The 57,671-nt window shown below is 46.2% G+C and carries 59 protein-coding genes (2 of these 59 cut by a window edge); 36 read left to right on the top strand and 23 right to left on the bottom strand.

Going from position 1 to position 57,671, the window contains the following annotated elements:
• From K2Y22_12695 to K2Y22_12720, 6 genes are all read left to right on the top strand, one after another.
• Positions 1-9, top strand: partial view of an SDR family oxidoreductase gene (locus tag K2Y22_12695; protein MBX9879310.1) — the end only. 783 nt of this gene lie to the left of the window's left edge; the window shows 9 of its 792 coding nt (coding positions 784-792); its start codon lies off the left edge, out of view; the stop codon is at positions 7-9.
• 14 nt (positions 10-23) lie between these two features.
• Positions 24-1,229, top strand: a complete 1,206-nt coding sequence (locus K2Y22_12700; GenBank protein MBX9879311.1) for a saccharopine dehydrogenase NADP-binding domain-containing protein — start codon at positions 24-26, stop codon at positions 1,227-1,229.
• The gene (locus tag K2Y22_12705; GenBank protein ID MBX9879312.1) at positions 1,226-2,125 is read left to right on the top strand and encodes a universal stress protein; all 900 of its coding nucleotides are present in this window, start codon (positions 1,226-1,228) and stop codon (positions 2,123-2,125) included. Before K2Y22_12700 ends, K2Y22_12705 begins: the two co-directional genes overlap by 4 nt.
• Positions 2,126-2,136: 11 nt before the next feature.
• Positions 2,137-2,994, top strand: a complete 858-nt coding sequence (locus K2Y22_12710) for an ATP-dependent Clp protease proteolytic subunit (GenBank protein MBX9879313.1) — start codon at positions 2,137-2,139, stop codon at positions 2,992-2,994.
• A 132-nt stretch (positions 2,995-3,126) separates the two neighbouring features.
• Positions 3,127-3,354, top strand: coding sequence for a helix-turn-helix domain-containing protein (locus K2Y22_12715; GenBank protein ID MBX9879314.1), 228 nt, complete (start codon positions 3,127-3,129; stop codon positions 3,352-3,354).
• The gene (locus K2Y22_12720) at positions 3,351-4,604 is read left to right on the top strand and encodes a type II toxin-antitoxin system HipA family toxin (protein MBX9879315.1); all 1,254 of its coding nucleotides are present in this window, start codon (positions 3,351-3,353) and stop codon (positions 4,602-4,604) included. Before K2Y22_12715 ends, K2Y22_12720 begins: the two co-directional genes overlap by 4 nt.
• Before the next feature lie 13 nt (positions 4,605-4,617).
• Here K2Y22_12720 and K2Y22_12725 read toward each other — a convergent pair whose 3' ends face one another.
• The 3 genes from K2Y22_12725 to K2Y22_12735 all read right to left on the bottom strand — a co-directional run bounded on the left by K2Y22_12725 (position 4,618) and on the right by K2Y22_12735 (position 7,725).
• Positions 4,618-5,247, bottom strand: a complete 630-nt coding sequence (locus K2Y22_12725; GenBank protein MBX9879316.1) for an MBL fold metallo-hydrolase — start codon at positions 5,245-5,247, stop codon at positions 4,618-4,620.
• Positions 5,247-6,197 (bottom strand): ribose-phosphate pyrophosphokinase, encoded by a 951-nt coding sequence (locus tag K2Y22_12730; GenBank protein MBX9879317.1) that lies wholly within the window; start codon positions 6,195-6,197, stop codon positions 5,247-5,249. Before K2Y22_12730 ends, K2Y22_12725 begins: the two co-directional genes overlap by 1 nt.
• 241 nt (positions 6,198-6,438) lie before the next feature.
• Entirely contained in the window at positions 6,439-7,725 is a 1,287-nt protein-coding gene (locus K2Y22_12735) for a methionine gamma-lyase family protein (GenBank protein ID MBX9879318.1), read from the bottom strand.
• A gap of 133 nt (positions 7,726-7,858) precedes the next feature.
• Between K2Y22_12735 and K2Y22_12740 the strand changes: the two genes are divergently transcribed.
• The 4 genes from K2Y22_12740 (at position 7,859) to K2Y22_12755 (ending at position 10,455) form a co-directional block, all read left to right on the top strand.
• Positions 7,859-8,701 (top strand): ComF family protein, encoded by an 843-nt coding sequence (locus K2Y22_12740; GenBank protein ID MBX9879319.1) that lies wholly within the window; start codon positions 7,859-7,861, stop codon positions 8,699-8,701.
• Between the two features lie 91 nt (positions 8,702-8,792).
• The gene (locus K2Y22_12745) at positions 8,793-9,209 is read left to right on the top strand and encodes a helix-turn-helix domain-containing protein (protein MBX9879320.1); all 417 of its coding nucleotides are present in this window, start codon (positions 8,793-8,795) and stop codon (positions 9,207-9,209) included.
• Positions 9,210-9,295: 86 nt separating this feature from the next.
• Positions 9,296-10,141: a C40 family peptidase gene (locus tag K2Y22_12750; protein MBX9879321.1), complete on the top strand. Its 846-nt coding sequence runs from the start codon at positions 9,296-9,298 to the stop codon at positions 10,139-10,141.
• 71 nt (positions 10,142-10,212) lie between these two features.
• Positions 10,213-10,455, top strand: a complete 243-nt coding sequence (locus K2Y22_12755; protein MBX9879322.1) for a type II toxin-antitoxin system prevent-host-death family antitoxin — start codon at positions 10,213-10,215, stop codon at positions 10,453-10,455.
• Here the strand turns inward: K2Y22_12755 and K2Y22_12760 are convergent.
• Entirely contained in the window at positions 10,452-11,108 is a 657-nt protein-coding gene (locus K2Y22_12760) for a DUF4241 domain-containing protein (GenBank protein MBX9879323.1), read from the bottom strand. The genes K2Y22_12755 and K2Y22_12760 overlap by 4 nt on opposite strands.
• Before the next feature lie 91 nt (positions 11,109-11,199).
• On the opposite strand from K2Y22_12760, the gene K2Y22_12765 reads away from it, so the two are divergent.
• Positions 11,200-11,562: a hypothetical protein gene (locus K2Y22_12765; protein ID MBX9879324.1), complete on the top strand. Its 363-nt coding sequence runs from the start codon at positions 11,200-11,202 to the stop codon at positions 11,560-11,562.
• Position 11,563: 1 nt separating this feature from the next.
• On the opposite strand, the gene K2Y22_12770 is transcribed toward K2Y22_12765, so the two are convergent.
• The 6 genes from K2Y22_12770 to K2Y22_12795 form a co-directional block, all read right to left on the bottom strand.
• Positions 11,564-14,491 (bottom strand): LysM peptidoglycan-binding domain-containing protein, encoded by a 2,928-nt coding sequence (locus tag K2Y22_12770; GenBank protein MBX9879325.1) that lies wholly within the window; start codon positions 14,489-14,491, stop codon positions 11,564-11,566.
• 136 nt (positions 14,492-14,627) lie between these two features.
• A complete protein-coding gene (locus K2Y22_12775; protein ID MBX9879326.1) occupies positions 14,628-15,872 on the bottom strand; it encodes a serpin family protein in 1,245 nt (414 codons plus the stop codon).
• Between the two features lie 8 nt (positions 15,873-15,880).
• Entirely contained in the window at positions 15,881-17,182 is a 1,302-nt protein-coding gene (gene hemL / locus K2Y22_12780) for a glutamate-1-semialdehyde 2,1-aminomutase (protein ID MBX9879327.1), read from the bottom strand.
• A gap of 3 nt (positions 17,183-17,185) precedes the next feature.
• Complete coding sequence (locus tag K2Y22_12785; GenBank protein ID MBX9879328.1) at positions 17,186-17,656, bottom strand: redoxin domain-containing protein; 471 nt, start codon at positions 17,654-17,656, stop codon at positions 17,186-17,188.
• A gap of 136 nt (positions 17,657-17,792) precedes the next feature.
• Complete coding sequence (locus K2Y22_12790) at positions 17,793-18,332, bottom strand: peroxiredoxin (GenBank protein MBX9879329.1); 540 nt, start codon at positions 18,330-18,332, stop codon at positions 17,793-17,795.
• A gap of 122 nt (positions 18,333-18,454) precedes the next feature.
• Positions 18,455-18,661 (bottom strand): hypothetical protein, encoded by a 207-nt coding sequence (locus K2Y22_12795; protein MBX9879330.1) that lies wholly within the window; start codon positions 18,659-18,661, stop codon positions 18,455-18,457.
• A 199-nt stretch (positions 18,662-18,860) separates the two neighbouring features.
• Between K2Y22_12795 and rplU the strand changes: the two genes are divergently transcribed.
• From rplU to K2Y22_12825, 6 genes are all read left to right on the top strand, one after another.
• Entirely contained in the window at positions 18,861-19,343 is a 483-nt protein-coding gene (gene rplU, locus K2Y22_12800; GenBank protein MBX9879331.1) for a 50S ribosomal protein L21, read from the top strand.
• Between the two features lie 51 nt (positions 19,344-19,394).
• Entirely contained in the window at positions 19,395-19,646 is a 252-nt protein-coding gene (rpmA, locus tag K2Y22_12805; GenBank protein MBX9879332.1) for a 50S ribosomal protein L27, read from the top strand.
• A gap of 76 nt (positions 19,647-19,722) precedes the next feature.
• Positions 19,723-21,252: a UDP-N-acetylmuramoyl-L-alanyl-D-glutamate--2,6-diaminopimelate ligase gene (locus K2Y22_12810; GenBank protein MBX9879333.1), complete on the top strand. Its 1,530-nt coding sequence runs from the start codon at positions 19,723-19,725 to the stop codon at positions 21,250-21,252.
• A 74-nt stretch (positions 21,253-21,326) separates the two neighbouring features.
• Positions 21,327-22,802: a hypothetical protein gene (locus tag K2Y22_12815; GenBank protein ID MBX9879334.1), complete on the top strand. Its 1,476-nt coding sequence runs from the start codon at positions 21,327-21,329 to the stop codon at positions 22,800-22,802.
• A 413-nt stretch (positions 22,803-23,215) separates the two neighbouring features.
• Complete coding sequence (locus tag K2Y22_12820) at positions 23,216-24,349, top strand: fatty acid desaturase (protein ID MBX9879335.1); 1,134 nt, start codon at positions 23,216-23,218, stop codon at positions 24,347-24,349.
• Positions 24,346-24,720 carry a hypothetical protein gene (locus K2Y22_12825; GenBank protein ID MBX9879336.1) on the top strand — a complete coding sequence of 125 codons (375 nt, stop codon included), beginning with the start codon at positions 24,346-24,348 and terminating at the stop codon, positions 24,718-24,720. Before K2Y22_12820 ends, K2Y22_12825 begins: the two co-directional genes overlap by 4 nt.
• Here K2Y22_12825 and K2Y22_12830 read toward each other — a convergent pair.
• Positions 24,707-25,552, bottom strand: coding sequence for a hypothetical protein (locus K2Y22_12830; GenBank protein ID MBX9879337.1), 846 nt, complete (start codon positions 25,550-25,552; stop codon positions 24,707-24,709). The two genes, K2Y22_12825 and K2Y22_12830, sit on opposite strands and share 14 nt — an antisense overlap.
• 143 nt (positions 25,553-25,695) lie before the next feature.
• Here K2Y22_12830 and K2Y22_12835 point away from each other — a divergent pair, with 143 nt between their 5' ends.
• The 5 genes from K2Y22_12835 to K2Y22_12855 all read left to right on the top strand — a co-directional run bounded on the left by K2Y22_12835 (position 25,696) and on the right by K2Y22_12855 (position 30,924).
• On the top strand, positions 25,696-26,430 hold the full coding sequence (locus K2Y22_12835; GenBank protein MBX9879338.1) for a PilZ domain-containing protein: 735 nt from the start codon (positions 25,696-25,698) through the stop codon (positions 26,428-26,430).
• Positions 26,431-26,452: 22 nt separating this feature from the next.
• Entirely contained in the window at positions 26,453-27,271 is an 819-nt protein-coding gene (locus K2Y22_12840; protein ID MBX9879339.1) for an undecaprenyl-diphosphate phosphatase, read from the top strand.
• A gap of 81 nt (positions 27,272-27,352) precedes the next feature.
• Positions 27,353-28,174 carry a DNA repair protein RecO gene (gene recO, locus K2Y22_12845; GenBank protein ID MBX9879340.1) on the top strand — a complete coding sequence of 274 codons (822 nt, stop codon included), beginning with the start codon at positions 27,353-27,355 and terminating at the stop codon, positions 28,172-28,174.
• A 193-nt stretch (positions 28,175-28,367) separates the two neighbouring features.
• The gene (locus tag K2Y22_12850; protein ID MBX9879341.1) at positions 28,368-29,627 is read left to right on the top strand and encodes a serine hydroxymethyltransferase; all 1,260 of its coding nucleotides are present in this window, start codon (positions 28,368-28,370) and stop codon (positions 29,625-29,627) included.
• 34 nt (positions 29,628-29,661) lie between these two features.
• On the top strand, positions 29,662-30,924 hold the full coding sequence (locus tag K2Y22_12855; GenBank protein MBX9879342.1) for an undecaprenyl/decaprenyl-phosphate alpha-N-acetylglucosaminyl 1-phosphate transferase: 1,263 nt from the start codon (positions 29,662-29,664) through the stop codon (positions 30,922-30,924).
• Between the two features lie 9 nt (positions 30,925-30,933).
• Here the strand turns inward: K2Y22_12855 and K2Y22_12860 are convergent, their stop codons facing one another.
• On the bottom strand, positions 30,934-31,317 hold the full coding sequence (locus tag K2Y22_12860; protein ID MBX9879343.1) for a hypothetical protein: 384 nt from the start codon (positions 31,315-31,317) through the stop codon (positions 30,934-30,936).
• A 73-nt stretch (positions 31,318-31,390) separates the two neighbouring features.
• Entirely contained in the window at positions 31,391-32,896 is a 1,506-nt protein-coding gene (locus tag K2Y22_12865) for an NAD-dependent malic enzyme (GenBank protein MBX9879344.1), read from the bottom strand.
• A gap of 255 nt (positions 32,897-33,151) precedes the next feature.
• On the opposite strand from K2Y22_12865, the gene K2Y22_12870 reads away from it, so the two are divergent.
• The 4 genes from K2Y22_12870 to K2Y22_12885 are packed head-to-tail and all read left to right on the top strand — an operon-like array spanning position 33,152 to position 35,667.
• Positions 33,152-33,949: a Fe-Mn family superoxide dismutase gene (locus tag K2Y22_12870; GenBank protein ID MBX9879345.1), complete on the top strand. Its 798-nt coding sequence runs from the start codon at positions 33,152-33,154 to the stop codon at positions 33,947-33,949.
• An 11-nt stretch (positions 33,950-33,960) separates the two neighbouring features.
• Entirely contained in the window at positions 33,961-34,341 is a 381-nt protein-coding gene (locus tag K2Y22_12875) for an acyl-CoA thioesterase (protein MBX9879346.1), read from the top strand.
• A 52-nt stretch (positions 34,342-34,393) separates the two neighbouring features.
• Positions 34,394-34,978 (top strand): cob(I)yrinic acid a,c-diamide adenosyltransferase, encoded by a 585-nt coding sequence (locus K2Y22_12880; protein MBX9879347.1) that lies wholly within the window; start codon positions 34,394-34,396, stop codon positions 34,976-34,978.
• The gene (locus K2Y22_12885; protein MBX9879348.1) at positions 34,972-35,667 is read left to right on the top strand and encodes a class I SAM-dependent methyltransferase; all 696 of its coding nucleotides are present in this window, start codon (positions 34,972-34,974) and stop codon (positions 35,665-35,667) included. The genes K2Y22_12880 and K2Y22_12885 overlap by 7 nt, the downstream gene beginning before the upstream one ends.
• On the opposite strand, the gene K2Y22_12890 is transcribed toward K2Y22_12885, so the two are convergent.
• From K2Y22_12890 to K2Y22_12905, 4 genes are all read right to left on the bottom strand, one after another.
• Entirely contained in the window at positions 35,668-37,593 is a 1,926-nt protein-coding gene (locus K2Y22_12890; protein ID MBX9879349.1) for a hypothetical protein, read from the bottom strand.
• A 152-nt stretch (positions 37,594-37,745) separates the two neighbouring features.
• Complete coding sequence (locus K2Y22_12895; protein ID MBX9879350.1) at positions 37,746-38,432, bottom strand: response regulator transcription factor; 687 nt, start codon at positions 38,430-38,432, stop codon at positions 37,746-37,748.
• A gap of 36 nt (positions 38,433-38,468) precedes the next feature.
• Positions 38,469-39,464: a DUF4118 domain-containing protein gene (locus tag K2Y22_12900; GenBank protein MBX9879351.1), complete on the bottom strand. Its 996-nt coding sequence runs from the start codon at positions 39,462-39,464 to the stop codon at positions 38,469-38,471.
• Positions 39,465-39,519: 55 nt separating this feature from the next.
• Entirely contained in the window at positions 39,520-40,896 is a 1,377-nt protein-coding gene (locus K2Y22_12905; GenBank protein MBX9879352.1) for a S41 family peptidase, read from the bottom strand.
• 284 nt (positions 40,897-41,180) lie between these two features.
• Here K2Y22_12905 and K2Y22_12910 point away from each other — a divergent pair, with 284 nt between their 5' ends.
• The 4 genes from K2Y22_12910 (at position 41,181) to K2Y22_12925 (ending at position 45,278) form a co-directional block, all read left to right on the top strand.
• On the top strand, positions 41,181-42,266 hold the full coding sequence (locus K2Y22_12910; GenBank protein MBX9879353.1) for a flippase-like domain-containing protein: 1,086 nt from the start codon (positions 41,181-41,183) through the stop codon (positions 42,264-42,266).
• Positions 42,267-43,706 (top strand): HD domain-containing protein, encoded by a 1,440-nt coding sequence (locus K2Y22_12915; protein ID MBX9879354.1) that lies wholly within the window; start codon positions 42,267-42,269, stop codon positions 43,704-43,706.
• Positions 43,707-43,793: 87 nt separating this feature from the next.
• A complete protein-coding gene (locus tag K2Y22_12920) occupies positions 43,794-44,063 on the top strand; it encodes a hypothetical protein (GenBank protein ID MBX9879355.1) in 270 nt (89 codons plus the stop codon).
• Positions 44,064-44,093: 30 nt separating this feature from the next.
• Positions 44,094-45,278 carry a hypothetical protein gene (locus K2Y22_12925; protein MBX9879356.1) on the top strand — a complete coding sequence of 395 codons (1,185 nt, stop codon included), beginning with the start codon at positions 44,094-44,096 and terminating at the stop codon, positions 45,276-45,278.
• On the opposite strand, the gene K2Y22_12930 is transcribed toward K2Y22_12925, so the two are convergent.
• Genes K2Y22_12930 through K2Y22_12945 form a run of 4 tightly spaced genes read right to left on the bottom strand, consistent with a single transcriptional unit; the run spans position 45,271 to position 49,670 of the window.
• Complete coding sequence (locus tag K2Y22_12930) at positions 45,271-46,812, bottom strand: LTA synthase family protein (GenBank protein ID MBX9879357.1); 1,542 nt, start codon at positions 46,810-46,812, stop codon at positions 45,271-45,273. The genes K2Y22_12925 and K2Y22_12930 overlap by 8 nt on opposite strands.
• A 3-nt stretch (positions 46,813-46,815) precedes the next feature.
• Positions 46,816-48,195 carry a hypothetical protein gene (locus tag K2Y22_12935; protein MBX9879358.1) on the bottom strand — a complete coding sequence of 460 codons (1,380 nt, stop codon included), beginning with the start codon at positions 48,193-48,195 and terminating at the stop codon, positions 46,816-46,818.
• The gene (locus K2Y22_12940; protein ID MBX9879359.1) at positions 48,179-48,412 is read right to left on the bottom strand and encodes a hypothetical protein; all 234 of its coding nucleotides are present in this window, start codon (positions 48,410-48,412) and stop codon (positions 48,179-48,181) included. The genes K2Y22_12935 and K2Y22_12940 overlap by 17 nt, the downstream gene beginning before the upstream one ends.
• 58 nt (positions 48,413-48,470) lie before the next feature.
• Entirely contained in the window at positions 48,471-49,670 is a 1,200-nt protein-coding gene (locus K2Y22_12945) for a peptidoglycan DD-metalloendopeptidase family protein (protein MBX9879360.1), read from the bottom strand.
• 162 nt (positions 49,671-49,832) lie between these two features.
• On the opposite strand from K2Y22_12945, the gene K2Y22_12950 reads away from it, so the two are divergent.
• The 5 genes from K2Y22_12950 (at position 49,833) to K2Y22_12970 (ending at position 53,958) form a co-directional block, all read left to right on the top strand.
• Entirely contained in the window at positions 49,833-51,266 is a 1,434-nt protein-coding gene (locus tag K2Y22_12950; GenBank protein ID MBX9879361.1) for an aldehyde dehydrogenase family protein, read from the top strand.
• Between the two features lie 10 nt (positions 51,267-51,276).
• Complete coding sequence (locus K2Y22_12955) at positions 51,277-52,014, top strand: N-acetylmannosamine-6-phosphate 2-epimerase (protein ID MBX9879362.1); 738 nt, start codon at positions 51,277-51,279, stop codon at positions 52,012-52,014.
• Positions 52,015-52,072: 58 nt separating this feature from the next.
• The gene (locus tag K2Y22_12960; protein ID MBX9879363.1) at positions 52,073-52,639 is read left to right on the top strand and encodes a hypothetical protein; all 567 of its coding nucleotides are present in this window, start codon (positions 52,073-52,075) and stop codon (positions 52,637-52,639) included.
• Between the two features lie 68 nt (positions 52,640-52,707).
• Positions 52,708-52,995 (top strand): hypothetical protein, encoded by a 288-nt coding sequence (locus K2Y22_12965; protein MBX9879364.1) that lies wholly within the window; start codon positions 52,708-52,710, stop codon positions 52,993-52,995.
• 15 nt (positions 52,996-53,010) lie between these two features.
• Positions 53,011-53,958 (top strand): aldo/keto reductase, encoded by a 948-nt coding sequence (locus K2Y22_12970; GenBank protein MBX9879365.1) that lies wholly within the window; start codon positions 53,011-53,013, stop codon positions 53,956-53,958.
• 211 nt (positions 53,959-54,169) lie between these two features.
• Here the strand turns inward: K2Y22_12970 and K2Y22_12975 are convergent, their stop codons facing one another.
• Together K2Y22_12975 and K2Y22_12980 are read right to left on the bottom strand one after the other, a co-directional pair.
• A complete protein-coding gene (locus K2Y22_12975; GenBank protein ID MBX9879366.1) occupies positions 54,170-55,717 on the bottom strand; it encodes a DHA2 family efflux MFS transporter permease subunit in 1,548 nt (515 codons plus the stop codon).
• A gap of 13 nt (positions 55,718-55,730) precedes the next feature.
• Complete coding sequence (locus tag K2Y22_12980) at positions 55,731-57,068, bottom strand: HlyD family secretion protein (GenBank protein MBX9879367.1); 1,338 nt, start codon at positions 57,066-57,068, stop codon at positions 55,731-55,733.
• Positions 57,069-57,260: 192 nt separating this feature from the next.
• Here K2Y22_12980 and K2Y22_12985 point away from each other — a divergent pair, with 192 nt between their 5' ends.
• Positions 57,261-57,671, top strand: partial view of a TetR/AcrR family transcriptional regulator gene (locus K2Y22_12985; GenBank protein MBX9879368.1) — the 5' portion only. Its footprint extends 216 nt past the window's final position; only the first 411 of its 627 coding nucleotides appear in the window; its start codon is at positions 57,261-57,263; its stop codon lies off the right edge, out of view.

The following is a 57,671-nucleotide window of genomic DNA, read 5'->3' on the forward strand; positions in this document are numbered from 1 at the left end:
ACGTATTAGGGAAGGAAATAACCGTGAATTATTTAGTCTTAGGTGCAAACCAGTTTGGCTACGCGGTTGTATATGACCTTGTACGTAGCCCAAAAATTGACGAGATCTTCTGGGCGGACGCCGATGTCGACAGTCTGCATCGGGCAATGGAGCACTTTGTCGATAAGAGAATAGTCCCCTGCGCGCTGGACATCTCTCAATTGAACGACATTAAGGGGCTGATGTCTCGCTCTGATGTAGTTATTTCTTGTTTGTCACCCAGACACAACTATGAATTGGCCAAGCTCGCACTTGAAGCCGGCTGTGATTACTGTGATCTTGGTGGTGATGAAGAAGAGCTGCGCAAGCAATTCCTCTTAGATGAAGTCGCAAAAAATGCCGGAGTGGCAATTATTCCAGGTGCCGGTCTGGCTCCTGGTATGGTATCCATACTTGCCGCCACGGCTATGCAGGAAATGGATGTTTATCAAGTTCGCTTTCTTGTAGGTGCGCTTCCGGTTGAGTCAAATGTTGAACTCTCGCAAACGCCTATTATTTCCAGCGAGCGTTTGATAAATGAATTTGTTGAGGAATCAACTCTCATTCGCGATGGCAAAATGTTGCGTTTGCCTTCGGTAACTGAAGTTGAGTCTATTGAATTCCCACAACCATTTGGACATCTGGAAGCATTCAACACATCCGGTGGCATGTCGCGTCTGGCATGGACAATGGCCGGCAAAATTCAAAACTTGGATTTCAAAATGCTGCATTATCCAGGTTACAGTTCGCAAGTAAGACTCTTGCGTGATCTTGGACTTTTCTCTGATTCTGAGATGAAAGTTGATGGGGTGTCCATCGCGCCGCGTGCACTGCTAGACAAGCTGATTGAGAAGCATGCACCGACTGAGCCTGACGTTGTTTTGATACGAGTAACCATCAATGGACTTAGGAACGACAAGCCTGTAGAAATGGTTTGGGAATGCATGGACTATATGGATCAAGGTGCAGGAATTTTAGCGGCTGCGCGTATGAATGCTTTCCCATTGTCCATTGTGGCTCAAATGATGGCTCGTGGAGACATTGAAGAAAAAGGTGTTCTGGCTCAAGAAATTCATGTGCCGGTCAAGCTTTATTTGACTGAATTGGCAAGCCGTGGCATCAATCTCTCGATGATTGAAACCGAAGAAGGTACGGATACATTGGGCGGCAAGACACCGAAAAACAAATCCGGTAAATCTAAAGGACAATGAACATACTGTTACCATTTGATGGAAAACCACACTCGCAGCGTGCGGTTGATCTTGCGATCAAGTATTTTCATCTTTCGAAATGCACTGTAACTCTATTGCATGTTGTAGATTCACCGTCATCTGAACTTGTGATCAGTGACAAAACGGGACGCATTGAAGAGACCTATCCGCAAACGGCAGCGGAGGAGTCTCAAATCCTATTGGAATTTCTCGCGAAGAAATTTGAAGAAGTCGGAGCGAAAGTCGAGATTCGCATTGAGCACGGCAAGGCCGGCTCGGAAATAAAAGCATTAGCGGAGAACACGAATGTGCCGGTGATAATTACAACGCCGGGACGCCATTCTGCTAAACAGTTGATGTTGGATTCCACCGTTACCAATCAACTGTTGCAGGTTGAGCAGGAAGTTCTTCTCATACTGGCCCGCGAAGTAAAGTCGAATCAGCTAAGTGACGAGGACAAACCAACTTGCGCATTTCTGCTTGACGGTTCGGAAGAATCCCTGAAGTGCGTCAAGATGTTGGCACCCTTAATTGCCGGAAAGATGCAAATACTTTGCGTATCATCCAGACTTGGTTGGGCGCACTCAGCCAATACCAACATTTTTCAAGTTAGTAATCCAGCAATAGATCAAACACCGGTCAAAGAGCCGGAAGAAATCTTGAAAGAGGCGGTTGAGACTCTTAAGTCGTTATCGATTGAATGGGACGAACTAATTGTTGAAGAAAGTTTTGAAGATAGCCTGCCAACTCTTGAGGAGCATCGTTCACTTGGATTTCTGGTTTCAACACGAAGTCGCGAAGATGTTTTGCATCGTCCATTAAGAGGAGCTCCGTGCGAACGATTGTTTACCACTGTTACCTGTAATTCCGCCCTTTATTGCGCCGCTGTTAATTAAGAGGTTCGAACATGACTGATATTCTCTGGGTTTTTATCATTGTTGCAATGATCATGCCAATGATTGCTCAATCGATGCAGGAAATGCTTCGCAACGGTTTGATGACCAAGATAGAGAAGCAACGAGGTAGTCGTGTCATTGCCTTGATTCACAGACAAGAGACGATGAGTATTCTTGGCTTTCCTGTTGCTAGATACATCAGTATTGAAGATTCAGAGCGCATATTGCGTGCCATTCACTTAACACCCTCCGACATGCCTATTGATCTCATTTTGCACACACCTGGTGGTCTTGTTTTAGCTGCTCAGCAAATTGCTTCAGCTCTTTGCCGCCATCGCGCCAAGGTGACTGTTTATGTGCCGCACTACGCAATGTCCGGCGGTACGCTTATTGCTCTATCCGCTGACGAAATTGTGATGGACGAGAATGCGGTACTTGGGCCAATTGATCCACAAATTGGTGAATATCCGGCCGTAAGTCTATTGAAGGTGATTGAAGCAAAGCCTGTAGACAAAATGTCCGAGCAGTTTTTGATCTATGCCGATGTCGCCAATAAAGCTTTGCGACAAGTGGAAGCGTTGGTTAGAAAAGTCCTTTTGGATAATGTGCCGCAACCAAAAGTTGATCCGGCAATGGTTCCTAAAATTGCCGAGAGCCTTGTCTCCGGTATTTGGACACATGACTATCCAATTACTTTTGAAGACGCCAGAGACATGGGTCTGCCTGTTGCAACAGGTTTGCCTGCCGACATTTATGACTTGATGGATCTTTATCCACAGCAAAGCAGTACGAGATCGGCAGTGCAATATATCCCCGTACCTTATAAGAATGAGCCTGCACCTATCCAGCTGCCGAAATCGGGCAAGTAACCAAACTTACCGTACGGGAAGGTTGCTGTGATTAATCGCTGTTTTGTGGGTATAGCTTACCGTACGGGAAGATAAGGCTTGCGAAATGTCTCTTTCTCTATTAGACTTACCGTACGGTAAGGTGGTGCGGCTATGAAAATCAAAAATGCCGGCGAGTTCGGCAAACTAATCAGAGAAACCCGTCAGGCGCAAAACCTTCGCCAGGTAGATCTCGCTGCAGCCAGCGGCTGTGGAGAAAGGTTCATCATCGACCTGGAAAAAGGCAAGCCGACTTGCGAATTTGAAAAGGCCATTCTAGTTGCGCAAATGCTGGGTATTTCGCTTGAGGCAAAGAGTCCGGAAAGACGTGGTGAGCCATGAGCGAAGATACCTTGTCCGTTCGCCTCGGCGAAAAATCTGTCGGTACACTTCGTCTTCATTCAGGAAGCATGCTTTTCAGCTACGAAAACAGTAACAGACCTCTTTCGCTCAGTATGCCTGTTCGCGAAGAGTCATACACGAATAAATCCTGCGAAGCGTTTTTTGGTGGGCTACTTCCAGAGCCTGTCGAAACAAAAAAACTTATCGCCAGACTATATGGACTGCGTTCGAACAGTAGTTTTTCACTTCTGTCAAAAATTGGATTTGATTGTGCCGGCGCCGTATCAATAACTGAACCTTCCGAGCCATTGCGAAAAAATGCTTTCTACAAACTAGAAGGTCATCCGTTAAACCAAAAGGAACTCCACACGCATTTAGAACAATTGCCCAAACGACCGCTATTTGCCGGAGTTGATGGCGTGCGCATTTCTCTTGCCGGTGTGCAGGACAAAGCTGCATTGTGCATGATTGAAAATGAATTATGCATTCCATTGCCTGATGTCCCGACAACACACATTCTTAAGCCGCCCATTAGGGGTCTTGAAGGCTCTGTCGAGAATGAATATCTTTGCATGGCTCTTTCGCAACGAGCCGGGCTGAAAACCGCCAATGTAAAACTCGAATCGGCAGGGGCCATCAACTACCTTCTTATTGAAAGATTCGATAGACATTTTGAGCCGGGACTTAAAATCAAACGCATACACCAAGAAGACTTTTGCCAGGCATTAGGCGTTGTATCAACGAAAAAATATGAGGCGGACGGTGGTCCTACATTGACTGATTGCTTCGAGCTATTGAATCAAGTGACATTCCCTGGTGTTGATAGATTGGAATTGGTAAGACGCGTTGTATTTAATTACCTCGTCGGCAACGCTGATTGCCATGCCAAAAACTTTTCTATCATTCACTTCGATGACGGCACAATTGCTCTTTCGCCTAACTACGACGTCATGTGCACCTCAATTTATAGCCATGCAACGACAAAAATGGCTATGTCTATAGGTGGTCAATCCGACATGAACACTATTCGCTCGGATAACTGGTCGACTTTATGTAGTCGTATAAATATTCGTATTCCAGCATTTAAGAACGTCTGCGAAGCGCTGATCAAAAATATAGAAGCATTCCTACCTGAGGTGCTGAATGACATCAAGCAACAGGGACATATGAATCATACGGTTGAGTCTATTGCTAAAGTCATCGATAAACGCACGAATGAATTTTCGCGTTTGTTAGAAAAGATCAAATAGAAAGGTCTGCTGATCAAGTCAGGAAAGGATTTTCTTTCTTCTCCGACCAAATGTCTGTGTCCGGACCGTGACCTGGAATTACTCTAGTAGAGTCTTCTAGTGTCATAAGACGTTCGGAAATGGATTTAATAATTTGCTCAAACGAACCACCCCACAAATCTGTTCTGCCTATGGAGCGATGAAATAATGTGTCGCCGGCAAAGAGAATATTTTCCTTGTCTCCATGCTCAAAGCAGAGACTGCCCGGAGTATGACCTGGCGTGTGAATGACTTTCGTCTTGCCTTTGCCAATCTGTAATTCCTGGTCGTCTTCTAAATAGACATCGACAGGCAATGGTTCGGTGATGTTGAATCCGAACATATTTCCCTGTTTGGCCAAATTGTCGTAAAGCCATTGGTCGCCTGTGTGTAGGCAGATTTTCCCGCCCGTGGCTTCTTTGACGGCGCGAGAGCCAAGGACATGATCAAAGTGTGCATGAGTGTGCAGAATGTATTTGACAGTTAGACCATGCTCTTTTACAAGCGCCAAGATCTTTTCGGGATCGCCACCTGGATCAATAATTGCTGCCTCTTTTGTTTCAGGACAAACAATAATCGAGCAGTTGCACTGCAACGGACCAACTGGAAATGATTCAAGCAGCATTATTCAAACATCGCGCTGATAGAAGCGTCGTCGTGTATACGAGCAATAGCTTCACCAAGCAATTTGGCGACGCTCAACTGAACAATCTTCTTGGAAGTTGTTTTTGGATCGTGCGGGATTGAATTTGTTGTGATCAGTTTTTCAATCGGCGAATCATCAATGCGCTTGTTTGCTTGTCCGGATAATACTGCGTGTGTGCAGCAAGCATACACAGCTTTAGCGCCTTCTTTTTTCAAGAGTTCAGCACCTTTGACCAATGTTCCGGCTGTATCAACCATGTCATCAACCATGATTGCAACTTTGCCTTCAACGTCACCAACTACTGTCAGCGATTCTGATTGATTTTGTAGCGATGGGTTGCGGCGTTTGTCGATAATGGCAATTGGTGCGTCTTTGAGCTTTTTAGCAAATGCTCTGGCGCGTGCTACGCCACCTACGTCAGGGCTGACGATGACCAAATCTTTGTGCGGCAGTGTGCGGATATACTCTAGAAGAACTGGACTGCCGTAAAGGTGATCTACAAGAATGTTGAAGAAGCCCATTATCTGTGGAGCGTGCAGATCCAGTGCTACCACGCGCTGTGCGCCTGCTGTTGTAAGCAAATCGGCAACCAGCTTGGCTGTGATGGCTTCACGTCCGGCAGCTTTTCTGTCCTGACGCGCATAGCCGAAGTAGGGAAGCACAACTGTGATGCGTCCGGCACTTGCTCTCTTCAATGCGTCAAGCAGAATGAGCAATTCCATCAAATTTTCGTTTACCGGCGTGCAGGTTGACTGAATGACGAAGCAGTCGATGCCGCGAACGCTCTCTTGAACTTGAACGTAAATCTCACCATCGGAGAAGGGCGATATCTTGACCTGCCCTAATTCGGTCTCCAGGTAATCGGTAACTTCGCGAGCCAGCTCAGGGTTGGCGGTGCCGGCGAAGATTTTGAGGTTGGCCTTGCTTATCGGCCGGGGCTCGGATTGTCTGATCACTTGTCTTTCCCGATCGTAATCCTTGCTGTGGTCAGTTTCCAGGTCTTTCCGTTGTTTTGACTGAACTTGTGTGACCAAGGCACTGTCCTCCAGTTGATGGATGTCACGTCCCCAGGCTCATTGTAGCCCGGTGATTACCCTAGGCCAATTATTGTAGAAAACTTACGACCATTCGTGAAGGTGGAAAGCCACACTTTGACGGAAGGTTGACTGATTATTTGTTAATAGCAGCCGATAAAAAGGGCAGTTCCCCCGATTGAGCCAGCTCAAGTGCTCCCTTAAGGGCGCACTTCACGTGCAGATAGCTCAAGCCACCTTGCAGATAGGCGGCAAAAGGAGGTCTCAAAGGACCATCAGCTGAGAATTCAATGGTTGAACCGGACACAAATGTGCCGCCTGCCATAACCACCTCGTGCTCATAACCGGGCAAGAGAGCCGGCTCCGGCACGACATGGGCATCCACTGGCGAGAATCTCTGCAGTGCACGGCAGAAATTGATAAGACCATCCTGATAGCCGAACTTAATTGCCTGAATTATGTCGAATCGGCTGTCAAACGGACCTGGTTGAACAGGCAGGCCAAGCTTTTCGAAGACGTAAGCAGCCAACAGGGCGCCTTTTACAGCTTGGCTCACAACAGAAGGAGCCAAGAAAAGCCCTTGCAGGATATGTCTATTTTGGTTGAATGAAAGCCCAAGATGTCCGCCAATTCCTGGCGCTGTTAGGCGATTCAGGGCATTGTCCACAAGCTTTTGCTTACCGGCAATGTAGCCGCCGGTGATAGCCAGTCCGCCGCCTGGGTTTTTAATGAGAGAGCCGGCAATGAGGTCTGCGCCAAGTGCGGTTGGTTCTGCCGCTTCAACAAATTCACCGTAGCAGTTGTCGACGAAGACGATAGTCTCAGGTCGAATTTTGTGAACACGGTCGACTAATTTGCCTATTTCTCTATTGCTTAGTGTGATGCGTTCGAATGAATATCCACAGGACTTTTGAATGTGCACCATTGTTGTCGGTGCTTCTAAAAGAATTTCCAATTCATTCTCAAGACTGCTGTCTGTATGAATGAACGGCAGTATATTTCCTTCTTCGTAAGCGACACCCAAAGATTGTAGTGAGCCTTCGCTGTTGCCTGTGATACCTATCACTTCCTCAAGCGTGTCGTATGGAGCGCCGCTTAGCGTAAGCAATCTATCGCCGGGCTTGAGATTGCCGAGAAGAGCGCATGCAATTGCATGTGTGCCCGATACCATCTGCATTCTAATTGCAGCAGCTTCTGTTTCAAACACATCCGCGTAGATGGCATCAATTGCTTCCCGCCCAGCGTCATTTAGTCCGTAGCCGGTTTTCTCTGCGAAGAATTCTTCTGATACGCGATGTGTGCGAAATGCTGTCAGGATGCGCTCCTGATTGATCATGGCAATTGCATCAACTTCTTGAAACTTGGCGTTAAGCGCCAGTTCTGCCTCGGCAATAAGTTGTGCGACATCTAAAGTGGTTTGCATGGCTCTCTAATTAGGTTGGAAAGTGCATTATCGCATTAAATCCACGTTGTAAATAGGAATATTTTTTGAACTTTTTTCACCCCTTGACCGTCTTACATATACAGGCACAAATTTTGTTTCTAAGGGGTGCATTATGGCGCTAAAAATAGGACGACTATTTCAGACGTGGCTAAATTACTTAGATGGAATTTTCTTTCATGAGCGGTGTCGAGTTTGCACAAAACTCTTGCCGCCTAGTGTTTTAGCTGCCGAACATTACTCTGTGCGCACCGAGGAAATTCCTAAAGCAATTTGTTTTGAATGCTGGCGTCAGGCGCTAGCATCCAATCCAACAATTGAATTGTGCCCGCTTAAAAATGCGCCATCACTAAAGATTGCCAGTGGTCGGTTATACACGGGACATATTAAAAGACTTATCTACAAGTTGAAGTATGACAATGATCGTCTGCTGGCTTACGACTTAGCCTTACTTGTGGAAAAGGCATGGAGACTAATCGCGCACAATTACGTCGATGAGCCTGTCGTGTTAATACCAATCCCGCTACATTCAGAAAGGCTGTGGCAGCGAGGCTACAATCAAGCTGAGGAAATAGCAAAACATCTATCTACACGTGTCGAGGCGCCTGTAGAAACGCGTGCACTTAAACGCGTGAAGAACACTGAAGCTCAATTTGGATTGTCGCGATTGGCTCGTCTGCAAAATATGAACGACGCGTTTGTCGCCGGAGGCAAGTTCTGTGTTGGTAGGCACGTCATCTTGATAGATGATGTTTATACTTCCGGTGCCACTCTTGTTGAAGCAGCGCAAGAAATCCTTGATTCTGGGGCACTGTCGGTTCTGGCGCTGACGGTCGCTCGTGCTGTATTTAAGGAAAAAACGGCGTGTGGCAAATCACTACCGTCGCTTCCACATAAAATTGTAAGCGTTGACAAGTCGTATCAAAATGATAACATACAAAGAGAGGTCTTGTTGTGAATATTCTTGGAAAAGATCTCACTGAGGAATTTCAGTTAAAGCATCCACAATCTCGGACTCCTCTAAGAGATTGGATTTAGGAAAATATGAGATGAGTAGTGTCATTAAGTGTAGTGCCGAATACTTTGAACTGGTCCGCAGCTTTCCTTTAGTTCCACTAAGGACAAAGAGACAGTATAAGCAAGCCCAGGAAGTTATTAGGAATTTGGTGATTGATCCTCTTGCTCTAACCCAAGCGAGAATTGATTACATTGGGGTTCTCGGAAACATTGTCACTGAGTATGAAAGAAACTATTTGCCTCCCACGCCCAAGATCTCTGGACGCAGGATGCTTCGCTTCTTGATGAAGCAAAATGATCTTTCAATTAGTGACTTGGCGCGAGAAATAGGTGGACACAGATCGAATCTTTCAGCATTTCTGTCAGGAACTCGCTCACTAAGTAAAGATGTTGCGATGGCTTTGTCCAAGCGCTTTCATATCAATGTAAGTGCGTTTCTCGAAAACTAATGCATCGTTTTGGTCTGGACTGCCGCTGAAGTTGCCCTCACGTCCGCTTTGATTTTAAATGGACAGCAAAGTGATATGATTTTTGAATGAAAAGCAGAATATTGTTTCTTACACTTTTGTTGACGGGCTTCATTATGTCGGTACCGGCTCAGTCTCAAGACAATTACCAATCGCCTTACAGGGTGGAATTTTCTTATCCACCTGAAGAGCTCTATCGACCTGATGAATTTGCGCCACGAAATAATCCTCGTGAGGAATCATCGACACCATTTGGTGATTGGTATTCAGCACGCACGCGTAAACAATACGGTGCCTGGGGACCGGAGCCGCGCCATTATCCAGCGTTGGACAATTACGATCAATTGTCGGCATCGTGGAAAAGGCAGCGGGTACTTGCTGTGGCAGTTAAATACACAGGACTTCCTTATCAACACCACCATATTCCGGATTGGGATCCACCGGGATCTTGGCCGTGGAAACAGGTAGCATTCGGCAGAAACTCTAAAGGTGTTGATTGCAGTGATTTTTCTTCCTGGTGCTACAACTATGGACTAGGCATCAAGCTGAAAACCGGCATCAAGCAACAAGCTCTTGATACGCAAATTCCCAGACCAGGTGACAATGGCTTTACCGACGCTCGAGTCATTCGTGACGACAACGGTTACGACACGCTAATTCGCACACTGAAGACAGGCGATCTTCTCTATATCAAAAACAATCAAGGTGAGCTCGCTCATGTAATTATGTGGGTCGGCGAGCACGGCGTATCACCTGATGGCACGCCACTAGTAATTGATTCAACAGGCTCCAATCACTACGACTCCAACGGAGTCCAGATACCGATAGGTATTCACCTGCGACCATTTACAAAAGACTCTTGGTACTATCGCAGCTTTTCTCATGCGCATAGATTGATTCGTGAGGAGAGTTAGAGGAGTTGTCGCTTCTTGACTATGCGTATGATTTAGTCCAAACTGGTTTAACTAGGTGTACTTGGTCAATCATGAAAAGAATTGGTTCTTACTTAGCCAAGACTCATTTTGCCGAATTGCTGGCAGAAGTAGCTAATGGTGGACGGATAACGATCACTAAGCATGGAGTGCCGGTCGCTATGCTTGTTCCAGTACAGGCGACTGCTAAACATAATGCCGTACAAGCTGCGCAGTTAATACGCAGTAGCAAAAGACATAAGTTGCCGAAGGGGACTTCTATTAAGAATCTCATTGAAGAAGGAAGAACTTACTAAATAATTCGGGATGGTTTGCCTAAAAGACCAAAATCTGCAATCAGTGCAATCTGTTGTCCATCATCTGTCTTTGCCCAATAGCAGTGATAACCACCGTCGCCATAGCCTGCTTGCATAATAAACATATTGCTGCCATCGGGAAATGTGGTTTCTTTGAACAAGTTTTCAGACTTACCATCGATTGCGGGACTGACGTCTACTTGATCTAAATCCAACTTTTGAAATTCATTTAGCGACTCGAAGCTACAGACTGCTGCCAAAGCTGAATCAACTGAAAACCAAGGAAGTTCTTTGCGTTTTGCTGTTATGCTGCGCCAGTGAGCAGTCCAAGCCGGCTCGAAGTGCGATATTTCACCGTCAGCGATTTTGACGCGTGCAGCAGCGATTCTGTGATCGTCATTTTTGGTCGCGACAACCGCATCCACTGAGTAGTTTCCCGGTGGTACTAATTCATCGAAGCAGGGATCGACTAATTTGTCTGAAGGATCCTGAATAACCATTTTCCCCGATGGCACAGACAAAGTTCCGAGATGCATGAGACTGCCATTCAATGAGGCAAGCAACTCTGGGTGCTCTTGCTTTGCCCCATGTTCCAACCATTGAGCAAATTGCAAGTCACGTTCTTTATTGCCGAATAGCCAATTGAAAATCATGTTCCATCCCCAGGACTGTGGGTGCTTGACAGGTGTAGTATGCTGTATTCATCCAACAAGGATGTTTTTCCCCCTTTCAGGTCTTTGCTCTATGGGTCGGTCCGTTCTATTACTATCGGTAACGCTAACCTTGTTTTCATCCGTACCCGGATTTGCTCAGTGGGGTGGCTATGGATCTAGCTATGCCCAAGGTATGGCACGCCGAGCCGCTCGTGCCGGACATAGAATGGTTACGCGACATGCAAACCGCATGATTCAGAATCAGCGTAATAAGCCGAAGCGACAGAAAATGAAGAAGCAGGACAAACAACAGCAGCAAGATCAGCCGGTCGAGCAAAAGGAATTACCGGCGCAACAATCTACAGGCAACATGTCACCATCGTCTGCCTATCCTGAATGGCCGCCGCCAGCAGAGCAAGCCCGGGAAGTTCCAATGAATCCTGCTGGATTCTAGACTAACTTCCTGCTGGTTCTTCTGAAACCACGGGTCTGTGATCTTTTGATGGATTGAAGGACTCTGTTCTCTTAGTCCCGGACGGGGTAATGGTTACACGCTTGGTTTCTTCTGTAAACCATTCAAATTGCGGTTGGTCATTTTCCTCTAGTCCGGTACTTAGTTTTTTGTACTCTTTTAGTTTTCGCCAGTGTGTGATTCCGTCCTTAGGCACGTCCATCGTTTCTTCTTGGAACCGAACAGGTTTATTCGATTTAGGATCAATTGCTGAGTATTCACGAACTATATGCTTGGAGCCGCTTATTGGATTGTATTCTTCCAGTACTTGTGCCCCACCTTTTTCACTGTACCAAATTGATTTCCATCCCTGCTTAGTCTCACCATTGGTTACTTGAGTTATCTGCGGGTCTGATTTTAGGCACTTAATTCTGTCGTCGAGCCATTTTTGCCCAGAGACAAGTTTTTCTTTTGCAAATTGCATTTTCATATCCGGCTTTTGCCCTGGCGGTGCTTCCGGTGAAGCTGCCTCGGTGATTTTGCCGGTGCCGGTTTTCGAGATAAACTTCCAATGGTTGTTTTGATCGAGTGTGAATTTGTTTGTAATAGTTTGTCCGTCTGCGCTAGTAGTTGACACCTCTCTATTCGGCACACCGCGATGGTCTATGTATTCTTCTTTTCTGTATCGAGCACCATCTGAAGTGCGATTGGCTTCTTCTATTTGTCGACCATTTTTCTCGTAGCGGATTTTTGTCCAGTCATTGGTTGGCTCACTAAATGGAACCTCTTCCAGATTTGTTACTTCTCTATCGCGTTTTAGTTGATTGAGATGCCCCTCCCATTTGTCGGTAAGAGGTATCATTTTCTCGTTTCCATCAGCATCTGTACGTACTCGAAACTTATTGGAGACTTCTTTGCCGCCTGCAGGAGTTGTTTTAACTTCTCGGATCGTTCCTAATCCGTCGCTGTAATCTTCGGTGTGTACTCGGGACCCATTTTCAGGATTGAAAGTATCGGCGATCTTTCTTCCGCCTATTTTGGTCTCGTATTGCACGCCTGTCCATTTGCCTTGCAGACCTTCAATAGGTCTTACATTTGCGGCTTGGGGATTTTTATGTATTTGATCCAATTCCAGTTGCCAGGACTCTTCAGGAGTTGGCTTTGGTAGCTTCTGAACATATTTTGATACGTCAGGCTTTTGGGATAGTGGCACGTCGTGTGTTGATCCTTGATTCCATTTATCTGCACCGCTTGTATCCGTCGCTGTATTAGTTTGACCTTTTGTTGTGTCTGCCTGTGGCGCTCCTTTGGGTAGTTCCTGTTGTCCTTGTGTAGCGCCTTTTGAAGTGTCACCTTGTTGAGTGGTGCCCTTGGATGCATCAGTTGGTTGCTGCGGAGCAACTTTTGGTGCATCACCGACTTCGGTTGGAGCTGGAGTTTTAGCCACGTCTTTAGCCGGCGGGACTAACTTCGTGCTGTCCGTCGGTGGAGTTGGTGTTTCTTTGGGTAATTGGCTTGTCTTATTAAACGCGTCGGTGGTTCGAGAAGCAACGGCGCTATCGGCAGCTGTTGCGCCTGCAGTTGCCGCATCTGCTGCAGCTAAATCGGATGCAGTTGATGACGAAGCTGATTTGAGCATGGCTGCGCCTTCTGAAATTGCTGGTGCAACTCCGCCGACTAGACCGCCTGTAGCTAATCCTATGACTGCGCCATGGACTGTTTTTGAAGCAACATGCGGTACATCCACATAACCTTTTTTCTCGATATCGTCTCGCGTTGCAAAACCGCCTTCAATAACCCCGCCAGCTGTGGCCCCTCCGGCAGAGCCGGCGGCAACGCCTACAGCTGTTTTTGCCAAAATGCCCTCACCGCCTACCACAGCAGCTGTACGTGCGTGAGCTACAAGCCCCACACTTCCAGCGAGTCCAACTCCAAGTCCGGTTATTGCACCGTCCTTAACTCCACTTGCGGTTTTATCCCAGCGACCGGTATTGGCGTAATCGACTAATCCACCACCTGCTGCACCGGCCCCTGTTGCGCCGATTACTCCTCCTCCCAATAAGAAGGCTAAAGTAGCAGGAGGAAGAGCTGCCGTGGAACGAGCGGCTCTTCGACCAGCCTCTTGCGACTCTTCGTAATTGTCAGCCAGATTTGGAAATGCCAGAGATGCAGGCTTTTTATACTTTGATGAAAAATCAGTTGGGTTGAAGTTTTTGCCTGTGCATTGGCGGTAAAGATTTTCAAACTGATTAAGGTTAGGCAAAGTAGCCGACTTCTCCAACAGCTTTATCATTTGTCTTTCTTGTTCATATTCCTTTTCGATGCGATCGGAACTATGTTCAAGACCAGTTGACCGCTTAAACCAATCTATTGCGTCATCAATTGGTCCCTGTCCTTCGTGTTGGGATTGGAATTTATTGTGCTGTGTTTCCAAAGCAATTTTGACCATCATTGCAGCACGCTTGGCGGCAAGATGTTCTTCGTCCATCATCTGGGTCTTAGACACTTTCTTTTCGGCAACGGCGCCGGGTGGTTTGCCGGCTGTCGGTGATTCTGGTTGCTCCAATCTCTGTTTGGCGACTAGCGCTTTTGCCCATTGGTCAAAGTATTTGACTGCATTTGGTACATCAGCATTGCTTGGAATATTCAGCTTGTCTCCGACGTGGTAGGTCGGCGCGCCATAGGCAATTTTGCCGTCCTTGAGCATGATTTTTGGATCCAGCTCGTGCTGATTGACGGCGTACAAAGCTTTCAGCGGAATACCGTACTGTTGGCATATTTCCGATAAAGTCTCGCCGCTTTTGATAGTGTGCGAGGAGAACTTTAGCTCTTTCTTTTCCGCTTTGAGGACGTCCTGTCCCTTCTCTAGTTGCTCAGCCTTTGGGGGTTCCGGCTGTCGTACATCAGTCGGCCTAAACTTATCAGAAACCATCTAATTGCCTCTAAAAAACAAACCTAAAGGTAATCTACCCAGAATTCAGGCCTGGCTTGCCGTTTAGGCAAGATAAAATCTCACGTTTAATCTTCGCCCGACTGGACGTGAACCCTAACAGGCTGAGACTTTGAGGCTATTGGCTGACTGGGTTCATCACCTTACCGGCAAACAAGATAGTTTGTTTACCAGGCTGTTCTTCGTAGGTGACCGCACAGAAGAATGGATGATCGACATTCATCACAAAGGGAGTCATCGGCATGAATGACGAGCCCATCATGATAGCTGCGGTAACGGCTGCCGCTTCGGTGCCGTCCTCGTCTACATTAACGTAGGTCTTGTGAATCACGTCGCCGATAAAGGGCTTAGGCGGCGGCAGGGTCATCTGGGTAAAGTTTGCTCCTGGAGTAAAGGCTTCCGGCATGCCCATTTGTGATAGCAGTTTCTTCAGATGCAGCTCGTAGCTCATCTTGAATCGTGGCAGAGTCAAAGTGCCATTGCCCTTGTTCATACTATTCATGTAGCCTGTCCAGTTTGCCGGAGTTAGCGACTGACAAAACTGATTTACATCAGAATTACTGCGCGGCAGAAATACATACATGGCAAATCTGTCATCGGTGTAGGAAAGTTTTACTGCCTGGACGTTTGTGTCTTCTAAATAGAAAAATTGTCCGTCTCTGTGCATCATATTCGCCTTAACAGACTGTCCTGACAGCAAGTGAAAATCAGCCGGTGCCGTTTGTTTTTTATCAAATACTTTGTCCCAATGGGCTTTGAAATAAGCGCTGTTGATAAGCATTAGGAAAGTCGCCGGGTCTAAGGTTTTGACTATAGAATCAATTTTGTTGTGAGTTTTTTGCTTAACCCAATTGTTGATGATTGAGACGCTGTCAGCCCGTCTGAAATCGATAGTTTTTGCATCCGCATTGAATGCACTTGTTAAAAGCTTGCTGTAGTTTGGTACAAATCGTACATCTGGTCTTGCCCACAGTGAGTTGGCAATTTCCATTGTCAGAGACTTCCCTGGTCCTTTAATACCTGGAATATCTTTCACGGTTTGCAGTTGGCGAGTAAAAGTGGCATAGCTGGAAGCTGCTGATTGAGCATCGATTCCTGACAAATTTAAGACATCAGCCATATCCACCTTTGTTTTTCCTGCGGCACCGACATAAACCATTTCCAGGCATGAGTGAATGCTCAATGGTGAAATGAATACGTTTTTGTTGTCGTTTGCTTGGTCGCCGGCAAGTCTGTTCACGACATTCAAACCAAAAGTAGAAGCCGGATCTAGTTGGTATCCGCTATCGATCTTGCTTTGAGCGCAGGGAATCGACGTTAGTCCGACAATAAGCAGCAGGGCTAACGCGAAATAATGGATCATTGCTTCTCCTAATTGATTTGTGAAAGACTTTCTTCGACAGCCTTCAAGGTGTCATCGATATCTTGCTTTGAATGCTCCAGCGAAATGAAAGCAGCTTCAAATTGAGACGGTGGCCAGTAAATGCCTCTGTCTCTTAGTGCTTGCCAGAATTTTGCAAATTTCTTAGTGTCGCACTTCTGTGCGCTTTCTAGATCCGTCACTTTGTCTTTGGAGAAGAAGAGACAAATCATGCCGGTGACGCTTGCTACTTGAGCAGTAGTTTTTGTCTTTTTGATTATTTCAGCAAGACCATCAGCCAGGCGTTGAGTTCTGTTTTCTAATTGCGCGTAGCTCTGTGGAATTTGCAACATTCTCAATTGCGCTATGCCTGCGGCCATAGCAATGGGATTACCGGAAAGCGTACCTGCTTGATAGACGGATCCCAGAGGGGCAATCATTTCCATGATGTCGCGTCTTCCGCCGTAGGCTCCGACTGGAAGCCCACCGCCAATGATTTTGCCTAGAGTTGTTAGATCCGGTTTGATCTTATAGCGCTCTTGTGCGCCGCCCAATGCAACGCGGAATCCGGTCATAACTTCATCGAAAATAACCAACGTGCCATTTTCTTCCGCCAGTTTCTTCATCGCTTCGAGATAACCGTCGTTGGGTAGAATTAGCCCGGCATTACCGATTATTGGTTCAAGAATTATCGCTGCAATTTGTTTGCCGTGTTCTTTGAAGGCTTTCTTCAGCGAATCAAGATCGTTAAACGGCAGAGATATTGTCAGTTTTGCAAGTTCCTCCGGCACGCCAGGCGAGCTGGAAATACCCAGTGTTTGTAATCCGGAGCCAGCCTTAATTAGAAATGAGTCGGCATGTCCGTGATAGCAGCCATCAAATTTGATGATCATGTCGCGTTTAGTAAATGCGCGAGCCAGTCTTATAGCCGACATCGTAGCTTCCGTGCCGGATGATACCAGTCTGACCATCTCAATGCTTGGCACAGAGTGGACTATAAGTTCAGCGAGTTCAATCTCATGAACCGAAGGTGCACCATAACTTGTACCGCGCTCAAGAGCATCTTCCAATGCTTCCAACACGCGTGGATGACGATGACCGAGAATCATCGGACCCCATGAGCCTACATAGTCTATGTAGCGGTTTTGATCGATGTCCCACATGTACGGGCCGTCTGCACGATCGATAAATATCGGCGTGGCATCGACCGCCTTGCAGGAGCGTACCGGCGAATTGACTCCACCGGGCAAGACTTTGCTTGCGCGTTCGAATGCTTGTTGAGACCGGTTTGCCGGTACCGCTGTTTGTGTCATTTTCTACGTAGCCGAAGTTTGCGCACCGGTACCGAGTAAGCGCTCGAGTACGGGCTCGACCATTTTGGCTGCCTTTTCACCGGCTTGGAAATGACGCAATTTTTGGTCGCGGTCAAAAATGTAAAATGCCGGCACGAATTTGTTTTCGAAAGCATCGGTAATTGTGTGCCAGTTGTCGACTACACATGGCCAAGTCAATTCGTATTCAGCCATGTTCTCCTTGACTGCCTCAATGTTCGTGTCGCTTTCTTGGCGAGGCATGTGGATGGCAACAACTTTCAAGCCATGTGATTTGTACTTCTCAATCCACTTAGAGATATCGGGAAGAGATTCTTTGCAAATACCGCAGCTTATTGCCCAGAAGTGAATAATCGTCGGGCTGCCTTTTAGGTCTTCAGTCTTAATCGGATCTGAGTTAAACCAGTCAGTCCCACCTTCAAGCGAGGGCATTTGACTATCCATACGAAGCGGCATGTGAATCTCCTTGGCAAGGGCGCATGCAATGCGCCCCTACATAAATTACCTTGCGCCTATTAATTTTACGCCAAAAACAAAACCAGATCTGCAATTTGCAGATCTGGTTCGTTACTGATTTGTTATTTCAACAAGTTTAGACTTGCAATGGCTTTTGACCAGGCTTCCAGTCAGCGCCGCAAAGTCCGCCGGTTTTAATGGCTTCCAATACGCGCAATGTTTCATCAACAGAGCGGCCGATGTTCAATGCATGAACAACTTGATATTGGAGAACGCCATCTTGGTCGATGATGTAGAGACCGCGCAAAGCGATACCCTTTTCTTCAATCAAGACGCCGAAGTCACGGCTGACATCTTTGGTGATATCAGAAGCGAGAGGGAACTTGAGCGAACCCAAGCCATTCTTGTCTTCTGGTGTGTTGATCCAAGCGCGGTGGCTGTAGACGCTATCGGTTGATACACCGATTATCTCAGCGCCAGCTTTCTTGAACTCATCATAACGATCGTTGAATGCCTTGATTTCTGTTGGGCATACGAAGGTGAAATCGAGTGGGTAAAACAACAGAATAACGAACTTGCCTTTGTAATCGGACAAGCGAACGTTCTCTTTAAGACCCTTCATGTCCTTCGTTGAAGGCATGTCGAAATCTGGAGCTTTTTTTCCAACTTGCAACATTTAGGTATTAACCCCGTGGGTAAGGTAAGAAACTGATTTGAATGATAGCGGGCTAAACAGGCAAAGCCGCCGTCATTAATGGAAATCACATAATTAGTACAAAAACGTTCTAAAAGGCAGCCCTAGCGCTTCTTGGCGGCTTTGGGTGCTTGTTGACTAGTGCGTTCCCACTCGTCCAGTTCACTGCGCAGGCCGTTTTCAACCGCATATCTTTGTATAAGCGGGGCGTTTACATTCCAGCCTATCGAAAGCAAATGCCAAAGGTGCTCGCGAGGAGTAGCTCCTTGCTTGCTGCGACCGAGTTCTGCTTCGTTTACTGCATCAGCCATGTGATGAATTATAAAGAACCGGAAGGCAAAAAGGGCGCATGCAATGCGCCCCTACAAGGGAAATAGTTTATAAAAGACTAATTTGTTGGGCTGGGGTTGTTGAGAGAGGTTGTTATTTGATAGGATCTTCAATCCTTATGTTGTCCTTGAGGCACCTGTGCCGGGACGCGTAATTGTATGAATTTTGTCGGAGACGGTCATGTACGCCATCGTAGAAGCTTGTGGTAGACAGTATCAGCTTGAAGCTGGTCGTTTTATAGATGTAGAAATGCTGGCTTTGGAGCCAGGCGACAACTACACCTTTGATAAGGTGTTGATGATTGTCGACAGCAAGGGCAGCCACGTTGGCGAGCCGTATGTTAGCGGCGCCAAGGTAAAGGGACGTGTGATTTCCCATGGTCGCGATAAGAAGATTATCGTGTACCACATGCGCCCGAAGAAAGGCACACGCAAGAAGCAAGGTCACAGACAAGGTCACACTCGTGTGATCATCGATTCAATCGAATTGAACGATAAAGTGCTTGCTGAATCCAAAGACACCGGCAAAAAGGCTCCAGTCAAAAAAGCTGAAGCCAAGGAAGCTAAAGCTCCTAAGAAAGAAGCCAAAAAAGAATCAGGCAAAGCTCCAGCTAAGGCTGAAAAGCCGGCAGCTAAAAAGGCAGCTAAGTCAAAAGCAGAGTAAATTGTAGGGGCGCATTGCATGCGCCCGTAACTAGAAAGAGGGTTTTAGGCAATGGCACATAAGAAGGGCGGCGGCTCGACACGTAACGGCCGCGACAGCCAACCAAAAAGACTAGGCGTAAAGATGTTTGCCGGCGAAGCAGCAAACTGCGGTAGCATCTTGGTCAGACAGCGTGGCACAAGAATCCACCCAGGTGTCAATGTTCGCATCGGTAGCGACGACACCCTGTATTCGGTTATCGACGGTGTGGTCAAATTCGAGATGTCCCGCGGCCGCAAGCTGGTAAGTGTTTACCCAGCATAATTGTGGGTGCATTTGATACTTGTAAGGGCGCATTGCATGCGCCCTTTTCTTTATCTTATTCCTGAAGGTAATTGAAATGGCCGGCAAGAAAAATATTGACTCAGTGCTCAAACTATTGGAGGCAAAGAATATCTCTGCCCCCGTTGCCGATTTAGCCATTACAGGCGTCTCTTATGACTCGAGAGCTGTAGCAGCCGGACATGCCTTTTGCTGTATTCCAGGCGAACATGTGGACGGCAATGAATTTGTCGGACAAGCCATCAAAAACGGTGCTTCTTGTATCTTCTCTGAAAGAGAGCAAGAAGGAATTACCGTTCCCTACTTTGTAGTCAAAGACGTTCGTCTGGCATTAGCGCTTTTGGCTGATCATTTTTATGACTATCCAAGTCTGAAGTTGCGTCCGTTAGGCGTCACCGGCACAAACGGCAAGACTACCATTACTCACATTGTCGAGCATATTCTTAGTCGCGCCGGCCACAAAATAGGTTTGATAGGTACACTGGGTGCTCGTTGGCCCGGTCAAGACGAATACCAAAACACCAAATTCACAACGCCGCAATCATCTGACTTGCATCGCATCCTTGCTTCCATGGTGGATGCAGGTTGTAGTCATGTAGCCATGGAAGTATCAAGTCACGCTCTTGTGCAGAAGCGCGTTGGCGGCTGTCATTTTGCTTCGGCATGTTTGACTAACATCACGCAAGATCACCTGGATTTTCACCAGACAATGGACCATTATTGGCGTTCCAAGCGCATTTTGTTTGAGTCCATGAACCAAGCAAGTCATGACGGTAAGTCCGCTGTCGTAAATATTGATGATGTTCTGGCTCAGGAGTTTCTCAAGGTAATCGGACCGAGTGTGAGAAAGCTCACTTATGGTTGGAAGGATAATGCCGACATTTACGTGAAGTCAGCGCAATTTGATTTTTCCGGTACGAAGTTAGTGCTTCAAACTCCTATCGGCGAACTGAAGACAAACATTCGTCTGACTGGTCATTTCAATGTGTACAACGTCATGGCCGCTGCGGCAACTGCAATTGCCGAAGGCGTAAGCCTCGAAGTTATCTCTCAGGCGCTTGCTGATTTCGGCGGAGTAAGTGGACGTTTTGAAGTCGTTACAGGCGAATCCGTTGATGAGCCGTTGTGCGTTGTTGACTATGCGCACACGCCTGATGGTTTGGAAAACGTATTGAAAGCCGCTAGGGCAATGGTTCCTAAAGAAGGACAATTGATAGTTGTCTTTGGTTGCGGTGGTGATAGAGATCCATCCAAGCGTCCGCAGATGGGTGAGATTGCCGAGAAATCAGCCGATGTTGTGGTTGTGACTTCGGACAATCCTCGCAGTGAAGACCCACAAAAAATCATCGCCAATATTCTGGCTGGAATTAAGCGCATGGGTTCCATTAAGGTCGAACCCGACCGCTCGAGAGCGATTAGATTAGCTATCGGGCGAGCCGGCAGCCACGATGTGGTCGTCATTGCCGGTAAAGGGCATGAGAATTATCAAATCCTTGCCGACAAGACAATTCCTTTTGATGACCGCACAGAAGTTCGCCTGGCGCTCGAAGAACGTGGGATAAACCGCCCTGAAGTTTCCGCAAAATAACTTCTTGGAAACCTATTTAATGTGGTAGAATTTGGGCTTGTTTGGAAATAGGTTTTCCAACTGTTCGAGGTTCGATGCGCAAGCTTGCTCTAGTTGGTCTTGGCGCTTCAGGTCTCTTTGCCCTTCGGGAATTGGCAGGAGCCAATGTCGAAGTACACGTTTTTGACGTTGGACCTGAATACAGCAAACGTTATGCCTGCCCAATCGACCAGGGCAAGCTGGAAGTCTGCCCGCCTAAGGCTTGCAGCTATTGCGCTCCCGGACAATCTGCCGGTAGTTGGAACGACTTCAAAGTAATTCTTTCGGCATCGCCGACTATTGGTGGGCGTCTCTATGACTTAGTTGGCCCGGCCGAATTACAAAAGCGCTTGGACAAAGTCAAAGCAACAATTCTGGCACACGCGCCTGTAGAAATTCCTGTTGTTACGCCTAATGCTGACGATCTTGAATGGATAAAGCGTAAATCGGCTTTAGCTGGGATGACCTACCATTATCAGGAATTGCTGCATTGCGGTTCGGACAATGCACCGGCCATCAACACAAGCATTCTCAAGGAAATTACGGATAAAGGTCCAAATATTGTCTTCCACTGGGATACAAAAGTGCTTTCGGTGCGTCGAGTAGACGGCAAATTTCAGCTGACATTTGATCGTTATAGGCGACCTGAAAACGAACAGCAAGACACGTTTGATTATTGCGTGTTGGCACCTGGTCGTGGCGGAGCGCACTGGTTGACTCAGCAAGAGTTCTACAAAGATCTCGATATTCATCCAGGACAAGTAGATATTGGTGTGCGCGTTGAGACAAGTAGCTTCTTTACAGAAGAAGTAGATAAGCGTTTTTACGAGCCTAAACTCTATTACAGAACGAAGCGCACAAATGACGTTGTGCGCAACTTCTGCTCAAATCCTAAGGGCTTTGTTACACCGGAAAACCATCGTGACTACGTGCTTGTAAATGGTCATTCCAAAATGTACGAGAAGTCGGAGAACAACAACTTCGCAGTGCTCGTCTCGAAGACATTCACGCGTCCTTTCAAAGATCCGCAGCTTTATTCGCAGACTTTAGCGAAAGTGGTAAACATGCTTGCCGGTGGTGGTCCGCTTATTCAGCGCCTTGGCGATCTCAAATCCGGTAGACGTACAAAGTCACTCAAAAACAATTTGATAAAACCAACTCTAGAAGCAGAGTGCGGTGATTTGGCTCTTGCTTATCCGCATCGAATTCTTGAAGGCATTATTGAATATTTGGAAGCTCTGGATAAAATTTGTCCAGGCGTTGCCGACAATTGCACGCTACTTTACGGTCCTGAGTGTAAGAGTTATCCTGATTCGATCACAGTATCCAAAAACATGGAAACCAATATTCCTAATTTGTTTGTTGTTGGTGATTCAAGCTCCTGGACACGTGGTGTTGGACAAGCAACAACATCAGGAATTCTTGTTGGTGAAGGCATTTTGGAAAAACTCAAGGGAGACAAATCGTCTCCAGCACCGGCAACTGAAGTGCCTGCTCCTAAATCAATTCCAGTTACTGTAATTAACCCGTAGCGCACGTCATTCTAATTCGTTGGGGCGCATTGCATGCGCCAATTAAGAAGAATTTCGCGTGTTAAAGACGTGAGATCTTCGGCGCGGCTACGCCGCTTCTCAGGATGACGATTGCGGACTAAGTGGCACTTGTTCTCTGGGGACTCCATTTATCGATCATGGACTGCAACTCTTCAATGGTTACTGGCTTGCTCAAGTAGTCATCCATGCCGAACATTGGCAAATCAAAAATAAGCGCGTTGATAGACTCGATGCAGTCACCCCAACAACCTGAAAAACGATCTGGAGTGCCCTAGTGTTCCACTCACTCGGGTGTGTAAACAATTGCTTTCTACTATTAAAATTACACAGATAATTAACCTCTATATGTCATACTCTGGCTAACAATATTCGATGTTAGGATGGATGAGTTAATGACCGAATTTTTAGTAGTATTTCTAGCGCTTTATATCTGGCATGGTTTAGGCGTGACGATTGGTTACCACCGCTTGTTATCCCACCGGTCTTTTACCTGTATAAAACCGCTTGAATACTTCTTTGTTTTGGGTGGATATTTAGCCTTTGAGGGATCCCCCATCTGGTGGGCCACAATGCACCGCGCACACCATCGGCATGTGGACACGCCACTTGATCCGCATAGTCCGCGTTTTGGTGGTGTGTGGAACGCATATCTCGGCTGGACAATGTACAAAACGTATCCGGAGCACATTGATCCAAGTACACAAGGCAAAGATCTTCTCAAAGATCCAATCTATCGTTTCTTAGATCAAGGCGGTGATTGGACAAAAGCGCACATGCTGAATTTCGCGTTTGGTATTGGATTGCGCGTCGCACTGTATTTTCTTTTTGGCTGGCAAGTTGCTTTAGCGAGCATTTTGGCTTCCATTGCCGTTTTGCAAATTCCATTGCTATTGAATGTTGTTTGTCACATGCCGAAAGCCGGCTACAAAAACTACGGCAGCGCTGACGATAGCGTCAATGTCTGGTGGGTAGCTGTTCTAGCAATGGGCGAAGGTTGGCATAACAATCACCACATGTTCCCAGGTTCGGCTCGGTCCGGATTGAAGCTGCACGAAATTGATGCCTCGTGGATAGTCTTACGTATTTGCAAATGGTTTAACTGGGTCGGCTATATGAACGAAGCAGTCGTGCCGCGTTTCGAAGCCAAACAATTTGCAGCAAAACAAAAAGCAGCGCTACTTGCTCAATTGCCTGAGTTGCCGAAATTTCCGGAAATGCCCAGGCTCCCCGAGTTCCAAATGCCGGAGATGCCCGAGCTTTCTTTGCCGCGCATGCCTGAAATGCCCAAGCTTCCTGAATTTCAAATGCCTGAGTTGGCAGACTTGAATCTACCTAAGCTTCCGGAAATGCCTAAACTCCCTGAGTTTCAGATGCCTGAGATAGCTATGTTGCAAGACTTGCAATTGCCCAAACTGCCGGAACTAAATTTGCCGGAATTGCCGCAACTTGCTGATTTGCATTTACCTGAACTACCCGAGCTTCCGGAAATTCCAGGCTTGCAGAAACCTAATCTGGCTCAATCTTGATTCGCTACCTGGCGTCATTGCCGCCGGCAAAACAAATTCTCTGGGGGTATTTCCTCTGGTATCTGGTTTTTGCTTGCTTGTACTTTGACGCCGATGTAAGGCTTTGGCTTACGTCATTAGGTATTGCTCTGATTGTCGGCTTAGCTCTTTACACAAATGCCAAATCAGCAGGCAACACGAAGCTTGAAACATGGCAGACTTTTCGTTTCTTCCTGACACCATTTTGTGTCTCAAGCTTTTCCGCTCTAGTAAAAGGGCGTGATTTTATTCTCGTCTTTTCGCCGAAGCTGCAAGACAACTTGATTGCAGCAGGTGTAATTGCAACTGCATTTTGTTTGACGCTTTTTGCTAAGGCTCTTAAATCGAGATGAATTCGAGTTCGACAGGCTCTTTGATGATGCCTTTTTCGTAAGCCAACTCAAACAGTTTGGTCAATGCCTTGCGTCCTTGGTCGCCGTAATCAACGGTGAATTCATTGACGTACATTCCGACAAATTTGTCGGCAAGTTTTGGATCCATGTCGCGTGCAAATGTTAGAGCATATTCCAGCGCATCTGCTCTGTGATCAAGCGCGAAGACAATTGCTTCTTTGAGAATCTTGGTCACTTGTTTCATTGTCTCCATGCCCAAGTCTTTGCGGACGACATTTCCGCCTAACGGCAATGGCAAACCGGTTAAGTCAAACCACCACTGACCAAGATCAACTATTTGAGTGAGACCCAAATTCTGATAAGTCAGTTGACCTTCGTGAATGATTAGACCTGCGTCCACATCACCATTTTTTACAGCTTCAAGAATGGTATCAAACGGCATTTCTATAACTTCAAGTCCTGGTTGATAGATTTGCAGATAGAGATAGGCGGTTGTTAGTTTGCCTGGAATTGCTACTTTTGCCTTTTGTAATTCTTCTTTGCTCATTGGCTTGCCGGCAACGATCATCGGACCGTATTTGAAGCCGATGCTGGCGCCGCACGGCATGAGCGCGTAGTTGTCTGCCACTAGCGGGTAGGCTGCAAAAGATATAGCCGAGACTTCATAAGTCTTATTTATCGCGTCCACATTGAGGCTTTGAATATCCTTCAGGACCTGCTTGACTTCCAGTCCTTGAGTGGCAATCTTGTCCTTTGCCAGGGCGTAGAACATGAAAGCGTCGTCGGAATCAGGGCTGTGAGCGATGGTAATGGTTTTTGTTTGGATGGCCATTTAGATAAGTCCTTCGAGAGAGCGCGCAAGTGGGCGCGTATAACGGGTGCATACAATGCGCCCCTACAGAGGGATATTCTGACGGAGAAATTGGGTCAGTGCCTGAAGTGGAATTTCGTTAAAAATGCGATAATGTAACTAATATGTTCAAGGTTGGCGATTCATTCAAAGTAAAGGTCGAATTCCCTAATGGCAACGTGGGATTCGGTCGTGCGAACATCCTTGCCAAAGAGGGCGCACGCTTTTTTGTCGTCGTGCGCAATGCGCGTGAAGGAAAAGAACATCCACCTGTAGGCAGTGTCATTTATTTAGTCGGCAACTACCAGGAAAATGTCTTCAATGGTTTGTGGTCGGCCAAAGTTGTCGGCGAGAAAATTATTGACGGTTCTACAGCCGTGGAAATTTCCAATCCAAAATTCACTCCTATTCAGCAAAGACGCAAAGCTAATCGTAAATCATTTGTTTGTCCGGTCTCTCTAGAGCGCGAAGAAAAAGAGCAGGGGACAATTAAAACAAACTCCCGCAATATTTCTTTCAGTGGTATTGCTCTTGAATCAGAAGACAAAGCACTGCAGAAATTATTAGTTGGCGAATGTGTCAACATTTCATTCAAGACTAAATTCGGACAAATTGAAGCAAAATGCCGCACAGTACGCACGGACTACAACTGGTTGGCCAACCGTGCTGATGCCGGTTTTGAGTTTGTCGAATTAGAACCCAAACAAAAAGACTTGTTGGAAAATTTATTGAATTCTCTTGGCGCTGACGAAGAAGAAACTGTCGACAAGGGAAATATGTCGTCCGGTCTTGCCGGTTGGATCAAGGGCGGCAAAACTGATACCAAGTTTGTCAAAAAGACGACCGACCCTGAAAGCTAAATCAAAAAACTAAAGGAAAACAATGTCACTTCTGGAAGCTGTTGTACTTGGTATTGTTCAAGGATTAACGGAGTTTTTGCCAATTAGCAGCACGGCGCACTTGCGCGTTGTACCGGCACTTTTTCACTGGGCGGATCCGGGTGTTGCTTATTCAGCCGTAATACAGTTAGGCTCTGTCATTGCTGTAATTACTTACTTCATGACGGACTTATTGCAGCTTGCATTTGGCTCGCTCAAAGCTATTGGACAACGCAATTGGTCTAACCATGATTTGCAGGTTTCGTTGTCGGTGCTTATAGGTACATTGCCTATCTGCATTTTGGGATTGCTGTTTAAATCAGTCCTTGAACAAAACGACGGCCCAGCGCGTTCTTTGTTTGTGATTGGTGGTGCTGCAATTTTCATGGGACTGCTTTTACTGCTTGCAGAAATGAAAGGCAAGCGTGAGCGTGGCATGGAGTCTTTGACTATTAAGGATGGACTGCTTGTTGGTCTAGGTCAGGCATTGGCTTTGATACCGGGTTGTTCCAGAAGCGGCTCGACAATGACAGTAGGGATGCTTCTCAACATGAAACGCGAAGATGCTGCGCATTACAGTTTCCTTTTAGGTATTCCGGCAATTACCCTAAGTGGACTTTTGGAGCTTTATGAGCTTACCAAACACGGACTGACAAATGAGAGCATGAGTTCGCTAATAGTTGGTCTCATCACCTCGCTTGTAGTGAGTTACCTTTCCATTCATTGGTTACTCAAATATTTGCGCTCCCACTCGACCTGGGTGTTTGTCGTTTACAGGCTTGTCTTTGGTGCTGTGTCCATTGGTCTTGGCTTGATGCGCTAGGTCGAAATAAAGCGGGCGCATGCAATGCGCCCCTACGCCGTACCAGATCAAAAAGCCCGATGCAGCGTAAAATGACTATCTATGCCCACTTACACTGTGAATGCCATTAACGTTGGCAGCTTCAACCTTGGTGAATCGGACAAGCTTCTGACCTTGTTCACAGCCGAGCGCGGTTTGATTAAGGCTGTAGCCAAGGGTGCGCGTAAACCGGGTTCGAAAATTGCCGGTCGCGCCGAAGTACTCAATATCAATCGGCTTTTAGTATCAACAGGCCGTAGCCTGGATATCATCACTCAAGCTGAGGGAATTGAAAACTTTAGCCGGTTGCGGCATGACCTGTTGAGACTATCGTATTCTCTCTATTACGCTGAATTGACTCAAATTTTTGGGCAAGGACTTTCAGAAGAGTCACTGTCCTACTTCGATTTCTTGGCTGAGTCTTTGCAGAAGCAAGCCGAAGCCGACGATGACTCCACCTGGCTCTGCCTCAAGTTTGAGCTTGCTTTGATGCAGTTTCTTGGTTATTTGCCCGAGTTAACTTATTGCATAATTTGCCGGCAAATTCTAACTGATATGAATTTGTCGGTCTTTGACAAAGAATTGGGCGGTATAGCCTGCCAACAATGCCACCAAAAGCATACGCATTTGCTGGTAAAAGAACGTTCAGATTTGAATGCCGACGAAGAATATATCCAGCTCAAGGCTGTCATTCAGATTACGCCTAAAGTATGGAAGAACCTGGTTTTGGCGTCCCAGGATTTGGCGGCGCCTGATTTAAACGTGCAAGCCATTCGGCAGTCGGTAACAGCCGCTCAACGATTATTGGAAAAGTACATCGAACATCGTGCCAGTCGCAAGGTCAAATCGCTGGAAATGCTTGCTGGCATTAGTTTTACAGGCTAATACTGACATCCGGGCTCGTCTTTGTAGTGTTCTGCGAAGGTGGAGTGCTGTGACGATTTTGTTCTTATGTCCTTTAAATGACATTCTATAGTAGAAATTTAACGGGCCAACAAGTGCACTGCTGTGGCGGATAAGCGCTAAAATATCTGTCTATAGAAACGTCGCTAAAAAACCTTACTTTAGGAGATTGCCGGTGTCTTATCTCAAGCATACCGATCCAGAGGTATACCAAGCTATCCAAAAGGAGCTGGGTAGGCAGCAAAACGGACTAGAACTTATAGCTTCAGAGAACTTCGTTAGCGAAGCAGTTTTAGAGGCTCTTGGTTCGGTTTTGACTAACAAGTATGCCGAAGGATTACCAGGCAAGAGATACTATGGCGGCTGTGAATTTGTCGACGAGGCTGAGGTTCTCGCTATAGAACGCATCAAAAAGCTTTTGTCCGCGCCACATGCTAATGTGCAACCACATAGCGGTGCCCAAGCGAATATGGCAGTGTTCTTTGCCATGCTCAATCCTGGTGACACTGTCCTAGGCATGGCCCTTGATCAAGGCGGACACCTGACACATGGTTCACCAGTAAACTTTTCCGGCAAGTGGTTCAACATCGTAAGTTATGGTGTCAATCCTGAAACAGGGCGCATTGATTACGACGAAGTTCTCAAACTTGCAAAAGAACACAAACCAAAGATGATCGTTTGCGGAGCCAGCAACTATCCGCGCATCATTAATTTCTCAAAGTTCCGCAAGATAGCCGATGAAGTCGGCGCATATTTAATGGCTGATATTGCCCACATCGCAGGTCTCGTTGCAGCAGGGCTTCACCCGAATCCATTTCCTCACGCGCATTTTGTCACCACCACCACTCACAAAACACTGCGTGGACCAAGAGGCGGTGTAGTGATGTGTCAGGAAGAATTCGCTCAGGCAATAGACAAGGCAGTATTTCCCGGACTACAAGGCGGACCACTAATGCACGTCATCGCCGCAAAAGCTGTCGCTTTCAAAGAAGCCTTGGCACCTGAATTTAAGACGTACCAGCAAAACATCGTCGACAACGCCAAACGCTTGTCGGAAGTTTTGATCAAAAATGGTCTTGCCATAGTTTCCGGTGGAACCGACAACCACCTTATGACGGTGGACCTGCGCAGTGTCAACAGCACAGGCAAAAAAGCACAAGCCCTTTTGGAAAGTGTGCACATCACCGTCAACAAAAATACAATTCCAAATGATCCACAAAAACCGCATATTGCCAGCGGAATTCGCATAGGAACACCTGCTGTTTCTACTCGCGGCATGCAAGTGGCGGAAATGGATCTCATTGGTCAATGCATTGCTGATTGTCTAAAGAATCCTGAGGATCCGGCAGTTCAGGAAAAGGTTTTGAAAACTGTTGCAGATCTCTGTAATAAGTTTCCGCTCTACAAGGGCAATTTGGCATCGATATCCCGCTAATACAATAACTACGTGAGGACAGGCAACATTTAATATGGCTATTCGCTTCTGCCAGTTTCTATTATTTGCAGTTGGCATAGCCTGGATATTTTATGGCGCCCACGAACAGCTAAACCAAACTCAAATTTCCGGTTTTCTGATTGCCTTATCCATGAGTTGGTGGCTGACACCTGAAATTCGCGCACGCGCAATGCGACTTGGCTTAATGGATAAGCCCGGTGAAGAAAGAAGAATTCACAAAATTCCTGTACCGCGTCTTGGCGGCGTCGCTATCTATATAAGTATATTCGTCACTTTTACAATGCTCGTAGCGATTTGCGGCAGATTTCCCAAACAAGGTGGTCTAGCCGGCATTGCTGTGGGCGGCACCATTATCTTTGTTCTTGGTTTGCTTGATGATCTTGAGTCAATTCCAGCCAAAGTAAAACTCGCGGTGCAAGTCCTGGCTGCCTGTGCTGCCTACTCACTAGGTGTGCGCATCAAGTCGATACCAATTCCAACTACTTTTGATTTTGATCTTGGCATATTCCACTTACAAGGCGGCGTGCCGATTGAATTGGGTATGTGGAGCCTGCCTTTAACCGTATTTTGGTTAGTGGCAATAGCTAACGCCGTTAACTTGATTGACGGCATGGACGGGTTGGCTGCAGGTGTTTCGCTCATATCTGCATTGACCATGTGGGCTGTAGCGCTTGCCGTAAATATCGACCAACCTTATGCAGCCTTAATTGCCGCAGTACTAGCTGGCGCACTCTTAGGCTTCCTGCGCTGGAACTTTAATCCGGCTCATATCTTCTTAGGCGACTCGGGCGCCTATCTTGCCGGTTTTATCCTCGGCGCAGTTTCCATAACAGGTGTCTTAAAAGGAGCAACTGCGGTCACGCTCATCGTGCCCACTTTCATTATTGTCTGGCTCATCTTATTCTTCCCACTGCTTGATACTTCATGGGCCGTTGTACGCCGTTTATCAAAAGGCAAATCTATCTTCGCGCCCGATGCAGAACATATTCACCACCGCCTGTTAAAGGCCGGACTTTCCCAGAAGATGACCGCATACTTGATCTACGGCATGTCCGGATTACTAGGCCTTGTTGCCGCACATCTGGTTAACCAAGAACACTACTTGCTGGCTTTGGGCGGAGCAGTAATTGCTATGGCGCTTTTCTTTGCCGAAGTCCTCAACCGCCACAGACAACGCCGTAATAAAGGACAGCGCCTGGAGCCGGATTTACTTCCCGGTGAATACAACAAACAAGAAGAGCCGCTTGTGGACAACACAGCGACTGAAACTAACTAGATCCACAAATCAAATAGATTGCTGTTGATCGTTTGGATGTTGTTTATTGAGTTTTTCCAGTTTGGAAAAATCAAATAAGTCTTCTTCTGCTAGATGATCAATATCAGACTGCACATCAGCAGGCAACGAATCGTAGTACTTCGCCACTACGCGTTCTTGTTCTTCCTGTTGCCGGCGCTTTTCTAATTCCTCAAGCTCGGCATATTCTTTTAGGCGCTTTTCTTCAGTAATTTCCTTACGCAGGCGTTCGGCGTAATCACGCCGCATGTCGTAATCTTTTTTCCGGCGCCTTTCTAAATCCTGAATCTTCTTGCGCTCTTCCTTCTCCTGAGCCTCGCGCTCCTGTCTTTCTTCTTCACGGCGCCGGCGAACCTTTTCTATCCATCTGACCATCGAAATACACCCAAGGTAGTGAGGAAGCCCCAACTTCTACCTTAGTTGATCCCTTGATAACGGTCAAGGATGCCTAATATTCCTCGTCAGCGTGACTACGCTTGGTTTTCCGGGCAACGCCTGTCTTAATTGCGGCTAAGGCAACAGCCTCAGCAACAGATTCAGCAACTTTAGGATTAAAGACTCCTGGGACAATATAGTCCTCGTTAAGCTCATTAGGAGCAATAACATTGGCTATGGCATGCGCTGCAGCTAGTTTCATCTCTTCATTAATGTCGCTTGCCTGGCAATCCAGTGCGCCACGGAAAATGCCGGGGAAGCACAGAACATTATTAATCTGGTTCGGATAATCCGAGCGTCCCGTAGCCATAATGCGGACATACGGAGCAGCTTCTTCCGGCATAACTTCCGGAATAGGGTTAGCCATGGCAAACACAATTGGATCACGAGCCATTTTGGAAAGCCATTTGGCTTCAATTGTGCCTGGACCGGACAAGCCTAAATACAAGTCTGCTCCATCCAGCGCTTCTTCAATTGAACCCTTCAAACCAGTTGGATTGGTGTTATCGGCAAACCAGTCCTTCATGTAGTTCATGTTGTCGATACGACCTTTGTAGATTGCCCCTGATCTATCAAAACCGATGATGTTCTTCACACCAGCCGACATCAATATCTTGGAACAAGCAACACCGGCTGCGCCAACGCCTGAAACAACAACTTTCAATTTGGACATTTCTTTTTTGACAATCTTCAAAGCGTTAATTACGGCTGCAAGAACAACAACTGCCGTGCCGTGTTGATCATCATGAAATACAGGAATATCCAATTCCTTTTTCAAGCGTTCTTCAATTTCAAAACAACGTGGAGCGGATATATCTTCTAAATTGATGCCGCCGAAGACAGGTGCAATGTGTTTGACTGCTTGGATAATTTCTTCAGTGTCTTGCGTAGCCAAACAAATTGGAAACGCATCTACTTTGCCGAATTCTTTGAAAAGCATTGCCTTGCCTTCCATAACAGGCAAGCCTGCTTCTGGTCCGATATTGCCCAGACCAAGCACAGCAGTACCATCTGTAACTACAGCTACAGTGTTGCGCTTGATAGTGAGCTTGTAGACATTTTCCGGCTCTTTGTGAATCGCCATACAAACGCGTGCTACACCCGGCGTGTATGCCATCGACAAATCATCACGAGTGGTCAGAGGCACTTTGTTGGTGACGCGAATCTTGCCGCCCAAGTGCATTAAGAAAGTTCTGTCGGAAATATGAACAACGGTAATACCATCAAGAGCCTCTAGTTGCTTCACGAGGTCGTCGCCATGATCCGAATCACGTACCGAAATAGTCAGATCACGAATGATGCTGTCTTTTTCAAATCCGGCAATGTCGATTGCACCGATGTCACCGCCAATATCGCCGATAAGAGAAGTTACTCGTCCAAGCATGCCGGGTACATTTTTGATTTTCAGGCGCACGGTTAAGCTATTGCTGGCCGATGGTCTCACTGAAACTTTAGCTTCAAGCTTTGCATCTGATTTAGCCTCTGGCTTGGACTGATTTGGGATCTTGGTTGCAGACATCATTCTTATCCTGTGGAGTTTGTCAAAAAGGGTATGGACGCCATGAGCTTCTGTAACAAAAGCTATCCATAAGAATAATAAGTTCTTGGAGGCTATTAAAGGGCAGACTGCGCCTTAAAAAATTGAATTTTGTTCGTAAAACATTACTCAGCGAGACTCTCTTGGCCTCTCGCTTTTAATGAAAAAACCCACAGCTTTTCTATGCTTAAGCGTATATGCTGGCATTACAGCAACGGCTTTACAGAGGAGAAGGAAATGACATCTCAAAATAACGAGATCATTGGAAACTATGAAGTTACCGACAAGGAAGTAATTACCAGACGCGAAGTGCTCTTGATGGGCGCTATGGCTGCCGGAAGTATAGTTGCTGCTTTGCCGGCTCAAGCTGATCCGGCAATTTCCGCAACCGCACCAGTAATTGCAGGCAAGGGTGATCCTTATGCCGCCAAAGACTTCAGCAGCCTTATGACCAAAAAATTGCAGGGCATGTCTGCCAATCAGATAGAACAGCACCTAAAGCTATACAAGGGCTATGTCGGTAAAGCCAACGAAATTCAAGCCAAGCTAAAAGATGTTGATATCACAACAGCAAACGCAACCTATTCTCCGTTGCGTGAATTGCTCGTTGAACAAAGCTTTGCCTTGAACGGTGTTGTCTATCACGAGTTTTATTTCAGCAACTTAGGTGGCGCCGGTGGCGAACCTACAGGCGATTTGAAGTCTGCTATTGAAGCGACATGGGGCTCCACAGGCAAATTCATGGATTACTTCAAGGCAGCCGGCAAGTCCATGCGCGGTTGGGTAATTGTTGGCTACAACACCCGTGATGGTCAGCTACACGCATATGGACTCGATATGCACAATATGTGGGTACCGGCCAATGTAATTCCAGTTGTTGTACTCGATGTCTACGAACATGCATATATGATCGATTACGGCATCGATAGAGCTAAATATCTTGATGCATTTGTCGCCAATATCGATTGGGATATCTGCAACAAGAGATTTGCCATGGCTCGCAAACATCCAGGTGGACCAGATTCGACCATCTAACAAGGTGACCAGTGAACTCGACCGAGTTTCCTACAGATAAGCGACAACCGGCCATTCGTGTCATGCTTTTACCGCGTGACACGAATGCTGCCGGCACCATCTTTGGCGGCATCATCATGAGCTATATCGACTTAGCCGGAGCCGTAGAGGCTGGCAAGCATACGCAGCATCGTATCGTCACCGTGGCCATGGACGGTGTTGTTTTCAAGCATCCAGTGCGCGTCGGTGAGCTCGTAAGCTTTTATTCCTCAACGGTCAAAGTTGGCAACACTTCCGTGCGAGTGCACATTGATGTTGAAGTTGACCGTAAAGGCGAAATTATTCACGTGACAAAGGCGGATCTAACCTTTGTCTCAGTTGACAGCCAAGGTAATCCAATTCCACTGAAGTAATGACCTCAAATTGGTTATGATATTCAACTGTGTGAAGTTGGACGGATCACCCATGACATCGCCCGTCGATTTGCCGGAAAATTTAGAGCGCGTCCGCCTTTATTTAGGACAAGGATGCGGTAAGACAACTGCTACTTTTGGCGTGATCTTAAGAGCTATTGCTGCGCGCAAAAATGTCTCCATAGTCTTCTTCGACAAATTGGAAGAAAACTCCAGCGAAGGCAAAACACTGCGTTATTTAGCTGAAGCTTCTAACGGATTTGGAAAGTTGTCTGTTAATTACACAGGTGTCAATCGTATCGGCACAGGACCCAAAGGTAGTTTCCGTCTCTATAGCTCACCCAACGGACTTCTTCCTGAAGACACAGATGCTGCCCGGCAAGGTCTCAACTACGTCAAAGAAGCATTACAACGCGGTGACGATATCGTTGTCTGTGATGAACTTCTAGATATCGGTCGTGTCGGCATCATCAATTGGGACGAGATTAAGGCGGTTCTCGATGAACGCAAAGACCCGACAATGCTAATTCTCACAGGACGTATTGCCCCTGACTGGCTCACAGAACGCGCCACGACAATTACTCAAACAACACAAGTTAAGCACCATGGTCGTGCCATTGTAGGCGTTGATTGCTAAGTCCATCCGGCATTGAGCTTAAGCCCACAGATGCCGACGGAATTTCTCGCGTCGAAATAAAGGACAGTGGCAGTAAACAATTACTTACGTGGGATCGTTACGTAAGACTAAACGCAGCCTCGCAAGCCATAAAAGCTACCGGTTGCATAACAGTTTTAGACGCAGGAGGTTTTGACGGAGCGCTTGGTCTATTTCTTCCTGATAGAAGTATTGATTTAATTGATCCTGCAACAACAGGTGGCTCAGTTCTTCAAATTCCAGCCAAAGACAATTCCTATGATCTAGTCGCAGCAATAGATGTCCTTGAACACATCGAACCCAAAGATCGCCTATCAACGCTAAAAGAATTTGCGCGCGTCGCTAAGAACTGCATAATCCTCAACTATCCGTGTCGGGATTCCAAATCCGCACAAGAACTAGTTTTGAAACTCACCGGCAACGAATTAATTCGCCAGCATGTAGAGTGGGAATTGCCGGACAGCAACTGGGTTTTAAGTCAACTAGCAAAATATGGCTTTGCAGGCACCGTTACACCTCATACAAGCATTGCCGTCTGGATAGGACAATACGTCAGCCTTAATCTTGCTCAGGACAAAGCGGCTTTACTTAACCAGCACCTTGTAGAGAATTACGCGAATGAACCAACTACACGCAATCTATATCATTTACTTGTGTGCAAGCGTAACTAGTTAACCGACAATAATTTTGGGCCGACGTGCAGGGTTGGATTCGATCTGGCGCAAGATTTCTCTGGTTATAGGCGCAGTTTCACCTTCGCCAAGAAAAATGTACTTAATTACATACGTAATTGGATTTCCCTCTGTCCAGCCAAAATAAACCTGGGGAATCATTTTCGTTCGATCACGCAGATGTAGTAGTATGGCGGCAATTGTATTAGGAACCGCATGACTTTCACAACGAAGAACGCGCCTTCCATCAACAACATGTCCTGTGACCTGAAGATCTTCGCCTCCAAACTGAGAGGGATCACTCACTCGAACCTCTAAGAAGATGAAACGCGCTTCTTCAGCAGTTAACTTGTGAATTCGGCGCGTTTCAATTTCTTTTTCCGCATAATCCATACCACCTGGACGATGAGCAAGTAGACTGACGCCACCGGGTGCATCAATCTCTTCATTCAAAAAGTCTTCAGCCACTTCATCAAACAATACCTTGCCCACTCTAAGCTCAAATGAGCGAATGATGCGAGAGGCAAGGGAAAATGCAATGATCGTTCCTATGAAAAATGAAGCGATGTGCAGACCTTCGGGACGCTCAATCATGTTGACTATTGATGTGTAAACAAATACGAGAAGAATGGTGCCGAACAACAATTTCTTCCTTAAGCCCTCTTTCCAAACGGCTAGGGTGACTCCAAGGGCAGCGGATACAAACAGAACTAACACGCCGGTTGCGTATGCTCCAGCTTGAGCGTCAACACTGGCGTTGAAAATATACGTCACAACAAATGTTACGACCGTAAAAAACGATACTAATGGTCTTTGCGCTCTTGTCCATTCAGGAGCCATGCCATAACGTGGTAAATAGCGCGGAACAAGATTCAATAATCCTGTCATTGCCGAGGCACCAGCAAACCATAGAATGAGAATTGTGCTTATGTCATAAATAGTGCCGAGTGTTTCGCCCAAATACATATGTGCAAGGTAGGCAATCGCTCTTCCATCGGCCGGACCACCGGTTTGATACGCTTCAGGCGGAATTAAAATCGTAGTTACAATTGTACTTCCCATGAGAAGAAGTCCCATCAGGATAGCGGCTGTTAAAAGAAGCTTCTTTGTATTAGCGATTCGGCCCTGTGGTTGATCATGATTGTCATCTGGATTTCCCTTTACAAGAGGCATCACAGCAACGCCAGTCTCAAATCCGGACATTCCCAAAGCCAATTTCGGAAACAGTAATGCGGACACGCCAACCATGGTCCAAACGTTTCCAAATGAAGCGAATAAACCGGACTGCCAGTGAGACCAGGCTTCCGGATGCGCTGTTAACTCCATGATTGCTCGGCCAATTACGACCGAGTTGCAGACCAGATAGAATAGAACAATCGCGACTGCTAGACCGATGGCTTCACGAAAGCCAGCAAGAAAAATGCCGCCCAAAAGTGCCAAGATGAAAATTGTCAATGATACTCTATCTTGCAAATATGAAGGCCAAATTGGATTTTGCAAGACGTGTGCCGTAGCGTCAGCTGCCGACAAAGTTATTGTGATAACAAAGTCAGTTGCGGCAAATCCAAGGAGAATTAAAACTAGAGTTTTGCCGGACCAGCCAGGCAACAAGCGTTCAAGCATTGCCACACTACCTTGTCCATGCGGGCTTTCTCTAGCAACCCGAGAATACAGCGGTACCAAGCCAAATAAGGTAATTAACACCACCAAAAATGTGGCAAGTGGCGACAGTAGTCCGGCGGCGATTAGAGCAATTCCTGGCTGATAACCCAGCGTAGAGAAATAATCTACGCCTGTAAGGCACATCACCTTCCACCACGAGTACTGATTGTGCAAATGCATTTTGCTAGTTGGGCGAATGCCCTCAAAAAACCAGCGTCGTATTTGGTTTTGCGGTGTCAATGCCCTGCGCTCAGCGGTAAACACTTTTATCCTTCCAGGTTGTGACTAAAAGTCCTAACTTGGATAGATTTCCAAGTAATTCCCATTTAACTGCACTTCTAATCAAGGAAATATAAAGGATTGCGTGGTCTTATCAAGAAAGTGTCAAGAGCGGCTTAAAATTACACAATTCAGCTCTATTCGTCAGTTTTGAACCGATAGCCGATGCGAGGCTCGGTGCGAATATATTGCGGACGTGCCGGATCATGCTCGATCTTGCTCCGTAAATTAGCCATATGAACGCGCAAAGTATGAGTATCGTCAATTTGCTCAGGACCCCACACCTTAGCCAATAACTGGCTATGAGTCATCACACGATTACGATATTGAATAAGACACTTAAGCAAATCGTATTCTTTTGGTGTTAAGTGAATTTCCTCGCCGGCTACGGTTACTAACCTATTAACATAATCAACTTTGAGATCGTTTATCTCAAAAGTGGGATCTGTTGTATCTTCGTCATTGCCGAGCGATCGGCGCATGACTGCGCGCATGCGAGCAAGTAATTCACCTACGCCGAAAGGCTTGATCAAATAGTCATCAGCGCCTAGATCCAGCGCGCGAATTTTGTCGTCTTCTCTATCTCGAACCGACAAAACAATGATGGGGATTTTTGTCCAACGACGAAGTTCCTCACAGACGGCAAAACCGTCGGTACCGGGCATGGCCAAATCTAAAATGACAATATCCGGTGGTCTTTCAGAGGCAAGCGTAAGTCCTTCTTCGCCACTGGATGCAGCCTGGACCGCGTAGCCGGTCCGCTCCAATCCAGCACGCAATGCTCGTCTTATCTGCGGTTCATCATCGATAACAAGAACTTTCATGTTTGCCTGACTCTTAAAAGGTCATCTATTAACAACTTACCGCAAGGTTAGGCTAATTGTGAAGACCGAACCGCCACCTTCTCTATTACGGGCAGCGAGGATACCACCATTTGCCTGAACTAGTCCACGGCATACGGCTAAACCGATACCAAGTCCCGGTACTGAACTTTCCTGTAACCCGACGCCCCTATAGAAAGGCTCAAAGATGTGTGAAATATCTTCCGTGGATAGTCCTCGTCCTCTGTCGAGTACTTCTATTAAGACTTGCTCTCCTTGCTTGCGTGCAATTATTTCCACCGTACTATCAGCAGGCGAATATTTGAGAGCGTTTTCCACTAAATTCTTCGCGACCTGAACCATCTGCACTGAATCTATAGAAATATCAGAGATGTCCGGATCAATACTGACGGTAATACGATTATTGAATTCCTCACTAAAATGATCAAGAACCATCCCGACTAATTCCGAGACAGGTGTAGGTTCTAACTTCGGCCGCCAAGCACCTGCTTCAAGTCGAGACAGATCAAGAATATTGCCGATTAGTCTGTTCAGCCTATCTGATTCTTGATCAATAGTTTGATACAGAACTCGTTGAGTCTCCGGATCAAAAGGTTGTCCTTCGGAAAGCAACGTTGAAACAGATGCCTTAATAGCAGTCAATGGGCTTCGAAAATCATGAGAGACCATAGAAAGCAACGCAGTCTTCAGCCTATCGGCATCAGCAAGCGCAGAGGCCTCCGACTGCGCTTTCATCAAAGCGTCGCGCATTGCAACAAGATGACCGGTGACGACTGCGGCAAAAAGAAACATACACAGCGTTATCCATTCCGCCGGAGATTGAACGGTAAATGTATATCGCGGTGTAATGAAAAACCAGTTAATTGCAAGGAACGAGCAAAGAGATGCCCAGACGGCTACGCCACGACCGGCAAACAGGGCCGTTATGATTACCACAAACAAGTATAAAATCGGTGCATTAGCAGCAGTATTACCCAAGCCAAGTTGCTGCATCAGTGCAGTGACTAAGGCCACGCCTAAAGTGGCACAGCAAATTTGAATCGCTAATTTACCAAGTGAACGAATGGTTTTAGTTCTTGTAGGCAGACGGCGAAGTTGACTTTAATGATGCTGCCGGTGTAGTGGCAACAATTTCCTTATTTAACACTTCAACAGCTTTGAGCAATTGAACATCTTTGCCATCGGTGGGGGCACGTTTGAAATTACTGAATGTGGGATCAATCCACCAAGGACCTTTTCCTTGTTTGTAATCATCTTCTTTCAAAACAATTTCAAAATCAGGCACGATACCAAGCTTATTGATATCAGTGTCGTTTGGTGTTAGATAACGAGCAATGGTCACATTTATACCGGAGCCATCGTCAAGTCTGTTAATAGCTTGGACCAATCCCTTACCGAACGACTTCTGACCAATTAATTTAGCGCGTCCATTGTCACGCAATGCACCGCTCAAGATTTCACTGGCTGAAGCTGATCCCGGATTGATCAAGACAACCATAGGCAATTTGCTCACTACACCGGAATTAGCCATCTGCGAGGTTTTATAACCGTCAGCATCTATTGTTGAAACGATCACACCGGAGTCAATAAACATGTTGGCAATATCAATTGCATTGGAGAGTAATCCACCAGGATTGTTTCTCAAATCAAGCACAATTCCCTTGATATTTTTGCCGGCCAACTCTTTGATAGTTTCGCGCATTTCAGTATTGGCTTTGGAAGAAATGAACGTATCGAGTCGGATATAACCGATGCCGCCTGGCAAAACTGTATGGCTGGCTACTGCCTTAATTGGAATCTCAGCCCGAGTAAGAGGAATTTTCTTCTTCTCAGTACCGCGAGCAATTGTGATTATCACTTTGGTATTAATTGGTCCGCGAATCTGTTTTACAACTTGATCCAGCGACTGACCCTTAACAGGCTTATTATCAACTTCGATAATTTCATCACCGGGCATGATGTTGGCGTTATAAGCCGGAGTATTTTCAATTGGAGCAATTACAACAACTCTTTGTTCTTTATTCATGCCGAGTTGCATGCCTACACCAAAAAGGTGAGCTTCAATTTGCGATTTCTCCTCATCAAACGCATCGCGATTTAAAAAGCGAGTATAAGGATCGCCCAAACTGGCAAGCATTGTTTCAATGGCTTTACATGCGTCATCGGAAGATTTTAGTTTGCCATCGTAATGATGTTCCCAACGTCCCCAATCTTGACCAGCAAATTTCTGGTCATAATAAGAATCTTTGATGAGTTTCCATGCTTGGCGATACAAAACTGGCGGCGGCACGGAAATTTTATCTGGTTGAACAAATGTTGCCGGAGTCTTCGGCTCAGCAAAGACGGGATTTAATTGAAGTCCTCCCAGCCAAGAACCCAAAAGAATTGTGAAGCTAGCGGCTAAGCCTGCAAGTGCCTTGCCGGAGAATGCCTTGTAAGTACGCAATGATGACTCCTCGATTAAATCGCTTCGATTAAACTACCTGTACCGGCTAAATAGATCTACTAATCTTCAGTTTATTTAATTCTACAGTTTTTCGCCACCGCCGCTCAAATTATCGCCATAAGAAAATTGGCTTCTAATAGTGAACTTTATAGCCTTGTCTTTTAGATGCAATTCTTTGTAACTTAATAGGTATCCTCTATACTCTGCCGGTCGACTCCGAGCGTCGATAACTGAGATTTCGCTTAGAATATGTCCGGTAAAAACGTCCTGGAGCCAATTAGGGCATGATTACTGAAGAACTGACAAAACCAAAGCCGGAAGTGGAAGTGGCAGTGCCGGTTGCCCAACAGCAGCCAGAGTTCATTGATGCGTTATCCCAGCACCCGATTGTTGCCAAGTTGATGTCCAAAGAGGTCAAATTTCGCCTAAAAGTCGCCATAAGTGTCGTTCTCTTTGCCTCCTTGTTCATATTCGGCAAAGTTGACCTGAGTGAAGCTTGGCAGGCTGCCGTTAATGCCAACCAAGTTTATCTAGTGGGCGCATTAGCCATCTTCTTGTTATCGGTATTCCTTAACGCTCATCGTTGGCAATTGTTAGCCAGTGCCGTCGGACTGAATAAGTCACTTTTGCAACTGGTGCAATATTGCTATGTCGGTCTTTTCTTCAACTTATTCCTGCCTTCAACAGTTGGCGGGGATGTCAGCCGTTGCTATTACTTGTCTAAAGGCACAGGCAAATACATCAATGCGTTTTACTCGGTAGTAGCCGACAGAGCAGCTGGCATATCAGTGCTTTTCTTGATGGCTTCAATTGGATTGGTTTTTGGGCCAGGCGGTACTGGTCTTCCCTGGCAACTTCGCTTACCGATATTTGTCGGAACAGTTTTGGTCTTCGGTTTACTACCATTTGTACCGCGTCTAGCAACTCTAGTTTTAGGCAAAGAAAACTGGGTTAGCCGTCAGCTTAACGAGTCCGTTGCTTCTGTTTATTGGCGCAACAAAAATCTTGTGATGGTCTCTTTTGCCTGGTCAATTATTTTGCAGGTGGTCATAGTTGTTTGCCACGTTGCTGTCGGCATGGCATTAGGTCTTAACCAAGTACCACTCTGGTACTACTTTGTCTTCTACCCGTCAGTGGCTGTGCTCGGATTTATTACGCCGACATTCAACGGCATAGGCATCCGTGAATGGTCATACACCTATTTCTTGATGCTCATGGGCGTAGACAAAGCACACGCCGTCACTTACGCAATTATCTGGTTTGGTCTAATTACCTTGACCAGCTTGGTTGGCGGACTTGTCTATGGTCTGGGACATTTCAAAATCTCCGCTGCCGAGATGGAAAAGATACAACACGAAAGCCTTCACTAAGTGTTTGCCAAAGGTCTACATCCAAACGATAACGCCACCATAAGGCAAGTAATCGGGGACGCAGCAGCTGCTGGCGCCAAGCTATATTTAGTCGGCGGTTATTTGCGCGATGTATTGTCGGGTAAAGCAACTGCGGACAATTTACCAAAAGACATTGACTTCGCTGTTGAAGGTGCATCCGCCGTTCAATTAGCCAGAACTTTAGCGGACAAACTTGCCGGGCACTTCGTATTGCTTGACGAAAAACTTGATACCGCAAGAGTTGTATTCGACAACGGCCAAGTTGTTGATTTAGCAGGCGTTGTCGGCGGCAGCATCAAGACTGATATTTTTCGTCGTGATTTCACTATTAACGCGCTTGCCTGGGACTCAAGTGAACCGGACAAAATAATTGATCTGGTCAATGGCGAGTCCCATCTGAAAAACAAAATTGTTCAAGCAATTTCAGAAGAGAATCTCTTAGATGATCCACTGCGTTTATTGCGCGCATTCCGCTTTCAAGCAACAACCGGCTGCAAAATAGATGGTGCAACATTTGATCTCATCAAGAAAAACAGCAAATATCTTGCTGAGCCTGCCGCTGAGCGCATCAATTACGAGCTATTCAAAATCCTAGAGACTGACGATGCTAAAAGCATTCTCCAATTAATGGGCGAAGCAGATATTTTGGAAGTCATTTTTCCAGAACTCACTGCAACCAGACAAGTAACAACCAACGCTTATCACCACCTAGGGCTTTGGGATCATTCACTGGAGGTCGTCAGACAGTCTGAATTATGGACTAAAAAAGTCCCGGCTTGGGTTATGCAAAGCGCTACTCAAGATATAACTGCCGGCGTAAGTCGATTAGCCGCCACAAAATTGGCATGTCTCTTGCACGATATCGGCAAGCCGGCGACTTGGGTTATTAACGAAGATGGTCGCCATACTTTCTATGGTCACGACAAAGTCGGTGCGGACTTGTGCGAAAACATAGCCAAAAGACTCAAATGGTCGACAGCCTTGTCCAGATTCATAGTAAAGCTCGTTGCCTGGCATCTGCGCCCTGGACATTTATTCCATCAGGGTCGGCCAACGGAAAAGGCCGTTAATCGCTTTTACCGAAACTGTGGAGCCGATGTGCCGGAATTGATGCTCTTGGCATTTGGCGATTTAGGGGCAACTTGTGGTCCTGGATTAGAAGGTGCGCAAAAAGATGCTCTTGAAAAGAGTTTGATTGAACTTTTAAGCGGTTTTCCCGTCTATATAAGTAAGCAGGAATCTACACCGTGTCTGCTTGATGGCAAGCGAGTAATGAAGCTACTTGATATCGGTCCGGGACCAGTCGTGGGAGAGATTTTAGAAGCACTTTACGAGGCTCAGTGCGTTAATGAAGTAATCGGTCGGGAAGCCGCTGAACGCTTTGTTATTGACTACTACCAGCGACAAACAAAAAGCTAAAACTTCTAACTTGGCATCTAGAATTCACGATTAGCCTGCCTGTACCCGGGAATAGATAGAGGGGATGGGTTTAGAGGCACCAACGAAATGGACAAGGGCTACAACGTAAAAGCGGACAAGCTTCGCAATTACACAATCATTGCCAGGCTGGACGATGCGATTCCGCTACAAACGGATGAATGGCAACACGTCGAGCAAATTCTCAATCAAATAAGTGAGTTCATTCCGATAAGTATGCTCAATAACATCACTGAATCAATAATCGCCTATGCAGATGATCAAGCCCGCCGCGGATATCTCTTAGGTCAAGAAGATCTCGTCAAAGAACTCAAACAAAAAGCTTCGCGCATAGCATAATTAGACAAACACTCAGATCTGGGGTGGTTAGTGTCCAATACCACTGATGCTGTTGCACGTTTTCAGGCGCTCCTTTCTAAGCAGGGGCAATTACTGCTGTCAAAGTTGGCTCAAGAAGACTTAACTGCTGAAAACGAATTACGTATTAGCACTCAACTCCGCAAGGAATTTCCGGTGCAAATGGTACTTGATGCGCTGGTGCAGCATCAGCTGCGTCTAAAAGCTCAAGCTAAGTTTTCCAGAGCAATGTATATGTACTTCACCAAGGCTGGACTGGAACAAGCATCTTCAGAAGTAATCGCTGCATACCGCGCCAAGCGTTTTGCCCAATTGAACAACATAGCCGACTTTTGCTGCGGCATAGGCGGCGATCTAATTCACCTGGCAAATGTCAGTTCCGTTGCGGCAGTTGATTATGATCCATTGCATCTGGCAATTGCTAAAGTGAATGCAGATGTCTGCAATGTCAGTCATCCTGTGACTTACAACGAATCAGATGTTAGAGAATTTGATTTGGCAAACATCGACGGAATATTCATTGATCCGGCAAGGCGTACAACAGAAGGTCGTATGCGCACAGGCGACAGCGAACCTTCAATTAAGTGGTGCACTAACTTACTAGACTCAGTTACACGAATTGGCATTAAGGCAGCTCCTGGTATCGATCACGAAATGTTTCCAGATGCCTGGGAGTTAGAATTTATTGCCATTGGCAAAGACTTAAAAGAAGCAGTTGCCTGGTCGCCTTCGCTTTCCCAATCTAAAAGGCGGGCGACAATACTACCTTTCGGTCATACACTGACAGAAAAGCCGGGACCACCAGTGGATGTAAAAATGCCTGGAGAATTTCTTTTAGACCCAAATCCATCAGTCACAAGAGCGGGACTCGTGGAAGAGCTGGCACGTGAACTAAATGCCTGGAAAATAGACGAAAAGATTGGCTTTTTGTCTTCAGATAAAGAAATGCAGTCCCCTTTCGGCAGAACACTAAAGGTGATCGACTCAAACCCCTGGAATCAAAAACAACTTCCAAGCCGCCTTAAGCAATATGACATTGGAGTAGTCGACATCCGCCGCCGGGGGCTAGCCGGAGACGTTGATCAATTTCAGAAGAGCCTTAAACTTACAGGCTCACGCAAGGCAACATTAATCATGACCCGCGTGCAAGAAAAGCCCTGGGCTCTGATTTGCGTTGATGTCGAAACAACTAGTTGAGTTGGTTTGTAACATCAATAAATCTATACGGCTGAAGGTAGTTTGAAAAGTAACTCTTGTCCTGCAAAACTTCTAATTGAGTTCCAAAATACTGATTCAACAATACCCTGAATGTATTAACTGGCGAAATTTCCGGGTAAAGCGTTGAATACTTGCCTTCAGGAAAATAGTAAGCGTTTATTATCGACATTCTTTCCTTAAGAAAATCATTAGTCGGTGATTCAATGCCTTCAGACGAATCAAGAGAAGCTGGTCCGTGATCAGACTGAATGATAATTACTGGCTTTCTTGAATGCGATAGCAGTTGATCAATGAGATTCTCTACCTTTGATTCTGTGAATTTCACCTGTTCTACAAAAGAATGCTTATCGGCATATTCTTCCAAGTGCATCACTAACGGACCCTTCTGTACACGGCTGCCATCTGCATTAAATAGATACGGCGGATGAGGCAGGATGCAATGAAGGAAGACGAACTTTGGTGACTGGATATCATCAAGATTAGCTGCTCGATCAAAAGTTTTGAGCCAGTGTGAGCACGCCTCATTTCTTAGGACCCTAACGTAATCCTCGGCATAAGTCCAAATGGTTGTCGACAATAGGCGGTTCAAGAAGACATCATTCCAACTAAGAGAAATGAGCGAATCGGCAAGTGGGCTTTTCTGCGTGACGGACCAGTCGGATTTGAACATCACGTATTTGTAGCCGATGGATTTAAGCGATTTGACGACGAAATTGTTTTCAATCAGCTCAATCATCGGAAACCAATCATTTGATTTCGGTTGGATATTTTCGACTGCGTTGACATAATTCATATTAAGGGTCGCAGCCAAGGAAAGCGGCGTCATCTGGTAATTGCTGTGACTCTCATCAGCAATGTAGAATCCCTTAGATTTCAAATAATTAGTGAACTTATCGTTATCGTAGTGATAAAGCATCTTCAAGATATCCGGGCGAGCGCAGCCATCAAGAATGATGTAATAAATGTCAGGCTTTGCACTAGCTTGCAATTGCTGGATTTTGACAGGCTCCTGAACAGCTTGAACTACTTTTGTTGCACTATGTCTTCTAACTACTTCTTTGCCCGCAACATCAACAGCAGACAACAACAGGCAGCAAACAGCAATCGTATTTAAAAGCGAATTCTTGCCTTCTAGATACCTACTGTTTCTCATGCAAGCAACAAGCGCAATCCCAGCCATCAACAGCCAAACACCTAAAAGCAACGTTGCGCTGATTGGAATATTACGAGAGCCTAGGACGAAATACAGAAGCAACATCTGTAGATTACAAATACTTTCGTAAGTAAATCTAAAAGCAAAAAAGCAAAAGACTAATGTGGTCGTCATAAAAGCAGCTACGACGACATTTCTGCTGATAAGCATGAATAGCAGAAGGAGGACTCCAACTGCACCCATGGCGACAATCATTGGAAGAGCGAGCACTTGAGGGATACAGAAGACCGTGCTCACACTATAGAAAGACAATATAGAAAAGGCAGCAAACAAAAATGGATGCAGCGGCAATTTATTCATTGTCTAAGCATCCGCAGTTTTTAACAAATACAATCGTCTTTTCGAGCCTTCAATATCTACCGCATCAACGATGGAATAATATTCCTTGAAAGCAGCCTCAAATCCTTCCTGTGTGTAATCAGGGAAGATGTCCTCTCTTGATTGAAGAAGCCTTTCAACTTGTGAGTCATCTTTCGGCACAAATTCAACTAGCAAATATGGCGCCATGCTGCTGAAGAACTGAGCAATCTTAGCTAGAGGCACATTATTAGCAATCGCCATGTGGTGAATAAGAGCAAGAGCCATTACGAAATCAGCCTTTCCTCGCTCAAGAAAGGACAATCGCTCTTTGTTTTCAAATCCTAAGGAAGCGGTTGGATTGGTTAGATCAACAACCATGGGTAAAATATTTCGACGACCTTCCGACAGACAGCGATTGTAATTCATTTCCACAGAATCATGATCCAGATCCGCAGAGACAACTAACGTAGACGTCGACGCCAGCCGACTGTAGTCTCCTGTATTGGCTCCTAAATCCATCACGGTTTTAGGATTTATTTTTTCTAGAAACTGAGCAGCGAGCTTCTTCTTATGTGCAGAGCTTACTGCCTCATAGTTATTGTTTTGCGTGTAGTCAGCCCACACCGAATGCACAGAACGCACCTTCAATTCTGCAACCGAACTGCGTACATCCTGCAAAAGCGCCTTCAAAGCCTCTTTTGGCATTTTCGCAGAAGGTTTCCCACTATTTTCACCAGATTGTCCTTGCCAGCGGCTGTGCAAATGTAGATGAGTCAACAATCGATGATTGAACCAGGTTGACCCCGGCAAAAGACTGCTTGCTAAATCCATTGGAATGCCGTCTATGTAAACAGCGGAGAATTTGCTCAAGCGCGTGTCTTTGTAAGCCATCAAAGCCAATGGCGCTAAGAAGTGTTGGCAAAACTGGCGGTAGCCAATCCACGGTTGTCCGTCGATGTATTTCTCAAATGACAAAGTATCAACTAGTATCGGCTTGCCGTTTAGAAACTGCACATTGTAGGCGCTGGCATCTTTTAGGATCATCCCGGCATCTAGCGCAGCCAAGACAACGTCCATCGTTAATAGTGCTGCGTCTTTCAACTGACTAAAGCACCACTCAAATGGATAGGAAATGAAAGGAACTTCTTGAGGTTGAACTACTTTGTATGCCTGTTTGGCATCAAATGGTTCGACAGAAACTTCTTCATGGGGGATAAGTTGCTTGTTCTCAATGAGACTGTCGTAAAGCTTGGAAGACAGCAACAAGTCGTAGTTGTCTTTGTACGACTGATTTATCTGCCGATAGAGTCTGCCATCTTTTAAAAAGACAAAACCGCTAGGATCACGAAACGAGCTACTGAGCTTCTCAATTGTTTTGATCATCTTGCTCAACTTCAATACTTACTTGGTCAGCTGTTTTATCAGGGCAGCATTTGTTCGTAATCGACCAAAAAACGTGCTTAATGCGTTGTCTAAATGAAACCACCAAGCCCAAGATAGTGCCTAGCGCAATTTGAAAGAAATAGCTACCTGTAGTCAAGTCAAGATAGGCGCATGCAGCAGGTGGAAAGGCAAAAAGCGTCAAAAGAATTATCAGCACGCAGAAACCTATGGGTCACAACAGGCTCAATTATCCTTGTCTAAAAGAGTGCCGTCAATTAGCGGACGTAATTAAGTGGGTTTCTCGGTTTACCGTCGATACGTACTTCAAAGTGCACGTGCGGTCCGGTTGAGAATCCTGTAGAACCTTCGTAACCGAGGACTTCACCTTTTCTGACATTTTGTCCAGGCGAAACAGCCGTTTGCGCCATGTGCGCATAAAGTGTCGATTTGCCATGTCCATGGCTAACAATGACTACTTTGCCATAGCCGCCGTACCAGCCGGTTTTTAGCACGCAGCCGGAATCAGATGCCTTAATCGGTGTATGATTGGCGCCTGCCAGGTCAACGCCCGAGTGAAATCTTCTGCCGCCAAATATTGGATGCCCGCGATAACCAAATGGCGAAGAAATTGGTGCGCGAATCGGCATGCTCATCGAGCCTGAACCTACTGCCATATCACCCGAGCCACGTCTACTTGATTCGAGATCAACGATTTGTCTTTCTAACTGCTGCGATTCAATAGCCAATTGCGTCTCGGCCTGTTCATAGAATGCACGCTGCGTTTTTAGCCGCTCCGCAATCTGTTCCTGCGCCGTCTTTTTCTTAGCGATTTCGGAAGCTTTCTTGGCAATATCTGTAATTATTTCGCCTAACTTGTTTGAATGCTCTCCAAGGAAATCTTTCTTGGCAGCTAAGGCCTGAGCTTTTTGTTTCAGCTCCTCAAGCAATTTCTTGTCCGCTTCGGCAATTCTCTCTTGATAATAGAACAGGTCCAACAACGACTGTAGGGATGTTACTTGGAAAAACATCTCCAGCAAACTTAAACGATGTCCTTCATAAACTTCGCGCAGTCTTTGCGCTGCTTGTTGGGATAGTTGTTGCTCCGTCGACTGAGTTATGTCAATTTTGCGTTCAGTCGCTTTTATATTGCTCTGCGTTTTTTCAAGTTCTTTTTCGTTCTGATGCAGATTTGCTTTGGTGTCATTATAGGTTTGTTGGATTTTGTGCAACGCTTTCATAGCAGCGTCTTCCTTACGCTTAGCCTGCTTATATTTTTCGTGGATTTCACGCTTCCGTTCTTCAATTTCATTGAGACGCGAACGCGTGCTGCGTGGTTCTTGATACGCTTCAAAAGTAGTGCCGGCAGCAATGCCTGCCAAACCCGAAAAGCTGTTAAGCAACAAAGCAATAGCGAAGCCGGTCGGCAATGCCAAACGACCTACACGGTCTTTGTTAGTAGTTGTGAGTCGATTCAAGAGCGCACTGCTTGTCAGTAATAATGCGTATACAAGTTTACCACTGAAAAATAGTAGGTTTACAAGAGGAAATAACTCTAATTTGAATTAGAAGTTATAATTGTTGGGTTCGTAGGGGCGCATGTAATGCGCCCGTGCAGCGATAACCAGCAGGGCAGGGCGATGTTGAAAGAAATCGTACGTTATCCACTTGGCGTCAGGGGCATAACCACTGAGGAATTTATAGAAGTCAAGAGTCCCTTTAGTCATGAATCAATAGCTTCCATAGGGCAAGCTGACGAAAAGGCTATCAATAAAGCTATTGGCATAGCTCAAGAATGTTTCACCAAAACCATGCGCTCAATGCCTGCTTACAAACGCTCGGAAATCCTAGCGAAAACGTCCCAGCTAATTTTGAAAAATGCAGATGACTTAGCGCGGACAATATCCCTTGAAGGCGGCAAGCCAATGAAGGATGCGCGCATTGAAGTGCAGCGTGCTGCCGGTACTTTTGCTGTCGCTGGCGAATTAGCGATGCACTTAGACGGTGAGCAAATTCCGATGGACAGGAGTCCAGGCAATGAAAGTCGTTTGGCATTGGTTTTGCGCGAACCATTAGGAATAATAGGCGCCATAACTCCGTTCAATTTCCCATTGAACCTGGTCGCACACAAAGTTGCTCCGGCAATTGCCGCAGGCAATGTTGTTGTTCTTAAGCCATCATCTCAGACACCAATTTCCAGTCTCAAGTTGAAAGCGCTTCTTACTGAAGCAGGACTGCCGGAAGAAGTTCTGCAAATAATTCCTTGTCGTGGTGCTAAAGGTACAGCCCTTGTTACCGACCCACGCATCGCCATGCTCACATTTACCGGCAGCGCTCAAGTTGGTTGGGATTTGCGCAAGCAAATTGCGCCAGGCACACGCATCGTCCTTGAATTAGGCGGCAACGCAGGTGTAATTGTTCACGACGATGCCGACTTGGATTCAGCAATCAAAGGCATCTGCCGCGGTGGTTATTCCAATGCCGGTCAAAGTTGCATCTCTGTTCAACGTGTCTATGTTCAAGAAAAGGTCTACGACAAATTCTTGAAAGAATTCTCGTCAGCTGTAAAAGCATTGAAAGTCGGTGACCCTCTGGATGAATCGACAGATGTCGGTCCAGTGATTGATGAGCCAAGCGCAGTAAAGACTGTCGAATGGATAAAACTTGCAGAAAAGTCAGGCGCCAAGATTCAAGCCGGCGGAAAAATAATCAGCAAGAATCTCATGGAACCTACTGTTCTTTCAGACACTAAACCTGAAATGAATGTTGTCTGTCAGGAAATATTCGGACCTGTTGTTACCGTCATGAAGTACTCAACAATTGATGAAGCAATTGCTGCTGTTAATGACTCCAGATACGGATTGCAATCAGCAATTTTCACAAAGAATATTGATATTGCCTTCAAAGCAGCAAGACAAATTGATGCCGGCGGTGTGATCATAAATGATCCATCTACATTCCGCGCAGATCATATGCCGTATGGTGGACGCAAAGAATCCGGCATTGGACTGGAAGGCGTGCGCTACGCAATACACGAGCTCACACAACCAAAATTCATTTGCCTGAACTTGTAAGGATTTGACGATGACTAAAGACCTAACAAAAGAACTAGAAAAACTTCAGTTGCTAAAAGGCGGGCTAGTGGTATCCGTGCAGGCTGCCGAAGGCGAACCGCTTTGTCATCCTGATCATATTTTGGCTATGGCATTGTCGGCATTAAACGGTGGTGCTGCAGGGTTGCGTCTTGAAGGAGCAAATAACATTGCTCATGTAAGACAAAATACAATTGTGCCTATTGTCGGTCTCACTAAATCAAAATTGGTTCCGGAAAAAGATTGGATCAAGCACGTTTATATAACACCAACATTTGAAGATGCCGCAGAAATTGCCGAAGCCGGCGCGGATATCATTGCAATTGACGCAACCGACAGACAAAGACCAGGTGGTGTCACTGTCGCTCAACTCATTGACCGCATTCGCAAGGAATTAAACAAGCCTGTCTGGGCAGATTGCTCAACCTTGGCAGACGGTTTAACGGCAGCCAAAGCGGGCGCTGATGTTATTTCAACGACATTATCCGGATACACGCAAGAAACGAAAGTCCCTCCGGAAACAACCGGTCCGGATCTCAAATTGCTTGAAGCCTTCATACGACTTACTGATAAACCTGTCGTATTGGAAGGTCGTGTTTGGTATCCACAGGAAGTTGCTGAAGCCTTTGCCATGGGAGCATTTACCTGTGTTGTCGGATCCGCAATCACAAGGCCACAGCTAATTACACAGCGTTTCGTCAAGGCAATGCGGGCTACCGTGAATGCCTGATTGTGCTAAAGTGGTACAGGAAATATAGGTTTTAGCACCTAGAAAGAGATACCTTACTATGCACGATTGTCCAACATGTCGAGTTCCCCTGCATGGACACGAAGAGCGTTGTCCATCCTGCGGTACACCGCAATACGTTCGTAAGGGTAAATCAAGCTTTTTCGATATCCAGAAAGAGCCATCAATTAACATGGCACCGATTATCGTCACAGCTCTTGCTGTAGGTGTTGTTTTTCTTATAGCCGTCCAGTTTAGTTGGATTGGACAAGTTATGAACCGCGGACAAGTCCAAGAAGATCCGATGGAGAAAATGACTTATCTTGAAGCCCGCCAGCTAATTGAAAGCAAGATTACTGAAGGACTAACAGCAGTTGGTGCAAAAGGCGACTTCAAATGGACATCCAACGGTGAAGAAGTGGATAAAAATGCCGATCAAAATGTCGAGCTGATGATTGCCACAAGACTGTCAGATCCGTCGCAACGCAGAGCCATCATTGATCCCATTAAGGACTACATGGAAAAAGCCAAGATTCCAACACTCACCATGACGGACTCAAAATCAAGTGCCACCTGGACCTACACCGTGGCAATACCAACAAGCGTGCCCGATGATGCCGGGATGTAAAAATAGAATATAAATCAATTACCGTCGAATAATTTCGCAATACAGCATGGACCTTATAATGGTTTTTCATGCTGTTCTTATTTTCTACCGCAGCTCTACTGGCGGCGCTCTTCTTCATGGAGGAAGCACGCTCCTTCCTTTGGCTCTACGTACTTGCTGGAGCTGCCGTTATCATTTACGCGCAGAAGTTGTCATCAACAACCGTGCCGGAAGTCATGAAGAGAATCAAGGCACCCTTTTCTTGGCTCGACGACACGCTTGACAATTTTGGTCCTGTTTTTGTTGGCGTGTTGATGGTCGTTGTTTGGAGCGCATATCAGATATTTGGATTTTTGCGCGCCACCTATTTTCAATAAGCTGGAGAATTACCAATGGAAATGAAACGACTCGGCGACTCGGATTTGAAAGTGTCACCGCTCATGTTTGGTGGCAATGTTTTCGGCTGGACAGCCAATGAGGCAATGTCCTTCAGATTGCTTGATGCTTGGGTCGATGCCGGTTTCAATTTTATAGACACAGCAGATTACTACTCGAGATTTGCTCCAGGCAATGTCGGTGGTGAATCGGAGACCATTCTTGGTAAATGGCTTAATCGCAACGGCAATAGAGACAAAGTGGTAATTGCCACCAAAGTAGGCATGGAAATGGGTCCAGGCAAAGAAGGACTATCCAAGCCTTACATAATGCGTGCAGTTGAAGATTCCTTGCACCGTCTAAATATTGATCACATCGATCTTTATCAATCGCACAAAGACGATCTGGAAACACCACTGGATGAAACACTGGAAGCATTTGGTGAATTAGTAAAACACGGCAAAGTGCGTTATATCGGTGGTTCCAACTACACACCGGAGCGTTTGAAGCTTGCGCTCAAGTTAAGCAAAGAACATGGCTATCCGAAATTCCAGACTCTACAACCACTCTACAATCTCTACGATCGCTCTCAATATGAAGGCGAGCTTGAATCTGTCTGCGTTGAAAATGGACTCGGCGTCATCAGCTACTACTCACTTGGAGCAGGATTTCTCGTCGGCAAATATCGAGACAAGCAAAGCGTCGATAAAAGCGCCAGGAAAATTCGCATTGAAAAATATTGGAACGAGCGCGGCTGGAAAATCTTAAAAGCATTGGATGATGTCGCCGCCAACCTAAATTCTACGCCAGGCAAAGTAGCGCTTGCCTGGGTGTTGGCACGACAAAGTATCACAGCACCTATTGTCAGTGCCACAAATCTAACCCAACTAAATGATCTGTTTGAAGCTACTTCGCTCACACTGGACAATGAGACAATGCAAACTCTAAACCAAGCCAGCGCCTAAATTCACTTTCCAATTGCTATGTTGGAAATGACCGTATTATGGTGGAAATGCGGGCTAATACAGCCAAGGACAGACTCCCAACTGCTCCTTGGCTTATCTCCCAAAGACAGCGGTGCAACGCCCCAAGCGCTCCCAACACCTCGCGCCTCTCCTTTTGGAATAGCCCGACCTCTGTAAAACAGCCCATAAGTCCTGTCTTACGCAAGTAAGATTAGTGAGCGGCCGTCTCCCCCAAATGGGACGGCCGTTTCAGTATGAAGACTGTGGCAAAGCAAAGCGCAATGGTAATTCCCATAACTAGAAACGCTTCGTTAAAAGCCATAACAAAAGACTCTTTACGCACAATGCTGTCGATAAGTCTCAGCGCCTGGTCATATGCCGTTGCCGCATCCGCACCTCGAGTAAGGAACATCTGCGTTAATTGATTTAACCTATCTTGCACTTGCGGTGCTGCCAGCGAAATGGATTCACCAATACGTGACGAATGGAAGTGTTCTCTTTGAGTAAGGAATGTTGAGATAAGGGCAATTCCAATTGAGCCGCCGAGGTTGCGCATCATGTTGAATAGAGCGGAAGCTGAACCTACCTGTTCAATTTCAATGCCGCCGGTAGTTATTGTCGAAAGCGGAACCATAATTAGAGGTTGACCAATAGCTCGAACAAGCAACGAAGCAATTAATTGGGGACCTGCATGATCGTGAGTCATAAAAGCATTCATCAACGAGCTTATCGCAAATAGGAGTAAGCCGGAGCCAAGCAATAAACGAGGATCAAAACGTTTCATCAAGATAGGCACCAATGGAATAATGAGTAGTTGCGGCAACCCCATCCAGACAAGAACTTGTCCTATCTGCAAAGAGTCATAGTTTTGAATTTGTGTTAAATAAACAGGCAATAGATACACAGACCCATAAAGACCAAACCCAAGTATTACATTTGCCACGCTGCCGATTCCAAAATTGCGTCGAGCAAGCAATCTCAAGTTGACTAATGGTTGTTTAGTTCGTAGCTCATGTATTAGAAATACAGTCAACGACACGGCAGCAATTACAGCTAGTTTCACTATCAATTCGGAACCGAACCAGTCTTTGCGATTGCCTTCCTCAAGAACAATCTCCAACGCACCTAGACCTAGAGCCATGCTGGCAATACCAAGCCAATCACCACGCTTCAGCTCGCTGAATTGTATTGCCTCTTTTGGCAAAGCCCAAAGAAGTATAGCTACCAGTATTGCTCCTGGAATTATGTTGAGATAGAAAATATACTGCCAGCTAAAAGTATCTGTTAGCCAGCCGCCAATGGCAGGTCCGATTGAAGGAGCAAAAGTTGCCGTCACGGAAAATATAGCCATGCCTACTGGACGTTTGCTCAAAGGCAAACTAGTCAAAATAATATTCAAGGCCATAGGAATTAGTGTGCCGCCTGTAAATCCTTGCAGCGCTCTAAACATAATCATTGAATTGAGATCCCATGCCCAAGCGCAGCACACTGAAAAGAGTATGAATAGACAAGCATTAGTTATTACGTATAAACGCGTTGAAAATATCCGAGACAACCACGGCGTCAAGGGAATAGTTATAACTTCGGCAACCAAGTACGAAGTGGCTATCCACGTACCCTCATCCAAGGTTGCACCCAGCGTGCCTTGAATATTTGCCAATGATGAATTGACAATTTGAATATCCAATACAGCCATAAATGCGCCGAGGGCAGCACCTAAAACGGCGAACCAGCTCTTAAGTGGGACATGATCTTCCATAATGCCACGTCCTCTAACGTACTTTGACGCTAGCAACAACCGACATTCCGGGGACTATCAGATTTTCAAAGCCTTGCAAACTGTCTCTCTTGAAGCGCACTTTCACAGGCACTCTCTGGACAATTTTTGTGAAATTGCCAGTGGCGTTATCCGGTGGCAGCAAAGCAAACGTCGCACCCGAGCCAGGAGCAATACTGTCGACAACGCCTTCAAATTTCTTGTGCGGGAAAGAATCGACCTTAATCTCAACAGATTCACCAGGACGCAATTTCTCAAGCTGAGTCTCTTTGAAGTTGGCAACAAGCCATACATCATCAGAGACCACAGTCATCAACTGTTGACCAGGCTGTACTCTCTGACCGGCTTCCACTGTTTTTCTGCCGACTCGACCATTTGTCGGTGAAACAATCCTTGTATAAGACAATTGCAACTGCGCGTCCGCTAGTTTTGCATTGGCCTCGGAAGTTGCCGATTGAGCAACTGCAAACTGACTTTCATTCACAGCTGTTTGCACGTGACTTGCTTTTGCCTGTTGCAATAAACCACCTGATTGCAAAATTTGCGCACGAGCTGAATTAACTGCATGCTCTGCTTCAGCTAATCGACTGCCTGTTTGACGCACTGCTTCCCTAGCGGCTTCTCTCGATGCTTTTGCTACCTCATAGTCTCGCACCGCTGCATCTCGATCGTGCAGAGAAACTGCGCCTTCATTGGCAAGCATGACAAATCTTTTGTAATCGGCTTCAGCGCGCACAACTTCTGCAGCTTTTGCGCTGTATTGAGCTTCAGCCTCTTTTATCGCCGCTCTGGCTGTTCCAACTGCCTGTTGTGATTGACTTAGCAAAGCTTTAGCACTATCTATCTGACCTTGAGCTTCTGTGGTTTTACCACCGGCAGAAATACTGGCAAGAGAGATGGCGCTTTGAGCTGCTTGCGCATTGTGCTCAGCAGTTTCAAGTGACGCCTGAGCTTGTTTGACTCGTACCTCAAAATCTTTCGGATCGAGAATCACCAAAGGCTGTCCGGCAACAACGTGCTCATTGTCATCAACAAGTACTCTTTCGACGGTGCCGTTTATCCGGCTGCTTATTTGGTGCAAATGACCTGTTGTGTAGGCATCGTCGGTTTGCTCATAGGTGAGAAAATAATTGACTGAGTTATAACCAACCACAAGTAGCGTAAGACTTGCAACCAAAATGACGGAACCAATCAACTTAGTTTTGGCAGAAAAACGACTGGCAATGGTGGACTTTCCCTCAGTTTGTTCAACCGGAGGCAGAAGACGGCAAAAGGCGCCAGCTTCCTTTGCTGTCTCCTTTTCCTTCATATATTTAAGTTCTGCCGGTGACATGACTAAATTCCCTCAAGCGAACTAACCATCTAGTTAGTTAATAGTATAAATCCGTTGGCTGCCTTTGTCAAGTTAGCCTATAATTAGCCGTAAGCCTCGCAAACTTCGGCTTCTCCGACCCCTTCTGAGTAGCCGCGAGAGATTTAATCAACTAACCGGTTGGTAATTGTAATTAAATCAAAGGAATCCATCATGTCTACAAAAGCCACGCGCGACCCCGAAGCTACACGCAACCGCATTCTCGATGCAGCCGAGCAGGAATTTGCCAAGGCTGGACTCTTGGGCGCCCGCACAGAAGCCATCGCTTCCAAGACGGCGGTCACCAAAGCCATGCTCTTTTATTACTTTGAGGACAAAGAGACTCTTTATAAAGCTGTCCTTGAACGAACATTTGCCAAACGGGTACGCGCAATGCAACGCATGGACATCAATGCCGCTAAGGCAGAAGATGCCCTGAGAAGCTTCGTACAGGTATTTCTAGAAGAAATTTCTGCCAGCACTCATATGGGTTCAATGTTTATCTACGAGAGCATTCAGAACAAAGGCAAGTACTACCAAGAAATTGCGATCGCTACACTCTATGCTCCCCTGGTGGCAATTATT

This window comes from Candidatus Obscuribacterales bacterium (assembly GCA_019744775.1).
In the GTDB taxonomy this organism is placed as follows: Bacteria; Cyanobacteriota; Vampirovibrionia; order Obscuribacterales; family Obscuribacteraceae; genus SBAT01.

Bases quoted from the DNA above. Each gene is read 5' to 3' on its own strand.
- K2Y22_12705 (MBX9879312.1), top strand. From the start codon at position 1,226: ATGAACATACTGTTACCATTTGATGGAAAACCACACTCGCAGCGTGCG.
- K2Y22_12710 (MBX9879313.1), top strand. From the start codon at position 2,137: ATGACTGATATTCTCTGGGTTTTTATCATTGTTGCAATGATCATGCCA.
- K2Y22_12715 (MBX9879314.1), top strand. From the start codon at position 3,127: ATGAAAATCAAAAATGCCGGCGAGTTCGGCAAACTAATCAGAGAAACC.
- K2Y22_12720 (MBX9879315.1), top strand. From the start codon at position 3,351: ATGAGCGAAGATACCTTGTCCGTTCGCCTCGGCGAAAAATCTGTCGGT.
- K2Y22_12725 (MBX9879316.1), bottom strand. From the start codon at position 5,247: ATGCTGCTTGAATCATTTCCAGTTGGTCCGTTGCAGTGCAACTGCTCG.
- K2Y22_12735 (MBX9879318.1), bottom strand. From the start codon at position 7,725: ATGCAAACCACTTTAGATGTCGCACAACTTATTGCCGAGGCAGAACTG.
- K2Y22_12740 (MBX9879319.1), top strand. From the start codon at position 7,859: ATGGCGCTAAAAATAGGACGACTATTTCAGACGTGGCTAAATTACTTA.
- K2Y22_12745 (MBX9879320.1), top strand. From the start codon at position 8,793: ATGAGTAGTGTCATTAAGTGTAGTGCCGAATACTTTGAACTGGTCCGC.
- K2Y22_12750 (MBX9879321.1), top strand. From the start codon at position 9,296: ATGAAAAGCAGAATATTGTTTCTTACACTTTTGTTGACGGGCTTCATT.
- K2Y22_12755 (MBX9879322.1), top strand. From the start codon at position 10,213: ATGAAAAGAATTGGTTCTTACTTAGCCAAGACTCATTTTGCCGAATTG.
- K2Y22_12760 (MBX9879323.1), bottom strand. From the start codon at position 11,108: ATGATTTTCAATTGGCTATTCGGCAATAAAGAACGTGACTTGCAATTT.
- K2Y22_12765 (MBX9879324.1), top strand. From the start codon at position 11,200: ATGGGTCGGTCCGTTCTATTACTATCGGTAACGCTAACCTTGTTTTCA.
- K2Y22_12770 (MBX9879325.1), bottom strand. From the start codon at position 14,491: ATGGTTTCTGATAAGTTTAGGCCGACTGATGTACGACAGCCGGAACCC.
- K2Y22_12775 (MBX9879326.1), bottom strand. From the start codon at position 15,872: ATGATCCATTATTTCGCGTTAGCCCTGCTGCTTATTGTCGGACTAACG.
- hemL (MBX9879327.1), bottom strand. From the start codon at position 17,182: ATGACACAAACAGCGGTACCGGCAAACCGGTCTCAACAAGCATTCGAA.
- K2Y22_12785 (MBX9879328.1), bottom strand. From the start codon at position 17,656: ATGCCGCTTCGTATGGATAGTCAAATGCCCTCGCTTGAAGGTGGGACT.
- K2Y22_12790 (MBX9879329.1), bottom strand. From the start codon at position 18,332: ATGTTGCAAGTTGGAAAAAAAGCTCCAGATTTCGACATGCCTTCAACG.
- K2Y22_12795 (MBX9879330.1), bottom strand. From the start codon at position 18,661: ATGGCTGATGCAGTAAACGAAGCAGAACTCGGTCGCAGCAAGCAAGGA.
- rplU (MBX9879331.1), top strand. From the start codon at position 18,861: ATGTACGCCATCGTAGAAGCTTGTGGTAGACAGTATCAGCTTGAAGCT.
- rpmA (MBX9879332.1), top strand. From the start codon at position 19,395: ATGGCACATAAGAAGGGCGGCGGCTCGACACGTAACGGCCGCGACAGC.
- K2Y22_12810 (MBX9879333.1), top strand. From the start codon at position 19,723: ATGGCCGGCAAGAAAAATATTGACTCAGTGCTCAAACTATTGGAGGCA.
- K2Y22_12815 (MBX9879334.1), top strand. From the start codon at position 21,327: ATGCGCAAGCTTGCTCTAGTTGGTCTTGGCGCTTCAGGTCTCTTTGCC.
- K2Y22_12820 (MBX9879335.1), top strand. From the start codon at position 23,216: ATGACCGAATTTTTAGTAGTATTTCTAGCGCTTTATATCTGGCATGGT.
- K2Y22_12830 (MBX9879337.1), bottom strand. From the start codon at position 25,552: ATGGCCATCCAAACAAAAACCATTACCATCGCTCACAGCCCTGATTCC.
- K2Y22_12835 (MBX9879338.1), top strand. From the start codon at position 25,696: ATGTTCAAGGTTGGCGATTCATTCAAAGTAAAGGTCGAATTCCCTAAT.
- K2Y22_12840 (MBX9879339.1), top strand. From the start codon at position 26,453: ATGTCACTTCTGGAAGCTGTTGTACTTGGTATTGTTCAAGGATTAACG.
- recO (MBX9879340.1), top strand. From the start codon at position 27,353: ATGCCCACTTACACTGTGAATGCCATTAACGTTGGCAGCTTCAACCTT.
- K2Y22_12855 (MBX9879342.1), top strand. From the start codon at position 29,662: ATGGCTATTCGCTTCTGCCAGTTTCTATTATTTGCAGTTGGCATAGCC.
- K2Y22_12860 (MBX9879343.1), bottom strand. From the start codon at position 31,317: ATGGTCAGATGGATAGAAAAGGTTCGCCGGCGCCGTGAAGAAGAAAGA.
- K2Y22_12865 (MBX9879344.1), bottom strand. From the start codon at position 32,896: ATGTCTGCAACCAAGATCCCAAATCAGTCCAAGCCAGAGGCTAAATCA.
- K2Y22_12870 (MBX9879345.1), top strand. From the start codon at position 33,152: ATGACATCTCAAAATAACGAGATCATTGGAAACTATGAAGTTACCGAC.
- K2Y22_12880 (MBX9879347.1), top strand. From the start codon at position 34,394: ATGACATCGCCCGTCGATTTGCCGGAAAATTTAGAGCGCGTCCGCCTT.
- K2Y22_12895 (MBX9879350.1), bottom strand. From the start codon at position 38,432: ATGAAAGTTCTTGTTATCGATGATGAACCGCAGATAAGACGAGCATTG.
- K2Y22_12910 (MBX9879353.1), top strand. From the start codon at position 41,181: ATGATTACTGAAGAACTGACAAAACCAAAGCCGGAAGTGGAAGTGGCA.
- K2Y22_12920 (MBX9879355.1), top strand. From the start codon at position 43,794: ATGGACAAGGGCTACAACGTAAAAGCGGACAAGCTTCGCAATTACACA.
- K2Y22_12930 (MBX9879357.1), bottom strand. From the start codon at position 46,812: ATGAATAAATTGCCGCTGCATCCATTTTTGTTTGCTGCCTTTTCTATA.
- K2Y22_12935 (MBX9879358.1), bottom strand. From the start codon at position 48,195: ATGATCAAAACAATTGAGAAGCTCAGTAGCTCGTTTCGTGATCCTAGC.
- K2Y22_12950 (MBX9879361.1), top strand. From the start codon at position 49,833: ATGTTGAAAGAAATCGTACGTTATCCACTTGGCGTCAGGGGCATAACC.
- K2Y22_12955 (MBX9879362.1), top strand. From the start codon at position 51,277: ATGACTAAAGACCTAACAAAAGAACTAGAAAAACTTCAGTTGCTAAAA.
- K2Y22_12960 (MBX9879363.1), top strand. From the start codon at position 52,073: ATGCACGATTGTCCAACATGTCGAGTTCCCCTGCATGGACACGAAGAG.
- K2Y22_12965 (MBX9879364.1), top strand. From the start codon at position 52,708: ATGCTGTTCTTATTTTCTACCGCAGCTCTACTGGCGGCGCTCTTCTTC.
- K2Y22_12970 (MBX9879365.1), top strand. From the start codon at position 53,011: ATGGAAATGAAACGACTCGGCGACTCGGATTTGAAAGTGTCACCGCTC.
- K2Y22_12975 (MBX9879366.1), bottom strand. From the start codon at position 55,717: ATGGAAGATCATGTCCCACTTAAGAGCTGGTTCGCCGTTTTAGGTGCT.
- K2Y22_12980 (MBX9879367.1), bottom strand. From the start codon at position 57,068: ATGTCACCGGCAGAACTTAAATATATGAAGGAAAAGGAGACAGCAAAG.